This window comes from Stenotrophomonas sp. PS02289, assembly GCF_029960115.1.
Taxonomy (GTDB): domain Bacteria; phylum Pseudomonadota; class Gammaproteobacteria; order Xanthomonadales; family Xanthomonadaceae; genus Stenotrophomonas.
Window position 1 is genome coordinate 1 of the sequence record NZ_JASCOZ010000007.1, and the last position, 55,403, is coordinate 55,403.

Genomic DNA, 55,403 nt, shown 5'->3' on the forward strand with positions numbered 1-55,403 from the left:
GCCGGGCACAGGCCCGGCGACCCCGTTGGCACTCCTCAGAACGCAGTCTGGATCGCGAACTCCACCCGTGAACCGGCGTTGTTGCCGAACAGGCGCTTGCCTGCGTTGTCGGTGTCGTGCGCGGTCAGGCGCAGTTCCCACGGACCATGCACCTTCCAGATGGCGCTCAGCTGACCGTGCAGGTAGTCGTCGGCGTACGCCTTGTCCAGGAAGTACTGGCCCACGGCACCTTCAATGCGCCAGTGGTCGTTGATCGGGAAGCGCGCGCCCAGCTGGGCGTAGGTGCCGGTGGTGTCCGAGGCCAGCGCGTTGTCGGACACGCCGACGCTCAGCCAGTAATTGCCCTTGAAGGTCACGGTGCTGTTGAGTTCGGTCCAGTCCAGGTCCACGTCGGTCGACGGGTACATGTAATGGGTCAGGTTGACGTCCAGGGCCCAATCACCAGAGAGCGAACCACTCCAGCCGGCGACGAAGTCGAACTCGCTGCGTGCGCCCGCATCCGGTTCGAACGAGACACCAGACCCCCATACCGAGCCGTACCAGCCGGACTGACTGCTGAGCTTGACCCCGGCCTGCACGGTCGGGTCTTCCAGGGTCTGCGAGCTGCCTCGCCAGACGTAGTCAGAGGTCAGGGTGGCGTTGCCGTCCACGCCTGCCAGCGCCGAACCACTGATTGCCAGTCCGATCACCACCGCCCCCATCCGGCGCACCCTGCGCCCTGCTGCCTGCTTTGCCACGTTGAAACACTCCAGAAAACGGCCACGCCGTTGAAGCGCCCAGTGTGGGCAGCGGGGGCATAACGGAGCCATTCGCGCGGGGTAGCCGCGGCGCAAATTCCGCGTAAAAGCGCCCACGGAGCCTTCAGCCCGCGCGCGCTATCATGGCCGCCTTGAATCCTGCAGCGAGTACGACGTGGACGCGATCCTGACCCCGGTATCGATTGGCGAACTGATCGACAAGATCACCATCCTGGAAATCAAGGCCGAGCGCATCACCGATGCCGGCAAGGTCGCCAATGTCCGCACCGAACTGGATGGCCTGCTGCCGCTGTGGCAGCAGCAGTTGTCCGCCCAGCCGGGCCTGGACGCGCTGAAGTCGCAGCTGAAGGTCATCAACGAGCGCATGTGGGACATCCAGGACCGCCTGCGCGACAAGGAAGCCGCCCAGACCTTCGACGACGACTTCATCCAGCTGGCCCGGGGCGTCTACGGCACCAATGGCGAGCGGGTGAAGGTCAAGAACGAGATCAACCGCATCGCCGGCTCGCACCTGGTCGAAGAGAAACAGTACCAGGGCGAGTAACCCCGTAGAGCCACGCCCTGCGTGGCTGCATCATTACCGCGCGGTAGCCGCCAGGAAGCGCTCACGGTCCTGCTGCGTGCGCCGCCGGATCTCCGCCAGCGCTTCATTCTCGGTCGCCTCCAGCATCGACTCGAACAGCCGCTGGAAATGATTACGCATGGCCGCACGCGCGGCCGCGGGATCACGCTCGCGCAGCGCATCCAGAATGGCAGTGTGCTCGTCGTTGCGGGTGTCGTTGTCGTTGTGACAGACATTGGCATAGACCTGCCGCACCCGCGGCAGCTCGTTGCGCATGCGCCAGATCAGCTGCACGCAGTGCTCGACCACCGGGTTGCCGGCGATCCGGGCAATGGCCAGGTGGAACTGCCGGTCGGCCTCGCTGGCGGCCGCTTCGCCGGCCGACGGGTCGGTCATGGCCGCGATCAGGCCTTCCAGGGTCTGCACCTCGGCATCGGTGATGCGGCTGGCCGCCATCGCCGCCGCCTCGGCCTCGATCACTGCCCGCGCGGCGGTCAGGTCGAACGCGGACACATCCGGCAGGGCACCGGCAGCCACTGCAGGGCGCGCCTTCACATAGACGCCGGACCCGGTCTTGATGGTGATCAGGCCCTGCGCCTCCAGCGCGATCTCGGCCTCGCGCACGGTCACCCGGCTGACCCCGAGCCGTTCGGCCAGGTCACGCTCGCCCGGCAGGCGCGAGCCCGGCGGGAATTCGCCCTTGTCGATCAGGGCGACGATCTGCGCGGCAATGGTCTGGTAAAGGCGGGGTTCGGACATCGTCAAAGGGCCTGGCTGTACGGGCTGGGGAAGGACAGAGCGCGGCCCGTCGGGCCGCGCGGTGTGCCTCAGAAGCGGTAGCGCACCCCCAGATAATACCGCCGCCCGTAAGTGGTGTACTCACGGAAGCTGCCCAGGATCGGCATATCCGACACCCGCGGCTCGTCGGTGAGGTTGCTGGCCGAGAGCGAGAACGACAGATGCTTGTTCACCTTGTAGGTGGCCCGGAAGTCCAGCGAACCATTGTCGCGCACGTACCGGTTCTGCGAAGGGTCACCGACGAACTGCTGGTAGTAGTCCGAGCGGTATTTGTAGATCGCCTGCAGATCCAGCTTGCCCAGTCCCCAGTAAACCTGCGCCGAGGCTACGTGGCGGGACAGGCCGAAAATGTTGGCCGGCTCCACGATGCGCGGGGTCACCACACCAGTGACGGGGTCAGTGGACTCGCCCAGGCGCAGGTCCTCGGTGCGGAAGTTGGAGTCGGCGTAGTTGTAGCTGGCCTTCACGCCCAACCCAGAGAAGATGCCGGGCAGGTAGGAGAAGGTGTGCGAACCGGTCAGTTCGAAGCCGAACAGGTCGCTCTTCTGGTTGCTGGTGGCCAGCTGCTCCACCGGGACCGACACGCTTTCGCCATCGATCTCGAAGGTCTCATCCACGACTACCGGCATCGAACCGCCGTTGAACTGTTTGTAATACACCGCCGTGGAAAGGATGGAGTCAGCGTTGGCGTACCACTCCAACGACACGTCGGCATTCCACGACATCAAGGGCTTGGCACGCGGGTTGCCGGTGGCGGTGATGCTGCCCAGTGCATCGGCCACGCTGCCGAACTCGGTGTCCACGTCGTCCAGGTTGAAGCTGCGACCATAGCCTTCGGCGGCCAGATCCGGCCGTGACATGGCGCGGTATGCGCCCACGCGCAGCAGCAGGTCCGGGCGCAGTTCGAACGCCGCATTGAGGCTGGGCAGCCACTGGTCGTTGCTGGAGGACAACGTCTGGCTGGTGAACTCGCCGGTCGGACGCAATGTGACCGTTCCGTCCGGGTTCTGGGTGACGTCGAGGCCGCTGCGCAGACCGACCGAACGCACATCGGTACGCACCCAGCGCAGGCCCAGGTTGCCGGTGACCGGCAGGCCGAACCATTCACTGCTGAACTCACCCATGAAGTAGGCGGCGTAGGTCTTCTCGGTGACGTCGTTGTTGGCCGGATCGCGCAGATCGGCACTCAGGCCAGTGTCGTCCACGCCGGTAAAGGCCTTGAACAGACAACGGCTGTCGAAGCTGGCCCATTGGTCGATGGTGTTGCCGCTGGCGTTGTCGAGGAAGTCGTCCTGCGGGAAGGCCTGGCGGCAGGCGCGGTTGGCCGCACGGATCGCCGCCACGTCGGTGGTGGTGATGTCGCGGGTATCGTCGAAGTCGGCATAGGTGGCTTCGGACCGGCGCAGGCCGCCTTTGAGCGCGGTGAAGAAGCCGGCCTCCGGGGCAAAGGTGACGTCGAAGCGCTGCGCGCGGATGGTGTGCTCGCGGCTTTGCTGGCGGCGACGGATCAACGCCGAGTCGGTGAAGTTGTCCGCGTTGTTCACATCGAACGCCGGGTCCAGGTAAATGCTGGGAACGTCGCCATGGTAGTCATAGGTGTAGTCGACGTACCGGGTGTTCTTGATGCCCGGCACGGGATTGCCATTGACGTCGGTGCGACCGGCGCGCAGGCGGGTGGAACGCTCGATCTGATCGCGCTGGGTGTTGGAGTACGACAGATCGGTGGACAGCGTCCACGCCGGGTTCGGGCGGAAGATCACATTGAAGCCACCACCGGTGTATTCCTCCATGCGTTCCAGGAAGTTGCCGGTGGAATCCACGGTGGTGCTGCCGGTGTGATGCAGCAGCGCGCCGTCGTCTGTGACCACGCGGTTGTTGAGATTGCGCATCATCGACGACAGCGACAGGTCGGAGCGGTCCTCGGTGTAGTCACGCTTGGAATGCTGGTAGTCCAGGTTCACTTCCCACGCGCCATTGGGTCGCCACTGCAGCGCGCCGAACTGCGAGTCGCGTTGGTCGTGCTCGATGAACTGGCGGTAGATGCGGCTGCTCGGCACCAGGTAGTACGGCACACCGTCCGCCACCTGCTGGCCGTTGACCTGGGTGCAGTTGCGGGTGGCCCCGACCACCTCGCGACCGTCGCAGGCGACCCAGGTGGAACTGCTGGACAGCATCTCTTCGGGATTGCTGCCTTCCAGCGCCTGCAGTCCCAGCGACACGCCAAGGGTACCGGCCGCCCCCATGTCGAACTGATCGATGTAACTGGCGGTGCCGCGCCAGCCCATGCCATCACCGTCCTTGAGCCGGTCGTCATATTCCTGCCAGGTGCCGCGCCCATCGAGCTGGATGGTGCGTTTGCCGTACTCAAGCGGCTTGACCGTTTCCATGTTGACCGTGCCGGCCACGCCGCCTTCGACGAAATCGGCGCGCTGGGTCTTGTAGATCGCCACCGTGTTGATCAGCTCGGACGGGAACTGATTGAAGTTCACCGAGCGGTCGCCGCTGCCGTTGGTGGCCTCGCGACCATTGAAGGTGGACGAACCCAGGAACGGCCCCAGGCCGCGGATGGAAATTTCCGACGCCCCGCCCTTCTCGCGATGGGTGGAGGCACCGGTGATGGTTTCTATCGCCTCGCCGATCGACAACGCCGGCAGGTCGCCGATGTCGTCGGCCGACAGCACGTCGGAGACCACGGTCTCTTCGCGCTTGCGGTCGATGCTGGTCTGGATGGTGCCGCGGGTGCCGGTCACCTGCACCTGGTCCAGCGTGGTCGCCTGCGCCGGGGTGGCTGGGGCATCGGTGTCCTGTGCGTAGGCCAGCGGCATTGCCGCCGCGCACAGAACATGGAGCAGCGCGCCGTGCAGCGCGGTACGGCGAAGGCTTCGCAGGGAAGCCCTGCGGCGGTCATGCAACATCGTGATCTCCCTCCCAGGATGGATCGTTCGACTACACAGAACGGCCCCGACGATTCACGCTTGCTGGACCAATGTCAATAAATTGGTACTAAAGTCTACCTAGGCGATTGATACAGACCACTTTGCGTGGGTTGTTTGTGCATTTGCAGCACAGGAATGCGCAACAGGCTGACCAGATAAGCCAAAAGTGGTATGCAACCATGGTTGACTTCGCAACCGTGCAACCTGTTAGGATCAGGCCTGCTTTGGGACACGGTGATCTGGGAGGGTGACCGGTGACAGCGCAACGACACAGGACAGGGCCCGCAACCGCCTTGATATTGCTAGGTTTCATCTCCGCCTGTCCGGCATCGGCAGCCGATTACCTGGTGCAGGACGCCGACGCGTATCGCTCGGCAACCTCCGCATTGAAGCCCGGAGACACTGTCATCCTGGCCGACGGCGTGTGGCGCGACACCGATCTGCTGCTGCGCGGCCAAGGGACAATTGGTCAACCAATTAGACTTACAGCGCAAACCCCCGGCAAGGTCATTCTCACTGGCCAGTCCCAGCTGCGCCTCGCCGGCCGCCATCTGGAAGCCTCGAACCTGGTGTTTCGCGATGGCTGGGCACCCGGTGGCGAAGTGATCTCGTTCCGCGCCTCGTCCAAAGAATGGGCGGATCACAGCCGGGTGACCGGCATGGTGATCGACAGCTACAACAAGCCTGACCGTCGGCAGTCCGACAACTGGGTCGCGATGTACGGCCGCGAGAACCGCTTCGATCACAACCAGCTGGTCGGCAAGACCAATCTGGGCACCACCCTGGTGGTGGTCCGCAACAGCACCAGCGGTCTCGACAACCGTCACCGTATCGACCACAACTGGTTCGGGCCGCGTCCCAACCTCGGCTCCAATGGGGGTGAAACGATCCGGGTCGGCACCAGCCACGATTCGCAGTCGGACTCGAACACGGTGGTTGAGAACAACTGGTTCGAGCAGTGCGACGGCGAGGTGGAGATCGTTTCCAATAAATCCGGCGGGAATCTCTATCGCGGCAATGTGTTCAAGGAATCGCGAGGCTCGCTGGTGCTGCGCCACGGTCACGACAACATTGTGGAACGCAATGTGTTCCTGGGCGGTGGCAAGGCACACAGCGGTGGCGTGCGGGTGATCAACCGCGACCAGATCGTGCGCGACAACTATTTCGAGGGCGTGGTTGGAGATGGCTTTGCCTCGGCGCTGGCGGTGATGGCGGGCACGCGCGATGCACCGCTCAACCGCTATGAGCAGGTGGACAACGCGCAGATCGGTCACAACAGCTTCGTGAAGGTGCGGCACCTGTTCCTTGGCGCTGGGCTGGACGACGAGCGCAACGCGATGCCTGTGCGCAGCGCGATCAGCGACAACCTGTTCGTGGGCGATGGCACCGGCGAGCTGCTCCGTACCCAGGGGGACCTGTCGGGCATCGCCTTCAGCGGGAACGTGCAGAGCCCGCGGACATCGGACGGTTTCCCAGGCGGCGTGGCCGGACGCAATGTCCCGCTGCAGCGCGCGGCCAACGGCCTGCTCTACCCCACCGATGGCAGCAGCGTGGGCGCACCACGCGACCTGGCCCCGGTGGCGCGCGAGGCAGTGGGCGTGGACTGGTATCCAAAGCAGCGCGCGCGGGTGGCTCTGGAGAGCGGTGCCACCCATCAGGTGCAGCCCGGCGAGGACACGCTCACCCGTGCGGTACGCAGCAGCGCACCGGGCGACATCCTGCAACTGGCGGCCGGCGACTATCGGGTCAACCAGGTGCTGTCGTTGATGCATCCACTCAGCGTGGTCGGTCCGATGCAGGGCACGGTACGGCTACGTTTCACCGGACCGTCGCTGTTCGAGCTGGGCGCGGGAGGGTCGCTGCAGCTGCGCCGGCTGGACATTGATGGCCGCCTGGCCCCGGACATGGCCGGCAATGCCGTGATACGCGTTCCACCGGGCAGCCAGGCGTTCGACTACGGCCTGGAAATCGCCTACTGCCGCATCCATGACCTGAGCACCAACAAGGCGTTCGATGTGATCAACGCCGGTAAGGGCACGCTGGCCGCCTGGATCAAGCTGCAGCACGTGATCGTGGAAGACATCAGCGGCAGCGTGGTCAGCGCAGCGGCAGAAACCGACGACCTCGGCACTTACAACGCGGAGGCGATCGACATCGCCGACTCCCGCTTCCGCCGCATCAGCGGCCCAGCGGTGGACCTGTATCGCGGTGGCACTGACGAAAGCACCTTCGGACCGAAGCTGTACCTGCGCGGCAGCACCCTCGACCAGGTCGGAGTGAAGGCCGACACCAGCCTGCGTCTCCATGGCGTGCAGCTGGCCAGCCTCAGTGACAGCACCTTCATCCGCAGCGGCCGGGTCCGCTTCCGCCATGAAACCGGCGAACCGCAACTGCGGCTGCACGCCACCACGTTCACCGCTACGGCGGCGTTGCAGTCCGACCATCCTGCCGAGATCCTGCCATGACCCGTTCCACGCCCCTGATGCTGCTCCTGGCGGCTACCTTCAGCACGACCGCCCTGCCCGCCGCACAGGCCCAGACACCCAGCGGCAGCCACCGCGCAGCTGCCGATACCGCACCGGTACTGGTCACCCTGGCACAGTGGCAGCAGACCCAGCGCGACGCCGCCCGCTATCCGTTGTTTGCCAAGGAACAGGCCCGCTCCGAAGCGCGCGTGCGGGCGATGATGAAGACCGGCATCGACGTACCGGTGCCCAAGGACAAAGGCGGTGGCTACACGCATGAGCAGCACAAGCGCAATTACCAGGCGATCCAGGCGGCCGGTGCGCTGTACCGGCTGACCGGCAACCCGGACTACGCCCGCTTCGCACGAGACCTGCTGCTGGGCTACGCCAAACTTTATCCCGGGCTGGGGGCACATCCGCAGGGACGAGGGCAGATTCCCGGTCGCCTGTTCTGGCAGACCCTCAACGATTCGGTGTGGCTGGTCAGCGCGGTTCAGGGCTACGACGCGATTCGCGACACGCTGAGCGAACAGGATCGCCGGACGATCGACGACAACGTGTTCCGGCCGATGGCCGAATTCCTCGCGGGCACACCGGAGAACTTCGACAAGATCCACAACCACGCCACCTGGGCGGTAGCCGCCAGCGGCATGACCGGCTACGTGCTGCGCGATCCGGTTCTGGTGGACAAGGCCTTGAACGGCAGCCGCCGTGACGGCAGTGCCGGCTTTCTCAAGCAGGTGGACCAGCTGTTCTCACCCGACGGTTACTACGAAGAAGGGCCCTACTACCAGCGCTACGCACTGGCTCCCTTCATCCTGTTCGCCAATGCCGTGGAACGCAACGAGCCGCAGCGCGGCATCTTCAAGCGCCGCGACGGCGTGCTGCTCAAAGCGGTGGATGCACTGGTACAGAGCAGCCACGGCGGCTACTTCTTCCCGATCAACGACGCCATTCTCGACAAGGGTCTGGATACGGAAGAGCTGGTCGCCGGCATTGATATTGCCTACGCCAACACCGGCGATGACCGTCTGCTCTCCATCGCCAAGGCGCAGAAGCGGGTGCTGCTTTCGCCGGAAGGGCTGCGTGTGGCGGCGGCGCTGGCCGCAGGCAAGGCCACGCCGTATGACTTCCGGCCGATGGTGCTGCGCGACGGACCCGATGGCCGCGAGGGTGCCCTGGTCATCCTGCGCATGAATGGTGAGGACGGCCAGGCGCTGGTGATGAAGAACACCAAGCAGGGTATGGGGCATGGCCATCTGGACAAGCTCAACTGGCTGTTCTACGACAACGGCCAGCGAGTGGTCACCGATTACGGCGCGGCCCGCTTCCTCAATATCGAAGCCAAGGCGGGCGGGATCTACCTGCCGGAGAACAATACTTGGGCACGGCAGACCATCGCACACAACACGCTGGTGGTGAACGAGCAGAGCCACTTCGGAGGCGACTGGAAGAAGGGACAGCCGCTTTCGCCCACCCCGCTGCTGTTCGCGGTCACCGACGACACCCAGATCGCATCGGCACGCATGGACAAGGCCTATGACGGGGTCAGCTTCACCCGTACCCAGGCCTTGCTGGCACACCCGTCGCTGGGTCAGCCGGTCGTGCTGGACCTGCTGAGGGTGGAAGGCAAGGCACCGGCACGTTACGACCTGCCGCTGCATTTCAATGGCCACATCATGGAGGTCGGCTTCACTGCCCAGTCCGCGGTGACCACGCGCCCGGTACTAGGCAAGGCCAACGGCTACCAGCATGTATGGGTGGATGCGGCCAGCGAGCCAACCACCGATGCGCGTCACCTGACCTGGCTGCTGGATGGACGCTTCTACACCTACCGTTTCGCCAGTACCGCGCCATCGCGGGCGCTGATCGGGGAAAGCGGGGCCAATGATCCATCGTTCAACCTGCGCCGTGAGCCGCTGCTGCTGCAACGTGTAGACGGACAGGCGACGACCACCTTCTATGGCGTGCTGGAACCGCACGGGCAGTACGACGGCACGGCCGAGACCGTGCGTGGGGCCAACAGCCGCATCGACCGTCTCAGCCACTACCGTGGAGACGACGCCGATGTGCTGGTGCTGGACCTGGCTGGCGGAGCGCAGGTTGCACTGGGTGTTGCCCATGATCCGCGCGCAGCCGGTACCCATGAAGTGCGAGGCGGCGGCCACACCTGGCGTTGGGACGGCGGCTGGAAGCGGTTTGATTCGGCCAACGAAAAGGCAGCCAAATGAACGTGACCACCCGCACCCGCACCTATGTGCGCTGGCTGATCGTGGCGCTGATCGCCGTGGCCACGGTCATCAACTACATCGACCGCAATGCGCTGGCGGTAATGTGGCCGCAGATCTCGCAGGATGTTGGCGCGACCAAGGAAGACTATGCGCTGCTGGTGACGGTGTTCATGCTGTTCTATGCCGCCGGCCAGTTCGTGTTCGGCCGACTGTTCGACATCATCGGCACACGTCTGGGCTTCGCGCTGTCCATTGCGGTCTGGTCGATCTCCATTGCCCTGCATGCCGTCACCCATTCGATTCTTTCGTTCAGCCTGGTGCGTGCGCTGCTGGGTATCAGCGAAGCCGGTGCCTGGCCGGGTGCGGTGAAGGCCAATGCAGAGTGGTTCCCTGCCCGCGAGCGGGCGCTGGCACAGGGGATTTTCAATGCCGGCGCGTCCATTGGTGCCATCGTCTCGGCACCCTTGATCGCGGTGCTTTTTCTGTGGCTGGACTGGCGTGGCACCTTCGTGCTGATCGGTGCGATCGGCTTTGTCTGGCTGCTGCCGTGGTTGATCATCTATCGCGCCGGACCGGACAAACACCCGTGGGTGAGCGCCGCCGAGCGCGCGTTGATCCTGGATGCGCCAACACAGACCGCCGCCTCGCCGGTGGACGAGTACGTGCCCAGCGTGCGCCAGCTGCTGGGCCACCGCCAGACCTGGGGCATCCTGCTTTCGCGCTTTTTCCTTGATCCGATCTGGTGGCTGTTCGTGTCGTGGCTGCCGATCTACCTGGCCGACACGTTTGGTTTCGACATCAAACAGATCGGCATCTTCGCCTGGGTTCCGTATGTGGGCGCGATGATCGGCAGCCTCGGCGGCGGCTGGCTGTCCGGACAGCTGATCAGCGCGGGCTGGAGCGTGGACCGTGCACGCAAGTGGGTGATCACCCTGGGCGGGGCGATCATGGCCCCGGCACTGCTGGGCGCGGTGCTGGCCACCGACCCGGTGTGGGCAGTGGTCACTATTGCCTTCGTACTGCTCGGCTTCCAGATCGCCATCGGCAACATCCAGACCCTGCCCGGCGACATTTTCAGCGGCAAGTCGGTGGGCTCGCTGGCGGGTCTGGGTGGCATGGCGGCCGTGGCCGGCACCTTGATCACCACCTGGCTGGTGCCGGTGATGACCCGCGATTCCTACGCCCCGATCTTCATTCTGGTCGCCGCACTGGTGCCCGCCTCGCTGCTGGCGCTTTGGCTGGTCACCGGACGCGTCGAGCGCGTACGCGGCCCCACCGCACGTTCCTGACTCTTCATTCCCCCTCGTATCACTGGAGCATTGCATGACCTCTTTCAAGGACAAGGTAGCCATTGTCACCGGCGGCGGCCGCGACATCGGCCGTGAAATCTCGCTGAAGCTGGCGGCGGCCGGCGCACGGGTGTGCATCAACTACGCCAACGATGACGCCAGCGCGCAGGAGACCCTGCGCCTCGTCGAGGCCGCCGGTGGCACCGCGTTCGTGCACCGTGCAGACGTCACCGACCCCGCCGCCGTGGCCGCGATGGTCGCGGCGACCCAGGCCGCGTATGGCCCGCAGATCGACGTACTGGTCAACGTCGCCGGCGGAATGGTGCAGCGCCGCCCGTTGAATGAGATAGACCCGGCCTTCTTCCACACCGTGATGGACCTCAACATAACCTCGGTGTACCTGACCACGCACGCGGTGGTGCCGCACATGCCTGAAGGTGCCGCGATCGTGAATTTCGCCTCGCAGGCCGGCCGCGATGGCGGCGGTCCGGGCGCGTCCATCTATGCCACCGCCAAGGCAGCGGTGATGACCTTCACCCGCGCCATGGCCAAGGAACTGGGCCCACGCGGAATCCGTGTCAATGCGCTGTGCTGCGGCATGATCGCGACCCGCTTCCATGACGAGTTCACCAAACCGGAAGTGCGTACCGCCGTCGCCGGCAACACCCCGCTGCGCCGACAGGGGCGGCCGCAGGAGGCTGCCGACGCGGCCGTTTACCTGGCGTCGGATGCGGCCGCCTTCATCACCGGGGCCAACCTGGACGTCAACGGCGGTACCTACTTCTCGTAACGGCCATGCCTGGGAGGGCTGTCATGCTGCGCTGGACCACCGCACTTACGCTTGCACTTGCCACCGGCGCGCTTGCGCTTCCTGCCCAGGCCCAGGTCTGGGTGCCGGCTTGGACGGCCTCGCCCGCTCCGGATCGTCTGGATGGCACGCCGGAGGCCCCGGTGCAGTTCGCCAACCAGACCGTACGCCAGGACATGCGCCTGGCCAGTTCGGCCACCGCACTTCGCTTTCGCATCAGCAATGAGCTGGGGGCGGTGCCACTGCACATCGGCGGGGCCAGTGCGCAGCGCGTGGGCACGGCGTCGCCGGCGCGCCTGGTAACCTTCAACGGACGTGCCGACGTGGTGGTGCCGGTGGGTGCAGCCCTGCTCAGCGACCCGGTGGCCATGCAGGTGCCCGCTCTGGGAGATGTCTCGTTGACGGTGTACTTCCCCGACGCCGCGCGCCCGGCGGTACGCCGCACGGCGGTACGCATTGCCGAGGGGCGCCTGGCCCAGGTGGAGGACAAGGTGAAACTGGCCTACCGGCAGAACGTCGTGTCTGCCGTTCTTGCCGAGCGCGCGACCCGGCCGGTTGTGGTGGTTGCACTCGGCGACTCGATCACCGAAGGTGCCACCGCTACCCGGGGCAGCAATGGCGACTGGCCCGCGCTGCTGGCCGCACGCCTGCAGCAGGCCTGCCCGGACCAGGTGGTGTTGGTGAACGCAGGGATCAGTGGCAACAAGGTTGTCGACCACGGCCGCAGCCACAGTGCATTGGCACGGCTGGACCGCGACGTGATCGCGCAGCCCAACGTGGATCGGGTGATCGTGTTCGAAGGCATCAATGACATCCGCCACGACGGCGGCACCCCACCCACGCCGGGCCGCAACGCCGACGACATGCTGCTGGGCTACCGGCAGATTGCCGACCGCCTGCACGCCAACGGCATCACCGCGATTGCCGCCACGATCACCCCATTCGGGGGTTCAGACCGCTACGAACCGGTGTCGGCTGCTACCCGCACCACACTCAATGACTGGATGCGCGGCGGTCACAGCGGCTTCGATGCGCTGATCGACTTCGACCAGATCCTGCGTGACCCGGCCAAGCCGGAGTATCTGCCCGCGGATATCACACGGGATTTCCTGCACCCCAACGACGAGGGCTATCGACGCATGGCCGCGGGCGTGGACCTGGCCCTGCTCGGTTGCCGTGCCCGATGAGCACGCAACAGTTTCGACTGGCCGAGCGCCCAAAGGCGCGCTGGCAAGCCGTTGCGCTGGGCGAGGTGATGCTGCGCTTCGACCCTGGCGAAGGGCGCTTGCGCAACGCGCGCCAGTTCCAGGTGTGGGAGGGAGGAGGAGAGTACAACGTGGTGCGCGGCTTGAGCAGCACCTTCGGTCATGCCACCGCCGTGCTCACCGCACTGCCCCGCAATGAACTGGGTCTGCTGGCGCAGCAGCTGATCCAGAGCGGTGGCGTGGACACCAGCCAGGTTGTCTGGCGCGACCATGATGGCATTGGCCGGAATACCCGGATGGGGCTGAACTTCACCGAGCGCGGTTTCGGCGTGCGCGCGCCGCTGGGCGTGTCGGACCGGGCGTACTCGGCCGCCTCGCAACTGCAGCAGGACGCGTTTGACTGGGACATGCTGTTTGGCCAGCAAGGGGCACGCTGGCTGCACACCGGTGGCATCTTCGCCGCTCTGTCCGCGGAAACCGCGCAGACCACGCTGACGGCCGTGCGTGCCGCCCGCGCGCGAGGCGTGCCGGTGTCGTTCGACCTCAATTATCGCGCCAGCCTGTGGAACAGCCACGCGGATCCTGAGGCGGCACGCCTGATCAACCGCCACATTGCGGCCGAGTGTGACCTGCTGGTCGGCGATGAGTACTCGTTTGCCGCCTGCCTGGGCATGGATGTGCAGGACCTGGGAACGCGTCGCACACCGATGGACATCGGTCCCGCGCAGGCTGCCGCGCAGCGCGCGATGGCCGAGTTCCCCGCACTGCAGGCGGTGTCTTTCACCCTGCGCGATGCCGCCAACGCCAGCCGTCATGGCTGGGCTGGTGCACTGTGCACGCGAACCGACGTCTTCGTATCAGCCGTGAGAGAGGTGGAGCTGCTGGACCGCGTCGGCGGCGGCGATGCCTTTGTTGCTGGCGTGGTGCACGCCCTGCTGCAGGGCGAGGGCGAGCAGGTGGCCGTGGATCTGGGTGCAGCGCATGGGGCGCTGGCCATGTCCACGCCCGGTGACACCGCCTGCACCAGCCTTGAGGAGGTGCAGGCGGTCGCTCGGGGTCAAGGCGCGGCGGCACGGCGCTGAGTCGGCCGGCAGGCAAAAAAAAGGGCCCGGCAATGCCGGGCCCTGTGCTGCCACGCATGAAACGCGCGGCAAACGGTCATGCACCGCTTACCAGCTGAAGCGCGGGCCGACCGACCATTCCTTGTCACCGTGGCGGTCCATCTTGAGGTCGCCGCTCAGGCCCCAGTTCTGGTTGAGCTTCACCTGGCCACCCAGGCGACCGTAGAACTGACCTTCCGGGTTGATGCCGTGCTTCTTGGTGTAGTCCTCGTAACCAGCCATGGCATACACCTCGGCGTGCTGGCCGAAGGCGGTGCGGATGCCGGCTTCAGCGCTGTAGCCGTTGAAATCCAGGCCATGACGCGGGTCATACTTGTTGTAGGCAACGCGACCCACGAAGTCGGTGCTGCTGCCGATTTCCTGGTTGTAGCCCACGCCCACGCGCCACTGGTCGATCTTGAAATCGCCGATGTCGGTCTTCTGCTGGTTGAATTCACCGAAGGCGTGCACGTTCGGCAGGAAACCGTAGGAGCCCTTCACGCCCCAACCGTCGGCCTTGCCACCGTCGGCGTCGGTTTTGACGTAATTGCCTTCGGCGTAGTTGTAGGACAGGCCTTCAGCGGCCGAAGCGGTGAACGGGAGGGCGGCAGCCAGGGCCAAGGCGATCAACGAAGTCTTCATGGGTACATCCTTTCTTTCTTATGTCGTGCAGTGGCAACGAACGGCTTCTGCATCGGGAATGCAAAGTTTCCGTTATTTGCCGCAACGCACCCTGAAGGTCGACGCTTTCAACACGCTGAATTTTTGGGGTTTATTCAGGCGCAGACGCGTACACGCGGGTGCGCGATTGCACACACGACGTGGAAAAAGGATGTACACAGATGAGAAGGAGCGCTGGTCACGACGATACCCTTGCGGGGCGTCACGCGCTGGGGAAGCCGCTCTTGGGGAGTAGTCGGCTAACGCGTCCAATCTCCGTATTGCACCGGGGCCAACGCAGCTCAGGCGTCGAACTGCAGGTCACAGTGGTGAGCATCCTGCCCGGCCCGCCCATATTGAGTGGGAATCGCCAAATCTCATATCAGGGTATTCCTCACCGTGACTAGGAATTTTCTTACCCCATTCACGCTGCGATGCAGCGATAAACTCGGTTAACACCTTGATTCTATTTTGATTACCACCGGTTACCCCAAGTTCGTCACAGTTCTGGCACAGCGGGAACGGCACGGTCGATTTTCATCGCGCCCAAGCGTCGTAGTTTCTGAAGGTGCCCATCCTGGCGCACCCGCTCCCAACCGGAGGCTCTCATGTCGTATGTAGACGGGTTCGTACTGGCGGTTCCCACTGCCAACAAAGACAAGTTCATCAAGCACGCCAACGAAGGCGATTCGGTATTCATGGAGTTTGGTGCGCTGCGGGTTCTGGAATGCTGGGCCGACGACGTACCGCACGGTACCCAGACCGACTTTTTCCGCGCGGTCGAGGCCAAAGACGATGAAACCGTGGTGTTTTCCTGGATTGAATGGCCGGACAAGGCCACCCGCGATGCCGGCATGAAGAAAATGATGGACGACCCGCGCATGGACCCGGCCAATAATCCCATGCCATTTGATGGCAAGCGCCTCATCTACGGCGGCTTCGTGCCGATTGTGGTGCTGGAGAAGTAACTCCGTGGGTTGTCCCTCGAGTCGTCGCCCGGCATGCTCGGATGCATGCCCGGGCCCGGCCCTGACGAGGATGCGAACGCATGACAGAGGGAACTGTGGGAGTACGCCGTATCGTCGCCGGCATCTGCGTTGCCGGCAGTCTTTCCCTGGCGGCGTCCGCTGCGCCCGTTGCAGATGACTACGCGCGGGCGGAGCGCGTGCTCGACGCCAACCTGCGCGGCAAGGTGGCCAACGCAGCGGTGCGGCCCAATTGGCTGCCGGATGGGCGTTTCTGGTACCCGCGCGAAGACGCGTCTGGTCACGGCGAGGTCGTGCTGGTCGATCCCGCGCTCGGCTCCCGACACGTGGTGGCAGATGGCGCGGCACTACAGGCGTCCGTTCCTATCGCGTCCCCGCAGGAGCTGCTGTCACCGGACGGTCGGCACAGGCTGAGCGTGCGAGACAACAACCTGTGGCTGGCCACCGGATCCGACCTACCCACGCCGCTCACCCACGACGGCGAAGCATCGTACGGCTATGGCGTGCTGCCGGATTTCGCATTGCGCGGCATTCCGCGCCGGGACGGACGATTGAAGCCGGCTCCGTTCGCGGTGAGCTGGTCGCCCGACAGCCGCCGCGTGTTCGGCGTGCGCTACGACGAGCGCCGGGTGCTCGCCTATCCCTACCTGGCCACCGCACCGACCGACAGCTTCCGCCCGGTGGTGCACGAAGTGAAGCTGGGGCTGCTGGGCGATGCCGAGCAGGTGCGTGACGGGTGGTTCTTTGTCGACGTCGACAGCGGGCGTACCCGTCACGTTGCGGTGCCGGAAGGCTGGAACACGCTGACAGAGGCGGGCGTGCTGGGCTGGTCGGAAGGCGGCGATCACGTCTACATCGCCATCGTCCGCCATGACCGGCCCGCACGCATCCGTCTGCTGGAAATCAACGCACGCAGCGGCGAGGTGCGCACGGTGCTGGAGGAATCCTCCACCACCCGGGTGCAGCTCAACACCTATACCTACGGCCGCGCCGCCGTGCGCATTCTGCCCGGACGCAAGCAGGCGGTGTGGTACTCGGCGCGCGACGGGTGGGGACATCTGTACCTGGTGGACCTGCGCGACGGGCGCACGCTGCGCCAGCTGACCCGCGGTGCGTGGGGCGTACGCGATGTTGTCGGAGTAGACGCCGATGAGCAGCAACTGGTCTTCACCGCAGGCGGGCGCGAACCAGGCGATCCGTACCAGCGACGGTTGTACCGGGTGGCGCTGGATGCCGGCGAACCGGTGCTGCTGAGTCCGGAAGTGGCCGACCATGCCGTGGATGCCGGGGCGAGCTCACTGCTGGGTGGACGTGACCCGCAGCTGCTGTCTCCTTCGGGTGCCCATGTCATCGACTGCTGGTCCACCCTGGTGCAGGCACCGGTCTGCGCGCTTCGCAGCACCGTCGACGGGCGCGTGGTGCTGGAGCTGGAGCGGGCGGATGACAGCGCCGTGCGTGCCGCCGGCTGGCAACCACCGCGTCGCGAGCGCCTGCTCGCCGCTGACGGGGTCACCCCGGTGTACGCCACGCTCTACCTGCCGCCCGGCTACAACGACAACGGACGGTTCCCGGTGATCGATGCCATGTACGGCGGACCGCATGTGACCAACGCGCCGGTCGCCTTCGTGGACGCCACGGCCACGATGAACCCGGTGGCGCGGTCGAGTCTGGCCCAGCTGGGTTTCGCGGTGGTCAGCATCGATGCGCGCGGTACCCCAGGGCGTTCCAAGGCCTTCCATGACGTCAGCTTCCTGACCGCCGCCGACGACCAGCTTGACGACCACGTGACCGCGATCCAGCAGCTGGCCCAGCGCTATCCCGGGCTGGATCTCGACCGCGTGGGCATCTACGGCCACTCATTCGGTGGTTACAGCGCCGCCCGCGCCCTGCTGCGGCATCCGGATTTCTACAAAGTGGGCGTGGCGTCGGCCGGCAGCCACAGCTTCCAGGGCATGTACGGCGGCGGCATCCACGGCATGGATCGGCTGGTGGGGGGCGCGCCGGTGTATGCCGACGGCAGCGCGCAGCGGCCGGCGGACGATGCGATTCCGGCGCTGTTCCGGCCACTGGACAACGGTGCACTGGCGCACCAGCTGCGCGGCAAACTGATGCTGGTGTACGGCGACCTCGACGAGAATGCGATGCCGGCACTGACCCTGCAGCTCGCACGGGCGTTGAACGCGGCCAACAAGGACTACGACCTGCTGTACCTGGCCAACCAGGACCACGAACTGTTCCGCAATGACCGGTACTACATGCGGCGGATGTGGGACTACTTCGTCACCCATCTGATGGGCGAAACGCCACCGGCCTACCAGCTGGGTGCAGCGCGCGACTGACCGGTCAGCGCGCGGCACCGTCATCGTCGCGGTGTGCGATGCCGGCTCCCATGCCCATGCCCATCCCGACACCCATGCCGCCGCCGGCTCCACCACCGCCGCCACCGCCCTTTCCGCCAGCGCGGTCGCCCTCGCCTTTTGGTTTGGTGCCGGAGGGACGCGCGGGGCCCTGTGCGGGGATGCTGACACTGGCTGGAATGGGTTGGAGATCCAGCGCCTGCCGGATGAAGTCGCGCAGCGAAATCACCAGCGCGGCGGTCTGTACCGGGCGTCCCTGGGCGAGTTCGGTGGCCGCGATGGCCGCCAGGCGCACCTGTTCGTCGGTACCCAGAAGGATGATGTCCGACAGCGCGGCTTCCACGGCGTCGCGGATGCGACGGGCCCGATCACTGCCGGTGTCGACCCCGATGTCGGCCGCTTCGCCGATGCCACCGGCGGCCTGCCGCAGGTCACGCAGGTGACGCGGGTCCACGTCCAATGAGCCAGTGAACGAACCGCCCAGGGTCTTGTAGGCCGCGATCAGGGTGCGCAACCGCTCGTTGATCTGTCGGTTCTCGCGTTCGCGGCGCTGCTGCAGGGTCTGCATCACCAGCAGGCGGATACCCACGCCGATCAGGGTGATGACGGCCAGCCCGACCAGGGTCGAGAGCAGGGCCTGCCAGGAGCTGAAGTCCAGTCCGCGCATTGAAGGTCCCCTTTCGCCAGACGTGATGCTGGCACGGCGGGTGTGGCCGCTGCGTGCAAGCCCGATGCCCGCCGCGAGGGCGGGCACCAGGACAACCGCTTACTTGCGGGCGCGCTTGGCCGGAGCCTTGCGGACGGCCTTCTTGGCGGTCGCGGTCTTCTTGGCGACAGCCTTCTTGGCCACAGCCGACTTGCGGGCAACTGCCTTCTTGGCGGTGGCGGTCTTCTTGCCGACAACCTTCTTGGCGGCAGCCGACTTCTTGGTCACGGCCTTCTTGGTGGCGGCGACCTTCTTGCCGACAACCTTCTTGGTCGCGGCGGTCTTGCGGGTCACGGCCTTCTTCGAAGCGGCGGCCTTCTTGCCGACGACCTTCTTGGCAGCTGCGGACTTCTTGGTCACGGCCTTCTTGGTGGCGGCGACCTTCTTGCCCACGGCCTTCTTGGCGGCAGCGGTCTTCTTGGTCACGGCCTTCTTGGTCGTGGCGACCTTCTTGCCGACGGCCTTCTTGGCAGCGGCGGTCTTCTTGGTCACGGTCTTCTTGGCTGCAGCAGCCTTCTTGCCGGCGGCCTTGGTGGTCTTGGTCACGGCCTTTTCGGCGGCGGCCTTCTTCTTGGCAACCTTCTTGGTCAGGGCAGCGGCTTCAGCCTTGGCGTTGCTCTTGGCCACTTCCAGCTTCTTCTTGGCGGTTGCAAGACGCTTGCTGACGGTCTTGGCAGCCTTGTCGGCCTTCTTGGCAACGGTCTTCTCAGCCTTCTTGACGGCCTTCTTGACCTTGGCAACCTGGGTGGTGGCAGCCTTGCGGGCGCGCTTGACGGTCTTCTTCACCGAGGCCACTGCTTCTTCGGCGGTGGTGGCGATGGCTTCGCCCACATTGCCAGCGGTTTCTTTAACGCTTTCGACGCCCTGCGACAGGGACGTCGCCACACCGTTTCCATTGCTCATTTGTTGCCTCCAAGGGGGCTAGGTTGGTCAAATCGCTGGCGATGCTATACCGGCAATGCGAATCGTGGAACGACTTTTGCGCGTTGTCCATGCGGCGGATCGCGCGGTGATCGCCGTGCCGCGCGCGTGTCCACGACCATGCGTTTCAGCAAACCCCTGAAAAACAGCAACGAACGCTCTCACTGGCGCACGACAAGGTGCCGCCTTGAGGCGTTGTACTGATGTCCATTGCGCCTGAAAAAGTTGCCGTTCGGGCCTGGATAAGAAGTGTCCAATCGCGGATTTGCGCGAACTGCACCGGAAGCGGCAGGCGCGCAGGTGCCGCTCCCGCACTGCATCGGAGTCCGACGCGGGGCGACGGAAGGTGTGCGGCACCGGGTCATTTTCATCGCCGGTTTAGGCCCTTGCCCACACACTCATTCAGCTTGGTTTACCGTATACCCACGTTGTTCCCTGCCCTGCCTGCACCCATGCCGGATCTGCCATGCGCCCGCTGCCCACTCTGCTGACCCTTGCACTTGCCGCCGCCTTCGGTGGATTCGTGGCTTCGGCCATCAACGCCCACCTGGACAACCGCGCCGAAGCCGCGCCGCTGCCGGCCACCGCGCTGACCGTCCCCACCACCGCCGCACTGCCGGCCTCGGTCGCCGGGCAGCCGGTTCCGTCACTGGCCCCGATGCTGGAGCGGGTGATGCCGGCGGTGGTCAGCGTCAACACCAAGCAGGTGGTGCGGGTGCGCAACCCGTTCTTCAACGACCCGTTCTTCCGCCGCCTGTTCCCGGAAGTGCCGCAGGAGCGCATCAACGAATCGCTCGGCTCGGGGGTGATCATCGACGCCGCCGAAGGCCTGGTGCTGACCAACCACCACGTCATCGACAATGCCGATGACGTGCAGGTGACCCTGGCGGACGGCCGCACGGTGAAGGCCGAATTCATCGGCTCCGACGCCGACACCGACGTCGCCCTGATCCGCATTCCGGCCGGCAACCTGACCGAGATCAAGCTTGGCGACAGCACCCAGCTGCGCGTAGGCGACTTCGTGGTGGCGATTGGCAATCCGTTCGGCTTCAGCCAGACAGTGACCTCGGGCATCGTCTCGGCGGTGGGCCGCAGTGGCATCCGCGGGCTGGGCTATCAGAACTTCATCCAGACCGACGCCTCGATCAACCCGGGCAACTCCGGCGGTGCGCTGGTGAACCTGCAGGGACAACTGGTCGGCATCAATACCGCCAGCTTCAATCCGCAGGGCAGCATGGCCGGCAACATCGGACTGGGGCTGGCGATTCCATCCAACCTGGCCCGCGACGTGGTCGACCAGCTGATCAAACATGGCGAAGTGGTGCGCGGCACGCTGGGCATCGAGAGCCAGAACCTGACCCCGCAGCTGGCGCAGAACCTGGGCCTGAGCGAGACCCGCGGTGCGCTGGTGACGCGCGTGCTGGCAGGTTCCGGCGCGGCGGCGGCCGGACTGAAGCCGGGCGACGTGGTGGTGTCGGCCAACGGCCAGCGTGTGGACAGCGCGCAGGCGCTGCACAACATCGAAGGCCTGCAGGCCGTGGGCACCACGCTGACTCTGGACATCCGTCGTGATGGCAAGGCGCAGCAGTTGAAGGCCGTGCTGAAGGAACAGCCGCGGGCGGTGACCGGCGAATCGCTGGATCCGCGCCTGACCGGGGCGACCTTTACCGACCTGCCTGAGTCGATGCGGCAGGCTGGGCTCACCGGCGTCAAGGTGAGCCAGGTGAAGCGCGGCAGCCGCGCCGCCACCAATGGACTGGCCGCTGACGACGTCATCATCCAGGCCAGTGTCGGCGAGTTCGCCGATCTTGCCAGCTGGCGGGCCAACTTCCAGCAGCGCCCTCAGCAGCTCGTGCTGCGGGTCTGGCGCAGCGGTAACACCGGCCAGCTGGTCATGCGCTGAACCGGCGTGGTGTACCTTGACGTGCACCACGCAGGCACGTAACACCCTCTACACCCCGGCGATGCTATTGATGGCGCTCGTTACCGCCGGGGTCATCCGCGGTCACCTTCCCCATCGCATACAGGAGATACACGATGAGCCCCACCAATACCGAGAACCTGAAGGAACACCTGGGTGAAGCCGGTTCGCACCTGAAGTCCGCCGCCAGCGCAGCGGGCAGCTCGATCAAGGGTGCAGCGGGTGCCGCCACTGATGAACTGCGTATCGGCAAGGCCAACGTCAAGGCCGAACTGTCCGACACCGCGCTTTCCGGCCTGGCCGCTGCCGAGTTCGGCGGTGCCGCCGCCAAGGAACAGGTCGACGCACTGATGGACAAGGGCAAGGACCTGGTCGACAGCGCCGCCGAGCTGATCCGTGAGCGTCCGCTGGCGTCGTTCGGCGTCGCCTTCGCCGCTGGCTGGATCATCGCCAAGCTGGCCCGCAGCGGCGGCGACAAGTAATCCGGCGTGAGCGACCAGACCCAGTTGCCCCCCGACGGTGGCGCGGCAAACCCGCCACCGGAAGGTGATGCGTACAAGGCTCCCGGCCTGGAAGAAAGCATCCGTGACGTCGGCCAGGCTGGCCGCGCCACGGTGGATTCGGCCAAGCACACACTGCGTTCGCTGCGACGGCTGGCCTCGTTCGAATTCGCGCTGGCCCGCAGCGCGTTCGGACGGGCGCTGGCCTGGAGCGGCGTGGCGATAGTGTTCGGTGCATCAGCCTGGCTGTTGCTGGCCGGCACTCTGATTGCACTGATGCAGCGTTGGGGCCTGTCGTGGTTCCACTCGCTGCTGATCACCTCCATCCTCAGCCTGGCGGTCACCGGCTATGCGGTCTGGCGGGTGTCGTTCTTCTTCCGTCATACCGGCATGCATGCCACCCGTCGCCAGCTGGCACGGCTGGGCCTGTTCGACGAGCCGCACGAGGACGATCCGGAAGGCCGTGACGACGAAACGGAGCGCACGCCATGAAGTTTGAAGCCCTGCGCCAGCGGGTGAAGCGCGCCGAACAGGTGGTGGCCGTGCGCAGTCATGAAACCCAGTGCAACTGGTTCACCCTCAGCCAGGCCTGGCGCGAGGGCTGGACGCCGATGCGCATCATCACCGTGGGCCTGGCCGGCGGCTTCATTGCCGGCAAGCTGGAACCGGGCAAAACCCGCTTCCACGGCGCACGCTGGCTGCAGATGATCGGTTCGGTATCGAACCTGCTGGCCAGCGCGCAGGCGGCGTTTGCCTCGATGCAGGCCGCCGAAGCGGCCGACACCGCCGAGCAGGCCGCTGACAAGGTGGATGACGCGGCCGATGACGTGGCCCCGGCCGCGGCGGCGCGCGTTCAGCCGCAGCCCGCACCGGCCACCCCTCGCAACGAACCGCAACCGCAGCCGGCCGAAGCCGCGACCGACGTTTCAGAACGGTAAGCAGTAGTATTCCGCCCCCATCATGTTCCGCCCGACCGCCGGTCGGGCACTACCTCGCAGGCGATCGGCATGAGCGTTCCGGTGACTTCTCCTTCCGATTCGATCGCGCCCCCGCCCGACGACGCCGAACCGGCCCCGCCACAACCAGCCCCGCGCCCACGCGCACCGATGTCGTTGGTGGTGCTGGCCACCCTGGCGGTCTGCTACACCCTGTGGGCGGCGCAGGACATCATCCTGCCGGTGCTGCTGGCGATGTTTTTCGCGCTGGTCGGCAATCCCATCCTGCGCTTCCTCGGACGGCTGTGGATTCCGCGTTTTCTGGCGGCGGTGCTGGTCATTGGTGTGGGCCTGAGTGGCGCGGCCGCGCTGGGCGTGCAACTGGTCGGCCCGGCCATGGACTGGGCGCAGGAAGCCCCGCAGCAGCTGCGCAAGGTGGCCCGGCAGGTGCAGAACCTGACCAAACCGGTGCAGCAGGCCAACCTGGCTGCGGAGAACTTCGCCCGTGCCGCCGGCGGTGAAACCAATCGCCGCGTGCAGATCGTGCGGACCCAGCTGGACGACCCCTACCGGGTGTTGACCCGCGCGCCGAAACTGGCTGCTTCGGTGCTCGCGGTGGTACTGCTGACGCTGTTCTTCATGATCTACGGGCAGAACCTGCAGAAGCATGCCATCGCGCTGTTTCCCAGTCGCCAGCAGCAACGCTTCACCAGTGACATCCTGCGCTCGATCGAGCGCGAGGTATCGCGTTATGTGCTGACCATCACCGTGATCAACACGCTGGTGGGCCTGGTGTTCTCAGGCATCCTGCTGTTGCTCGGGATTGGCCTGCAGGAAGCCCTGCTCTGGGGTACCGTGGCCGCGCTGCTGAACTTCGCGCCGTACGTGGGTCCGTTCATCGGCGTGACCCTGATGCTGCTGATGGGTTTCGTGGAATTCAGCGACCCGTTCAAGGCCCTGCTCCCGGCCGCCTGCTACCTGGCGCTGCACACCGTGGAAGGCCAGGTGATCACCCCGATCGTGCTGGGGCGACGGATGGCGATCTCGCCGCTGATCCTGATCCTGGCGCTGATGGTGTTTGGCTGGCTGTGGGGGATGGTGGGGCTGCTGCTGTCGGTACCGCTGCTGGTATGCATCAAGCTGGTGCTGGCACGGCTGGACGGAACCCAGGGGTGGGCCCGCCTGCTGGAGTAGAGCCACGCCCTGCGTGGCTGCGGGCAGGCGTACAATGGCAGGGTGAATTTCCCTGTCCTCGCCATTACCCTCGACCTCGACGACACGTTGTGGCCGTTCGCCCCCATCGGGGCCCGCATCGACCAGGTGCTGCACACGTGGATGCTGGAGCACAGCCCGGCCACCGCCGCGATGTACCCGGTGGCGGCCATGCGCGAACTGCGCGAGCGCTCCTTCCGCGACAACCCGCACCTGCACTTCGACCTGAGCGCCCTGCGCCGGTTGACCCTGCGCGAGGCGCTGGAGAACAGCGGGGCCAGCCTGGACCTGCTGGAGCCGGCCTACGAAGCGTTCTACGCCGCGCGCAACCAGGTGGAGTGCTACCCGGACGCCATTGACGCCCTGGCGCGGATCGCCGCGCGGGTGCCGGTCGCTGCGGTCAGCAACGGCAATGCCGACCTTGAGCGCATCGGCCTTGCGCACCACTTCGCCTTCCAGCTGGGTTCGCGCGAACACGGCGCAGCCAAGCCGGCGGCCAGCATCTTCCACGCCGCCTGCGAGCGCCTGGGCGTGGCCCCGTCCCACGTGCTGCACGTGGGCGACCACATGGACATGGACGTGGTCGGGGCGATGCAGGCCGGTCTGCGCGGCTGCTGGATCAACCGCGAGGCGCACACCTGGACCCATTCTTCGCTGCAGCCTGACCTGCAGTTTGACACCCTGACGGGGCTGGCCGACTGGCTCGATGCCAATCCGGCCGCCGCGCGTGCCTGATCCCAACGGAACCCTTCCCGCATGACCCAGATCACCGGCTTCACCACCGACGCCTCCAAGGCCCTTCCGCTGCACGTGATGGAGCGCGAACAGTTCGCCGCCTGGCGCGCGCAGCAGGCACCGGCTCTGGTGGCCTGGCTGGATGCACAGCATTTCAATGGCAGCGGCGGCAGCGTGGTGCTGCTGCCCGGCGATGCCGGCATTGGCGGGGCGATTGTCGGCGTCGGCGATCCGGGCGATGCCTATGCCTACGCCCATGCGCCGTTCGCCCTGCCGGAAGGCAGCGTGTGGCAGCTGGCCGGCGAACTGCCCGAGACCATGCAGACCCTGCTGCACCTGGGCTGGGGTCTGGGCAGCTACCGTTTCGCCCGCTACCGCAAACCCAACCGCGCCCCGGCGCAGCTGGTGGCCACCCCGGCCGCGGAAGTGCGCGACGTGATCACCGCCAGCCTGCGCGTGCGCGACTGGGTGAACACCCCGACCGAAGACATGGGCCCGCAGCACCTGGAAGACGCCGCGCGCGAACTGGCCAGCGCCCACGGCGCGCAGATCGAGGTGATCACCGGCGAGGCGCTGCTGGAGCAGAATTTCCCGGCCATCCACGCCGTGGGTCGCGCCTCGCACCGCGCACCGCGCCTGATCGCACTGCGTTGGGGTCAGGCTGGTGCACCGCACGTGGCGCTGGTCGGCAAGGGCGTGTGCTTTGACACCGGCGGGCTGGACATCAAGCCGGCCGACGGCATGCGCAACATGAAGAAGGACATGGGCGGTGCCGCGCACGCGCTGGCACTGGCCGGGCTGATCATGGCCCAGCAGCTGCCGGTGCAGCTGACTCTGCTGATTCCGGCGGTGGAAAACGCGATTGGTCCGGATGCGTTCCGTCCGGGTGAAGTGATCGCCACCCGCAAGGGCCTGAGCATCGAGATCGATAACACCGACGCCGAAGGCCGGGTGATCCTGTGCGACGCGCTGACCTACGCCAGCGAACAGAAGCCGGAACTGCTGCTCGACTTCGCCACCCTGACCGGTGCGGCGCGCATCGCGCTGGGTCCGGACCTGCCGGCGCTGTTTGCCAATGACGACACCCTGGCCCAGCAGTGGCTGCAGGCCGGCGACCGCACCCGCGACCCGGTCTGGCGCATGCCGCTGTGGCGTCCGTACCTGCGTTACCTGCACAGCGGCATTGCCGACCTGGCCAACGCCGGCTCGCGCATGGCCGGCTCGGTCACCGCCGCGCTGTACCTGGAGCGCTTCATTGGCGAAGGCCAGCTGTGGGCGCACCTGGACGTGTATGCCTGGAACGACGGCGAACGCCCGGGCCGCCCGGCCGGTGGTGAGGCGCTGGCGCTGCGGTCGGCGTGGCAGATGTTGAAGACCCGGTACGCGTGACCCACGATCCCCGCCCCGGCGGGGATCTTCGTTTCCAACCTTGTCGAAAATGTGAATATCGGCCGGACACCGGTTCTGCGACGATGAGCGCCAGCCCACCCACTCACTTCGTGAAGGCAGGTATTGGCCCATGTCGCTCTTCCGCTACACCCGTGCCGGCCAGGAGCCCGGTGCCCCCCGCCGGCATTCCCCGCTGCTGTGGATCGGGCTGATTGCCTTCATCGCCGGCCTGCTGATTCTGGCGTTTGCCTGGCTGGCGGGATGGCTGGGGCGCGATCGCGCCACCGCGCAGTCCTTTACGGACACCATTGAAGCCACAGGAGCGAAGCATCCGGGCTTCCGCCGTGCGCACAGCAAAGGCGTGTGCGTGACCGGTACCTTCCAGGGACTGCCTGCCGGTGCCGAACTGAGCTCGGCACGGGTGTTCCGCCAGCAGCAGGTGCCGGTGCTGGGTCGCATGTCGATCGGCGGTGCCGACCCGCACGGTGCCGATGCCAACGCCCGCGTGCGCAGCATGGCGCTGCAGCTGAAAACTGACGACGGCCAGGAATGGCGCACCGCGATGAACAGCTTCCCGTTCTTCGCCGTGCCCACCGCCGATGCGTTCCTGGAACAGACCAAGGCACAGATTCCCGATCCCGCCACCGGCAAGCCCGACCCGGCGAAGATGGCAGCGGTGGCCGCGAAGTACCCCTCGGTGCGCGCGTTTGGCGAGTGGGCCAAGAGTGCGCCGTGGTCGACCAGCTGGGCCAACACCGACTACAACGGCGTCAACAGCTTCCGCTTCACCAACGCCGCCGGACAAGAACAGGTGGTGCGCTGGAGCATGCGCCCGACGGCCGCGTTTGAAGCCATGACGGCCGAACAGCGCGCGCAGGCCGGGCTGGACTATCTGGCTGACGAGTTCCAGCAGCGCCTTGCGCAGGGACCGGTGCAATGGGAAATGTGGGTGACCCTCGCCGAGCCCTCTGATGCGATCAATGATCCCTCCATTCCGTGGCCGGCCGAGCGCCGCCAGGTCAAGGTCGGCACGCTCAGCCTGACCGCCCTGCAGCCGCAGGCCGGCGGGGCCTGCCGCGACATCAACTTCGACCCGCTGATCCTGCCCAGTGGCATCGACGGCACCGACGACCCGATCCTGGCCGCGCGCTCGGCGGTGTACTCGGTGTCGTTCAACCGCCGCGAGCGCGAAACCGCCAGCGGTGCGGCCAAGGCGACGGGAGAGGCGAAATGAAGCAGCACAGTGGACACTTCAACCTGACCGCACGGGTGCTGCACTGGCTGATGGCCGCGCTGATCCTGGCGATGCTGTTCATCGGCGTGACCATGGTGGCCTCGCTGCATTGGCGGCCGGCCTTGATCGACCTGCATCGGCCGCTGGGCATCGCGATCCTGCTGCTGGTGGTGGTGCGCCTGATCAACCGGCTGCGCCATCGCCCGCCGCCGCTGCCGGCCGACCTGCCGGGCTGGCAGGTGGCCGCAGCGCACGCCTCGCACTGGCTGCTGTACGGGCTGATGTTCGCGATGCCGCTGGTGGGCTGGGCGATGCTGTCGGCCGGCGGTTATCCGGTGCAGATGTGGAAAGGCGTCGCGCTGCCGCACATCCTGCCGCACAGCCCGGCGCTGTATGCGGCCCTGCGCAGCGCGCACAGCCTGCTGGCTTACGTGCTGTTTGCGACGGTGGTACTGCACCTGTGTGCGGCCCTGTTCCATGCCTGGGTGCGGCGAGACGGGGTATTTTCGGCGATGGCGCGGGGGCCGGGGCGGTAACGTCCACCCGGCGGCGTTTGCGGGCGGACAATCTTGCGGTCACACTCGGCGCGATTCCACGTCTTGAGTCCCATGAACGCATCCGCCGAACTGCTCAAGGAACTTCGCATCGACCGCCAGAAGGGCGCGGCCCCGCCGCCGTCCTCGCCCCGTCGCGGTCTCTGGATCACATTGGCCATCGTGGCCCTGGTGCTGCTGGCCGGTGTCGGCTGGTTCGCCTTCGGCCGCGAAAAGCCGCTGGAAGTGACCACGGCACCGGTGCTGGCCATTCAGCAGGGCACCGCCAGCAGCTCGGTGCTCGACGCCAGCGGCTATGTGGTGGCCCGACGCATGGCCACGGTGTCGGCCAAGATCACCGGCAAGGTGCGCGAGGTGATGATCGAGGAAGGCATGCGGGTGGAGGCCGGCCAGATCATGGCCACGCTGGACCCGATTGATGCCGACGCCCAGCGCAGCCTGTCGGCTTCGCAGCTCGAAGCCGCGCGGGCGCAGCTGGCCGGGTTGAAGGCGCAGGTGGCACAGGCTGACGCCGAAGCCGCCCGCCTGCAGCAGCTGGTCGGCCAGCAACTGGTGTCACGTTCCCAGTATGACCAGGCCACTGCCCAGCGCGACAGCTTACGCGCGCAATTGAAGACCGCCGAGCGCAACACCCAGGTCGCGGCCGATTCGCTGGCCATCGCTGACCTGGGCGTGGACAACAACGTCGTGCGCGCACCGTTCTCCGGCGTGGTCACCGCCAAGGCGGCCCAGCCCGGCGAGATCGTCTCGCCGCTGTCGGCCGGTGGCGGCTTCACCCGTACCGGCATCGGCACCATTGTCGACATGGACTCGCTGGAGATCGAAGTCGAAGTGGGTGAGGCCTACATCGGCCGGGTGCAGCCGAAGATGCCGGTGGAAGCCACCTTGAATGCGTATCCGGAGTGGAAGATTCCGGCCGAGGTGATCGCCATCATTCCCACCGCCGACCGCGGCAAGGCCACAGTGAAGGTGCGTGTGGCGCTGAAGGTGAAAGATCCGCGCATCGTGCCGGAAATGGGCGTGCGGGTGAGCTTCCTGGAGGCGGCGGCACCGGCGCAGGCCGAAGCGCCCAAGGGCGTTCGTGTGCCGGCTTCGGCGTTGGTCGAACGTGACCAGAAGACGGTGGCCTTCGTGGTGAGTGATGACGGTCATGCGCAGCAGGTACCCGTGACCGTCGGTGTGGCATTGAACAACGACCGCCAGGTCACCGCCGGGCTCAGCGCCGGCCAGCAGGTGGTCAACAACCCGCCCCCGGAGCTGCGTGATGGCAGTGCGGTGGTGGAGAAGCAAACGCCGTAACACCTTCAATTCGGAGAACCACCCATGTCCACCCTGGTTTCGCTCCGCAACATCACCAAGACCTACCAGCGCGGCCCTGAAAAGGTGCAGGTGCTGCACGGCATCGACCTGGACATCCAGCGCGGCGACTTCGTGGCGCTGATGGGGCCGTCCGGTTCCGGCAAGACCACCCTGCTCAACCTGATCGGCGGCCTGGACACGCCCAGCGGCGGCGAGATCGAGATTGAAGGCGAGCGCATTGATCGCATGAGCGGCGGCCAGTTATCCACCTGGCGCAGCCACCATGTCGGCTTCGTGTTCCAGTTCTACAACCTGATGCCGATGCTGACCGCGCAGAAGAACGTGGAACTGCCGCTGCTGCTGACCCATCTGGGCGCGGCACAGCGCAAACGCAATGCAGAGATCGCGCTGACTCTGGTCGGTCTTGCCGACCGCCGCAGCCATCGCCCCAACGAGCTGTCCGGCGGCCAGCAGCAGCGCGTGGCGATTGCCCGCGCGATTGTCTCCGACCCGACGTTCCTGATCTGCGACGAACCTACCGGCGATCTGGATCGCGCCTCGGCCGAAGAAATCCTCTCGCTGCTGCAGCAGCTCAACCGCGAGCACGGCAAGACCATCATCATGGTCACCCACGATCCCAAGGCCGCCGAGTACGCCACCCACACTGTGCATCTGGACAAGGGCGAGCTGGCCGACGCGCCGGCGGCGCACTGACGGAGGAGCGCTGCGATGAAATATTTCTCGCTCATCTGGGCGCAGCTGTTCCGCAGCAAGACGCGGACGCTGCTGACCCTGTTCTCGGTGGTGGCCGCCTTCCTGCTGTTCGGCATGCTCGACTCGGTGCGCGTGGCGTTCAGCTCCGGCGGCAGCGTGGAAGGGGCCAATCGCCTGATCGTGGCCTCACGGCTGTCGATCACCCAGTCGCTGCCGATCCGGCTGGAGCCGCAGGTCCGGCAAGTCGCCGGGGTGAAGGACGTCACCTACGGCATGTGGTTCGGTGGCATCTACCAGGACCCGAAGAACTTCTTCGCCAACTTCTCGGTGGCTCCGAACTACTTCGACGTGTACCGCGAGCTGCAGCTGCCGCCGGATCAGCTCAAGGCCTTCCAGGACACCCGCACCGGCGCGGTGGTCGGCGAGACCCTGGCCAAGGAGTTCGGCTGGAAGATCGGCGACACCATCCCGCTGCAGGCGACCATCTTCCCGCGCAGCGGCAGCAACGACTGGCCCTTGCAGCTGGTCGGCATCTTCCGTTCGAAGGACCGCACCCTGGCCGCGAACGAAGAACGCCAGTTGATGATGAACTGGAAGTACTTCGACGAGAGCAACGACTACATCAAGAACCAGGTCAGCTGGTACACGGTCACCCTGGACAACCCCGACCATGCCTCGCGGGTGGCGCAGGCTATTGATGCGATCTCGGCCAACTCCGACCATGAAACCAAGAGCCAGACCGAGTCGGCATTCCAGCAGGCCTTCGTGAAGCAGTTCGCCGATATCGGCCTGATCGTCACCTCGATCATGGGCGCGGTGTTCTTCACCCTGCTGCTGCTTACCGGCAACACCATGGCGCAGGCGGTGCGCGAGCGCGTGCCCGAACTGGCCACGCTGAAAACGCTGGGCTTCAAGGACAGCACGGTGCTGGTGCTGGTGATGATCGAGTCGGTGCTGCTGATCGGACTGGGCGGTGCCGTCGGCATGGGGCTGGCGGCAATGATCCTGCCGGCGCTGGCCCCGAAGACCCAGGGTCTGTTGCCGCCGCACGTGCCCACCCAGACCTGGGTGATGGGCGTGGCGTTGATCATCGGCATTGGCGTGGTGGTGGGCCTGCTGCCGGCGCTACGCGCCAAGCGGCTGAAGATCGTGGACGCCCTGGCGGGCCGCTGAGGAGAATCGACATGATCAAGCAATGGTTGAAGAACGCGCTGACGGTCGTGCTGCTGGCGGTGGCGCTGGGGGTGTGGATCGCCCTGCCCTGGCCCGGCCTGCTGGCCGTCGCCGTGGCCGTGGCGCTGTGGCTGCTGCTGACCCGTAGCGGACGGCTGGCACTGGCGGCCACGCGCATCGGCGTGGCCAGCCTGCCGCAGCGCTGGGGTGCCTCGTCGGTGGTGGTGGTCGGCATTGCCGGCGTGGTCGGCGTGCTGGTGGCGATGCTGGCGATGGGCCAGGGCTTCCAGTCCACCCTCAACAGCACCGGTGATGACACCACCGCGATCGTGCTGCGTGGCGGTTCGCAGGCCGAAACCAACTCGGTGATCACCCGCGAGCAGACCCCGCTGCTGTCCACCCTGCCCGGGGTCAGCAAGGACGCGCAGGGCCGGCCGATGATTTCGCCGGAGCTGTCGCAGGTGGTCAATCTGGTCTCCAAGGGCGACGACACCGACGTCAATGCCCAGTTCCGCGGCGTGGGTGAGATGGGCTGGCTGGTGCATGACAAGGTCAAGGTCACCGAAGGCCGTCAGTTCAAACCTGGGCTGCGCGAAATCGTGGTCGGCAAGGGCGCGCAGAGCCAGTTCCGCGGGCTGGACGTGGGCAAGACTCTCACCCTGGGCAACCAGCAATGGACGGTGGTGGGCGCGTTCAATTCGGGCGACTCGCACGACTCCGAGCTGTGGACCGATGCCGAAACCCTGGCCACCACGTACCAGCGCGGTGCCTGGCAGTCGATCAGCGTGCGTACCGAGGGCAAGGCCGGCTTTGACCAGTTCAAGGCCGCCGTCGCCGCCGATCCGCGGCTGAAGCTGGACGTGGAAACCACCAAGGCGTACTACGCCAAGCAGGGCGGTGGGCTGACCAAACTGATCAGCGTGCTGGGCACCGTGATCGGTACCATCATGGCGTTCGGCGCGGTGTTCGGCGCGCTCAACACCATGTACGCGGCGGTGGCCACGCGTGCGCGCGAGATCGCCACCATGCGCGCCATTGGCTTCCGTGGGCTGCCGGTGGTGACCGCGATCATGCTGGAAACCATGCTGCTGGCGCTGATTGGCGGGCTGCTCGGCGGCCTGGTGGCCTGGGCGATCTTCAACGGCTACAGCGTCAGCACCATCGGCAGCAACTTCAGCCAGGTGGTGTTCCAGTTCAAGGTGTCGCCCGAGCTGCTGTGGAGCGGGCTGAAGTGGGCGCTGGGCATCGGACTGGTCGGAGGGCTGTTCCCGGCGCTGCGCGCGGCGCGGCTGCCGATCACCACGGCGCTGCGCGAAACCTGAGGTGTGTGTGGAACCTGCAGCGCCCGGCGGGGCGCTGCAGGGTGTTGTTCTACAGGTGGATGACGAAGCAGTTCAGCTCGCCATCCATGCGGCTGCAGTCAAAGCGGACGTTCTTGCGCGGGTTGGGCATCTCACCATGGACCTTCGCGCCGGCCCACTTGGCGCGTTGCAGGAAGTACGGTGCCGCACCTTGGAAGGTGGTCACGTAGTGGAAGGAGCGCGCGCCACCATCTGCGCCGAGAAAGTCTTCCGGTGTTTCCTGGATCGGGTGACGGAGATCCTGGGAACCCAGGTATTCCCAGCTACGGGTGTCGTGGTCGAAGTAGAACTCCATGTAGCCAAGATCAGTGGTGCCTGACTTCAGCCGCACGGTGTAGGGCACCGAGCCATCCAGCTGGAAGTCGAAGCGGATCACCCGCCCGTAGTAGTCCCCCTTGAAGTGGCTGTACCTCGTTCCATTGTTAAGAACGCGCTTCACCGTCGCCCGGGCATCGGCATGCTGCGGATGCAGGCTGGAGACATGATGCCCCCATAGGATCGTATCTTTGGGGTCGCTGGGCCAACCGGGCGGGAACAGGTCGAACGTCCCCCACTCGTCGTAGAAATCCCCGCTGCTTTGCCGGTAGTGAAGGATCATCTCGTCAAACTGCCGCGCGAGCCAGGCAATGGGGTATCGCTTTTCGACGACCAGTTCGTCTCCCCTGGCTTCGACGCGATAGGCATAGAGCAGCCCATAGTTGAAGCCCGTGTAGACAAGGTGCGACCCCTCGCCTTTACGCAGTGCAAAAGCCTGGCGCTCTTCCTCGCTGCAGGAGAAGCAACTCCATGCGATCGGATCCTCCAGCCGCTCTTCAGCCTGCGCAGGAACTGCGGCCAACCCCAGTGAAAGCCATAACAGGTGCTTCAACATCATCCGCTCCTTGAACTCCCGCACATGCGGGCGTTCAAAGTGGACCAGCGGAGCGGTGCCTATGAATATCGGAACCGGGCGAATTCACGGAAAGCCCGTGCACCACAGCGCATGTTGCGACCACCGCACCGCAGGTGCGGGGGTTACCCCGCCTTCCGCGTCCGCCACACGCTGTCGCCAATGAACAGCAGCAGGCCGATCCAGATCGCGGCGAAGCCGAGCGCCTTGCTGCTGTCGAAGGGTTCGCGGAAGAAGAACACGCCCAGCAGCAGGCCGATGGTGGGGGCGATGTACTGCAGGATGCCGACCAGCGAGAGCGGGATGCGCTTGACGCCGTAAGCGAAACCGATCAGCGGCAGTGCGGTGACCGCGCCGCCTAGGATCAGCAGCAGGTCGTTTTTCCAGCCCCAGCCGCTGAAGAAAGCGCCGCCGTGTGCGCCTTCGCTCCAGATCGCAAAGCCGATCGCCGGCAGGAACAGATAGAGGCTCTCGATGCCGAGGCCAGCCACGGGGTCCACCGAGATCAGCTTGCGCAGCAGGCCGTACAGGCCGAACGAGCAGGCCAGGCCGAGCGCGATCCACGGCGGACGGCCGGTGTCCACGGTCAGCCAGGCCACGCCCACGGCGGCGCAGGCGACGGCCAGCCATTGCAGGCCTCTCAGGCGTTCTTTGAGCACCACTACGCCCAGCAACACGCTCACCAGCGGGTTGATGAAGTAGCCCAGGCTGGTTTCGATGACGTGGCCGGCGTTGATCGCCCAGATGTACAGGCCCCAGTTGAAGGCGATGGCCAGGCTGCTCAGCGCCAGCGTCGGCAGCGCGCGCGGCTGCTCGGCGATGGTCTTCCACCAGCGCCGGCCGCTGCTGAGCAGCAGCCAGGCCACCACCAGCACGGTGCTCCAGATGATGCGGTGGGCAATGATCTGCTGCGACGGCACCGCCTTGAGCAGGTGCCAGTAGACCGGCACCAACCCCCACAGGGTGAAGGTGAAGGCGGTGATCGCCAGGCCCCGGCGCTGCTCCTGCAGCGCCTGCGCGTCGACCGCGCTCACTTCGCGCGGGTCCGGGCCAGGGTCAGCACCACCACGCCGGCCAGGATCACGCCCATCGCCAGCAGGTCATGCGCGCCAAAGCGCTCGTGGCCGATCCAGGCCCCCAGCAGCACGGCGATGACCGGGTTCACATAGGCATAGCTGCCGGCCAGCGCCGGGCGCACGTTGTGCAGCAGCCACACATAGGCGGTGAAGGCGACGATGGAGCCGAACATGCACAGATAAGCCACTGCCAGCAGCCCATTCATGCTGGGCCAGGTGGTCGGGCGCTCGCCGGTGGCCAAGCCGAGGGCGACCAGCATCACACCGCCGCAGATCATCTGGCCGGCGGCGGTCATGAACGGGGCCGGCAGGTCCAGGCGGCGGGCGCTGACCGAGCCGAACGCCCAGCCGATCGGGGCGATCAGCAGCAGGATCAGCCCCTGCGGCGAGGCGGTGAGGCTGCTGCCCGCATTCAGCCAGACCACGCCGAGGAAGCCGATGGCAATGCCCAGCCACTCGCCCTTGGTGGCGTTTTCGCCCCGCAATGCGCCAAACAGCGCCATCCACAGCGGCACCGAGGCGACTGCGGTGGCGGCCAGGCCTGAGGAGACAGTGCGCTCGGCCAGCACCACCATGCCGTTGCCCAGCACCAGCATGGTCAGGCCCATGAACACCAGGTTGCGCCACTGGCGGCCGGTGGGTGCGGCCATGCCGCGCCAGCGCAGCACCGCGTACATGAGGCTGCCGGCGACGATGAAACGGGCCCCGGAGACCGTGGTGAGCGGCAGCGCGCCCCCTTCCAGCGCCAGCCGGATGCCCAGGTACGTGGAGCCCCAGACCACATAGACCAGCAACAGGGCCAGCACCACCATGCCGGGACGCGGCGCGGGGGACGACGAGGGGGTGGGGACGGCCATTACACGACCAGCAGACGGGGGAGTGGCGATTCTAGGGCCGCTGTCGCAGCTGGACTAGTCACATGGTGCAATGTCCACCGGTCATGCACGTGGGGTAAGGTAAAAGCAGGTGCCTATCCTGGGCCCGACGCTTTCCAGATCCACCGCTTCACCGCGAGGAACGATTTTCCGCATGAGCCACTCCCCCTCCCTTTCTGCGCCCCTTGACGACAAGGCGGCGCTCAAACGCTCGATCTCCAACACCCTGAAAGGCTCGGCCGGCAACCTGGTCGAGTGGTACGACGTCTATGTCTACTCGGTGTTCGCGGTCTACTTCGAATCGCAGTTCTTCTCGGCCGACGACAAGAACTCCACTGTCTATGTATGGGCGATCTTCGCCGCCACCTTCCTTATGCGCCCGATCGGCGCGTGGTACTTCGGCCGTTTCGCCGACCGTTACGGCCGCCGCCTGGCGCTGACCGTATCGGTGACGATGATGGCCGCCTGTTCGTTCCTGATCGCGCTGACCCCCACGGCCGCCACGATTGGCGGCTGGGCGGCGTTGATCCTGCTGTTCGCACGCCTGCTGCAGGGCTTCGCCACCGGTGGCGAATACGGGGCCTCGGCCACCTATATGTCCGAAGCGGCCATTCCGGGCCGTCGCGGCTTCCTGTCCTCGTTCCACTACGTCACCCTGGTCGGTGGCCACGTGCTGGCACAGCTGACCCTGCTGACCATGCTGATCTTCTGGGCCAAGCCGGAAATCTCGGCCTGGGGCTGGCGCATCGCCTTCGGCATCGGTGGCCTGGCCGCGATCGTGGTGTTCTGGCTGCGCCGGACCATGGACGAGTCGCTGGGTGAGGATTCGATTGAAGCCGCCCGCGAAGGCAAGGCCAAGGCCTCCGGCTCGCTGCACGAGCTGTTCGTGAATCAGTGGCGTCCGCTGCTGCTGTGCTTCCTGATCACTGCCGGCGGCACCGTGGCCTTCTACACCTACTCGGTGAACGGCCCGAAGATGATCCAGACCGCCTTTGCCGGCAACGACGTGATGACCGGCACGCTGATCAACCTGGGCGTTCTGACCTTCCTGATGGTGCTGCAGCCGGTCGGCGGCTGGCTGTCGGACATGATCGGGCGCAAGAGCCTGCTGGTGTTCTTCGGCGTGGGTGGCGTGCTGTACAGCTACTACCTGGTCACGGCGCTGCCGAACCAGCATGACCCGGTGTTGGCGTTCCTGACCCTGGCACTGGGCTTCGTGATCCTGACCGGCTACACCTCGATCAACGCGGTGGTGAAGGCCGAGCTGTTCCCCACTCACGTGCGTGCACTGGGCGTGGGCCTGGGTTACGCGCTGGCCAACTCGCTGTTCGGCGGCACCGCCCCACTGCTGTACCAGGGCGCGCTGAAGACCGACCGCGTGGGTGAGTTCGCCATCTATGTCACCGCGATCATTGCGGTTTCGCTGTTCGTGTACGTGTTCTTCCTGAAGAACAAGGGCCCGAACTGGCTGGATGGGACGAAGAAGTAATCCATCCCGTGGATAACGAAAACGCCGGGGCATGCCCCGGCGTTTTTGTTTGCGCTTCCCGGCGGCCGCGTCAGCGGCGGGCGGCTTCGCTCTGCTCGCGGATGGCGCGGAACTCCGAGCCTTCTTCCCAGTGCGGCCAGCGACGGCTGTTGGCCAGCTCCATGCCCAGGTCGTAGACCAACAGGGTATCGGCGGCGTGGCCAGCCGGATCCCAGCTCGGGGTCCAGGCGTCGCAGGCCTGGTGGTAGCAGTCGGCGAAGTACTTGTCGCGCAGCGCACGGCCGGCTTCGACGCCACCGTCCAGCTTGTCCAGGCCCGGGCCAATGGTGATCGCCGGCACGCCCAGGCGGGCGAAGGCGAAGTGGTCGGCGCGGTAGAAGAAACCGGCTTCCAGGTTCGGGTCCGGGGAGTAGCTGCGCCCACGGGCCTTGGCCACGCGCTCCAGGTCGCCTTCCAGCGAGACCCGGCCCTTGCCCCAGGAGGCGATGTCACGGGTCGCCCCGTCCGGGCTGAACATCTCGATGTTCAGTACCGCGGCGGTCTTGTCCAGCGGGGCCAGCGGGTGGGCGGCGTAGTAGCTCGCACCCAGCAGGCCCTTCTCTTCGGCAGTCAGCGCGACGAAGTACAGGGTGCGCTGCGGCTGCGGACCAGCCGCGAACACGCGCCCCAGTTCCAGCACGGTGGCCACGCCGGTGGCGTTGTCGATGGCACCGCGACGGATGCGGTCGCCTTTGGCGTCGGGCTGGCCGATGCCGAAGGCATCCCAGTGCGCCGAGAAGATCACCGCTTCGTCGCCGTGCGTGCCGCCGGGCAGCTTGGCCACCACATTGCGGGTGATGACCTGCTCGCGCTTGAGCTTGAACTGCGCCGACAGCTTTGCGTCGCCCAGCGCCACCGGCTGGAAGCTGGCGTTCATGGCCTTGCGCTTTTCGGCATCGAAATCCAGACCAGCGTCGCGGAACAGCTGCTCGGCCAGCGCACGCTGCATCCAGCCGCGCACCGGCACGTGCTGGGCCAGCGCCTGCTCCTGGGTGCGCTCGATGTCGAACAGCGGCGAGGTGCCCGAGCTCTTCACGGTGGCCCAGCCGTACGCGGCCGGCGCGGTTTCGTGGACGATCAGCACGCCCTGCGCGCCGCGACGGGCGGCTTCTTCAAACTTGTAGGTCCAGCGGCCGTAGTAGGTGACGGCCTTGCCGTCGAACGCGCCCGGTGCTTCGGCTTCGAAGTCGGCGTCGTTGATCAGCACCACGGCGATCTTGCCGTGCAGGTCGACGTCCTTGTAGTCGTTCCAGTTCCGCTCCGGCGCGTCGATGCCATAGCCGACGAACACCAGCGGGGCGTCCTTGATGTTCACCTCAGCCTGCGGGCGCAGGCTCTGCAGGGTGACGTCGACGCCATTGGTGAGCGGCTGTGACTTGCCCTTCTGGCGCAGCTGGGCGCGCACCGGGCCATCGACCTGGGCACGCACCATCGGCACCGGCTGCACCCAGCTGCCGTCCACGCCGCCGGGCTGCAGGCCCGACGCCTTGAACTGCTCGATCAGGTACTGCACGGTGCGCTCTTCGCCGGGGCTGGCCGGTGCACGACCTTCGAATTCGTCCGAGGCCAGCACGCGCACGTGGCGCGACAGCGCCTGCGGGTCGATGCCACCGCCGGGCAGGTCGTTGGCCGCGTAAGCCAGCCCTCCCGCAAACAGACAGGACGACAGCAGCAGGATGCGCATCGGATTCACGGCAGTACACCAGGCAAAAACGGAATGCCAGAGTGTAACGTGACATTCCGATGACGGCGCTATCGCCGATCCCGATCCAACCAGCACGCCAATCCCTGCGCGTTGAGCTCGATATCCATCGCCAGCACCCGCACCACGGCCGCCTCATCCAGCCGGCAGCCGTGCGCCATTGCGCGCTCCACATACAACTCGGTCAATGCCGCGACCAGACAACGATGGCGGTCCGCACGTCCATCGCACTGGCGGCCAATCTCGACCATCGCATCGATCTGCTCGATCAGGTCCGCGCCCAGCTTGGGAATATCCCCTACGCGCCCGAAGTGCGTGAGATAGACCGACTGCGGCTGCAGTGCCAGCAGGCGACCGATGGAATGCTTGAGCGGCTCCGGGTCGAACTGCACCGGTGAGGACGTCGGCACCACGAATGCACCCTGGTCGCTGTCCAGTTCGCGGTAGGACAGTCCAAAGGTATCGCCAGTGAACGCGCTGCGGCTGCGCTCGTCCCACACGCACAGGTGATGACGGGCGTGACCGGGCGTGTCGATGCACAGCAACTGACGGCCGGCCAGGTCCACGTGGTAGCCGTCTTCGGCAATCACCACGCGCTCGGCCGGCACCGGCAGGATCGGACCATAGCTGCGGGCGATCTCCTCGGCCCCGTAGACTTCGGTGGCTCCGGCAATCAGTCGTGCCGGATCGATCATGTGTGGCGCGCCGCGCGGGTGCACCACCAACTGCGCGTTGGGCAGCTGCTGCATGAGCAGGCCCGCGCCACCGGCGTGGTCCAGGTGGACGTGGGTGACGATCAGCCAATCGACCTGCTCGGGGGTGAAGCCCGCCCGCGCCAGTGCAGCCAGCATGGCCGGCACCGAGAGCCCGGTGCCGCAGTCGATGAAGGCGGCGCGGCCGGCTTCGGTGATCAGATAGGCGGCACCGAAGTCATCGCGCTGGAACGCGGTGTCGATGGTATGAATGCTGGGGTCGATAGGCATCTGTGCCTCCCTGGCAGTGAATCGGTGGGCGTCGCCCGTGGATCGATACTGCACAATCTACGCCGAACCGGCGGGTGCCTTCGATTCTGCTTTGGTCGCACGTCGCGCCAGCCAGCTGCCGCGCAGCAGTACTGCCAGCACCAGCACCGCCAGGAAGGCTCCGTAGGCGTAGAGCACGGCGAGCACCTGCCGCCAGATAGGGCCGGCGTCACCCTGGACCACGCCGATATGGTGGCCCCAGAGCATGGCGACGGCGCTGAGGGCGAAGGCCAGCAGCAGGGTGAGGGTGTCGAAGGCGCGGCGCGCGGTGGTACGGGGTTCGCGCGGGAACCACCAGAACAGGGCACCCAGCAGGGTGAACCAGGGCAGGAACAGCAACAGAGACAGCCAGGGCATTGCGGTCATCCTGTTGGGGATGACCGGATGATGCCATGGTCGGTACGCCTCAGGCGTCGCGAAGGACGGCCAGCGCAGCCAGGACCTGGTCGACTTCGGCTTCCAGCTTGAACAGTTCGCTCTGCAGCTGGTCGCCCTGCTCGGCCTGCTTGAGCACGGCGATCAGCTGGCCGGCATCGCGCGGCGAATCGAAGCCTTCGCTCTGGATCAGCAAGGTGCCGTCGCTGGCCTGCAGCTTGAAGTAGAAACGACCGTCCTTCTCGCGGTACTGCTTGAACAGCGGCGGTGCAGCGCGCAGTTCCTGCGTATCGTCGGCGATGGCCTCGCGCGCGGTGGACAGATCGCGCAGACCCACCGCATGGCGCAGTTCCTTCAGCAGCGGAATGGCGTACTGCTCGCGCAGCTGCTGGCCGCGACGACGCAGCAGCGCCTCGATTTTCTCCGGCTCGGCCATCAGCGCGTCATAACGCTCGCGCAGCGGGGTGAGTTCTTCATCGATGCGATCGAACAGCTGCTGCTTGGCGTCGCCCCAGCTGATGCCGTCGGCAAAGGCCTGGGCAAACGCGGCGGTCTGCTCCGGGCTGGCGAAGGCCTGGTACATCTGGAACAGCGCCGAGCCTTCGGTGCTCTTGGGCTCGCCCGGCGCACGCGAGTCGGTGAGGATCGAGAACACCAGCTTCTTCAGCTCCGCGCGCGGGGCGAACAGCGGAATGGTGTTGTGGTAGCTCTTGCTCATCTTGCGACCGTCCAGGCCGGCCAGGGTGGCCACCTGCTCGTCGATCACCACGTCCGGCAGCGGGAAGTACTCCTGGCCGTACACATGGTTGAAGCGCTGGGCGAAATCGCGCGCCATTTCGATGTGCTGGATCTGGTCGCGGCCGACCGGGACGCGGTTGGCCTTGAAGATCAGGATGTCGGCGGCCATCAGCACCGGGTACATGAACAGACCGGCGCTGATGCCGGCGTCTTCATCCAGCTGCTCCTCGCGGTTCTTGTCTACCGCCGCCTTGTAGGCATGGGCGCGGTTGAGGATGCCCTTGCTGGCGATGACGGTCAGGAACCACATCAGCTCGGTGGTTTCCGGAATGTCGCTCTGCCGGTAGAACCACACCTTGTCCGGGTCCAGGCCGCAAGCCAGCCAGCTGGCCGCGATCTCCAGGGTGGAGCGCTGCGTGCGCTCGGGCTCCTGCGCCTTGATCAGGCTGTGCAGGTCGGCCAGGAAGAAGAAGCTCTCGATCTCCGAGGCCTGGCTGGCGGCAATGGCCGGGCGGATGGCACCGACATAGTTGCCCAGGTGGGGCGTGCCGGAGGGGGTGATGCCGGTAAGAACGCGGGTGGTCATGGGGGAAATCATGTCGGACAGGTAAACGCCCCCAGTTTACCTTGCCCCGGCGCAACCCCGTTGGCCCGGCTGACACGTTCAACCCGATACCTTCCCAGCGGATGCGCTGCCATGAGACGCCTGACCCTGCCCCTGCTTGCCGTGCTGGCCCTGACCGGGTTCAAACCCTACCCGCCAGACCCGGGCCAACGCTCACCGGTGGAACTGAGCATCGTTGACCGCGACCAGGGCAGCGAGCTGCCGTATTACAGCCAGCGCGGCCAGCGCTGGGTGGCCGGCCAGAACGGCCATCCCTACAGCCTGCGCCTGTACAACCGCAGCCCCGAGCGGGTGCTGGTGGTGTTGTCGGTGGACGGATTGAACGTCATCAGTGGGCAGGTGGCCGCCCCGGACCAGACCGGCTATGTGCTGGAACCCTGGCAGCGCGCGGACATCACCGGCTGGCGCAAGTCGCAGCACGATGTGGCGCAGTTCGTGTTCACAGACCCGGGCCGCAGCTACGCCAGCCGCACCGGCCGCCCGGACAACATCGGCGTGATCGGCATGGCCGTGTTCAACGAAGTGCCGCAGTTCCGTCCGCCGGTCGCGCCTGCGGCACCGATGGCGCGCGAGCGGTCCCAGGCCGCCGAGTCCGCCGACCGGTCGCTGTCTTCCGTGGAGGTTACCGGCTCTGCCGCCCGCGCTGCATCTTCGCCGGCCCCTGCGCTGGGTACGGGGCATGGCGCACGCGAGTCTTCGTATGTGGGCAGCACCGAGTTCCGCCGGGCCAGCCGCATTCCGGTGAAGCAGGTGGCCGTGCGCTACGACAGCGAGCGCAACCTGATCGCGCGCGGCATCATCGCCCGTCCGCGACCGATTGCGGGCGAGCCGCAGGCCTTTCCGGGTCAGTTCGTGCCGGACCCGCCGCCGTACCGGGGTCGTTGAATCCAGGGTGCAGAACAGAAAAACGGGCCGCAATGCGGCCCGATCTTCCCTGCCAGCGGCTGGAATCAATGGAAATCGGGGTAGTCCTTACGCATGGCTTTTTCGAAGTCGCGCACTTCGGTTTCAGCACGATCGCGCGCCCAGCCATAACGTTCCTGCAGACGGCCCGCCAGGTACTCGGCGTTGCCCTCAGCCACCTTGAAGTCGTCGTCGGTCAGGTCGCCCCACTTGGCCTGCGCCTTGCCCTTCAGCTGCGTCCACTTGCCGGAAATGATGTCTTTGTTCATGGGTTGGCATCCTGTTGGAACGGCAATGTCGCCGCAGGTGCAGAGTGCGCAATCGCGTGTTGGCCGACGGTCAAGCGTGAATGAAAGCGATACTCACGTCGTTGAACGGGCAGACAGCGGTGTGCAGCGCACATGAAAAAAGCCGGGTTTCCCCGGCTTTTTTCCGATGCCTGCTGGCCACAGCCAGCACGGTCATCAATTGCCCTTGGCGGCGTCTTCGACCTTTTCGCCGGCCTTCTGCACATCCTTGCCGGCACCGGCAACGGTGTTGCAGCCAGACAGCATGGCAACCGAGAACATCGACAACAGCATCAGTGCAATAACACGCTTCATGGGCTTCTCCTCAAGGTTCAAAATCGGCACCGCAAATCGGGTCCCACCTGTAAGACGAGCACCGGCCCGTCTTCCTGATCGCGGTGACCTCGCCGCCGTTTCCGGCAGCGCCGCCGCGTGGGTGCAATCTCGCCGTTGACGCGTGCAATCGATGTGAACACGCGACCGGGCTTGTTCAGCCGGCCGCAGGGAAGTACGCCGGAAGCACTCAGTCGCGCATCAGCGTGGACTTGCCGAACAGACTTTCCACCAGGTCCACCGCGACCTCCGCGGTGATGTTGCGGGTGTCCAGCAACGGGTTGAGTTCGACGATATCCAGCGAGCCCATCTGGCCGGTGTCGGCAATCATCTCCATCACCAGCTGGGCTTCGCGGTAGTTCACCCCGCCCATCACCGTGGTACCCACACCCGGGGCGATGCTCGGGTCGAGGAAATCGACATCGAAGCTGACGTGCAGATGCGTGTTGGCATCCATCCCGGCCAACGCCGCTTCCACCGTGCGCTTCATGCCTACCTCGTCGATGTAACGCATGTCGTACACATCGACCTTGTGCTGCTTGATCAGGCGCTTCTCGTCCGGATCGACCGAGCGGATGCCGATCTGATGGACCTGCTGCGGCGAGATCGCCGGCGCGCTGCCCCCCAGGTGGGTGAGCGCCTCCGGACCCAGCCCGCACAGGCAGGCTACCGGCATGCCGTGCACATTGCCGGAAGGGGTCACCTCACTGGTGTTGAAGTCGGAATGCGCGTCCAGCCACAGCACGCGCAGATTGCGCCCCTGCTCACGGCACCAGCGCGCCACGGCGGTGATCGAGCCAATGCCCAGGCAGTGGTCGCCGCCGAGCATGATCGGCACCCGCCCGTCCTGCAGTTCGGCGTAGGTGGCGTCCATCAGCGCGCGGTTCCAGGCCACCACCTCATCCAGATGACGATAGCCCTGCTCCGGGGCGGTCCACGGGTTGCGCGGGCCGTCCAGGTTTCCGCAGTCGCGCACGTTCACGCCGCGCGCTTCCAGCGCCTGGGCCAAGCCTGCGATCCGCAGGGCTTCCGGCCCCAGCCCCGCGCCGCGATGACCGGCCCCCACGTCGGTGGGTACGCCAATCAGGGACACCGGGGGAAGACGCTTGCTCATGCTGACTCCGAACACGTGAAATGGGTCCCCTCAGTCTAGTGATGTGATGCTTTTCACACTCGCGGCGTTGCAGCACCCAACGCATGCGCATGGCCCATGCGCAGCACGGCCTGCGCCACGCCGTCGAGCCGCGACGCAGCGTGAAAGCCTTGTGTGTCAACGGTTTGACATGCATGTGAGAGGAAGTGTGATTTACCTTTCATTAGCCAAGATGACACCCTCTGCGTGATACATTTCGCGCTTATTCGCAGTCCTGATTGACTAACCCGCAACGGGTTGGTCTGTCGTTCGTCGTGTTTAGGGGGCAGTACGTGCAGCGCAGCAACATTCATCAGATCGTCCGCAACGCCAGTGGCGAAAGCCAGCCGGCGCGCCAGCTGTATGACGCCGCCGCCATTGAAGATGCCTTCCGCCAGGCCCGCGAACGCGAGTCGGGGCTGACCCTGCTCATGCTGTCCACCGCTGACGGTCGTGCCGTCGCCGAAGATTCGGCACTCGGCGTGGACGGCCGGCGCCTGGCCGCGATGGCCAACTCCTTCCTCACGCTGGGCGAAACCGTTTCGCGCGAGCTGGCACTGAGCGAAGCCGACTACGCCACCATCTGCACCAAGCTCGGCAACGTGGTGCTCATCCGCATCAGCGCCGACAAGCCGCTGACTCTCACTGCGGTTGCCAGCCACGACGTCAACATGGCGGTGCTGCTGTTCCACGCGCGCGAATGCGCCGGACGCCTGCACGCCCTGCTGCCGTCACGCGCGGGCTGATCATTTCCGTTTACTGTGTCCTACCGGCAGGCATCTGCCTGCTGCCCCCTGTGTCTGAGCAAAAAGGATTTGTCGTATGCCGAATCATTCGCTTGAAAAGCTGAACTCCCTCGCCGGTTTCGTTGGTGCGGCCCTCGTTGACGGTGACAGCGGCATGGCCCTGGCCATGGCTGGCGGTGGCAACATCAACCTGGAACTGGCAGCAGCCGGCAACACGGAAGTCGTGCGTGCCAAGCGCCGCGTGGCGACGTCGCTGGGTCTGTCCGATTCGATCGAAGACATCCTGATCACGCTGGACACGCAGTACCACCTGATCCGCCCGCTGGAAAGCAATCCGATGCTGTTCCTGTACGTGATCATGGATCGCAGCAAGGCCAATCTGGCGATGTCGCGCCACGAACTGAAGGCCATGGAAAAGACCCTGGACTTCAGCTGATCGCGTGAGGCTGCGCGTGCGTGGCACCCGCCAGCGGGTGTCGCGCGCCCGCCCTGCGACCTGTCCCGATGAATACCCCTCTTCGTAGTTTCCGCGTGGCCGCCGCGGGCCTGGACGTGCTGCACCAGACCCGGTTGAAGCTGGCCTGTTCAATGCTGCTCGCCGAGCGCATGGACGTGCAGTTGATCCCCTGGAGCGGCGAAGCCGACCTCCTGGTGATCGGCCTGGACCATGCCGACGCCGCACGCACGCTCAGTGAAGCCAACGCCTCCAACGTGCCGATGCTGTCGATCGCGCGTCGCTACGCCGACGCCGCGCCCGGCCGGCTGCCGCACGGGGCCACTGTGCGTGACATCAACGAGCAACTCTCCAGCCTGCTGCTGACCGCGCCCGCCGCGGTAGCAGAGCGCCCTGCGCCGGGCGTTCCGAAGCTGCTGCGCCTGGCCCAGATGCGCGCTGGCGCGGATCTGCACCTGCTGCAGCGTGGCGGCATCAGCGCACTGGTCGATACCCGCACGCGCAGCATCGCACTGCCGGCCTCGCTGACCCTGGCCGAGCTGGTGGCGCAACTGGATGACAGCACGTGGTCGTCGGAAGTGATCGACGCGGCCACGTTCCAGCACCAGTACACCTATCGCCTGCCGCAGCGCCATTCGTTCGAGGCGCTGTACTTCGCCCTGGCGCGCTACCGTCCCGAGCTGCTGCCGGCCCTGGATTCGCAGCCGACGCTCAAGCTGCGGCACTGGCCCGACCTGCATGCCGATGACGTGCCAGCCAACTGGCTGCTGGCCATCGCCTGCCTGCACGCCCGCCCCTGGCAGCCGGCCGCACTGGCGACGGCTTGCCATCTGCCGCCTAACACGGTGGAATCCCTCTTCTGTGCTGCTGTTGCCAGTGGCCTCGCTCTGAATCAGGAAGCCGCCGTGCCCAGCCCCACCCGCCGTAAAGACGCCAGCGACTCACGTTTCTTCTCGTGGGTGGCGCGCCGCTTCGGCCTGACGCTGTTCCAGGGAGGCCAGTGATGACCCTGCCCGCCAACAAGCTGGTGTTCGTCGGCAGCATGGGAGCCGGCAAGACCACCGCCGTGCGCGCCATCTCCGACATCGAGCCGGTCAGCACGGAAATGCCGCTCAGCGGCGACACCGTCGGCGAAAAGGTGGAAACCACCGTCGCGCTGGATTACAGCTCGATCGAACTGGACGACGGTGAACTGCTGCACGTGTACGGCGTACCCGGTCAGCGCTACCTGGATTTCATGTGGCCGATGGTGTGCGAAGGCGCGCTCGGGGTGATCGTGCTGGTCAGCGCCGGTCACCCGGAAGCGGTGGAATCCACGGTGGAGCTGCTGCAGGAGTTCTCGCGCATTGCGCCAGAGGCGAGCCTGGCCGTGGGTGTGACCCGCTCGGATGAGTACCCCGCGCTGCTGATTCCGGAGTTCCGCAACGCGCTGTTTGAGGCCGGGCATCGCTTGCCGGTGATGCGCGTGGATGCGCGCTCGGCGACCCAGGTGACGTTCCTGGTGAAGTCGTTGCTTTCGTATAGGTACGCCGAGACGAACTAATCACTCACTGACGTCAATGAGTACGCGCCGGTCCATTGCCATGTCGGCGGTCGGCTCGCAGCACGCCCATATGATTCTGCTGATCCCGAGTCTTAATCGAGGAAATCCTATGAGTGACGTGTTTCTTGAACATATTGAGCGCGCGTTCAAGGCCGAACTACCAAGCGTCATCGAGTATAAGATGCGTCCATCCAACAATTCGTTGTGGGTATCTTTCGAGAGTGAGGCGGACTTTCTGAAGGCAGTCCGTTCAGCCTCTGGAGTGAACATTGGCCTGGAGGTTGGCTGGCGGTTCGGTGTGGAACGAGAAGAAGGGCTCGGTATCAGCGCCTGCTACCTGCGCTTTGATCTTGCCAATAACTGCATTGATGAGCGATTGACTCTGTTTCTGAAGGACTTGGCCCTGCCCCGCAGGAGATAGCGACGGAGCCGCGAGAGGGCCGCCGCGCTTCAGAGAGTGGTGCCGACACCCGGATTCGAACTGGGGACCTACCGCTTACAAGGCGGTTGCTCTACCAACTGAGCTATGCCGGCACAGGCATGACGCGCGCCGGTTGCCGGCGCGGATGGCGATTCTAACGCAGGCGGGCGCATTCCAGCGAGCGCTGTTGCGCGGCCCCACTGCGCTGACGGGCTGCATTGGGGCTGGCGGCGTCCGCCAATGTCGCATCCACCCACCACTGGGCGCTGCCGTCGCCGCCGCTGGCGACCAGCCGGGCGTTGAATCCGGCGGCGCTGAGCGCGGCCATGCGCCGTTCTGCCCCTTCGCGGTTGCGGTACTGGCCCAGCGCGATCGCGTTGGCGTCTTCGCCCTGGCCAAGGATGTAGTAGTCGCTGATGCCGGCGGCGGCAATCCGCTTGACCAGGGCCTGGGCGTCCTCGCGGCTGGCTGAGGCCGGCATCATCACCCGGTAGGTGCTGGCCCCGGCATTGGGCACCTCGCGCAGGCGTGAGCGCTGCAGCAGGTTGCCTGCTTTGCCCTGGGCGGCGATGGCGGTGTCGCGATCAGCAAATGGGCCGAGGCTGAGGCATTGCGCGGGTGCAGGTGCAGGTGCGGGAGGGGTGGGCGCGGGTGCCGCAGCGACCGGCGCGGCGGGCGTGGGCGCGACCGAAGCCGCTGCCGGCGGTGCAGCGGGTGCGGCGGTGGGAGCCGCGGGCGATGCCGGCGGAGTTGCCGTGGCGTCGGTCAGTGGCGCAGTCGAGGCCGCCTCGGGTGCGGCAGCAACGGGCGCGGCCGCCGGTGTCGCCGGGGTATCGAGGAACTGCAGGCGGGCCACGCCGGCCGGCGCTTCCACCGGGGCAGGTACCGGTTCGCCGCGCAGCATCCACCACAGCGCGACGCCCACATTGAGAATGGCAAGAACAACGATCAGGGCACGGGTCAGCATGCGCCCGATCCTACCGTGCCGCCGGTGGCTGATGCACGGCCCAGCGCGCGAGGCCATCCAGCACCAGCGCGGGATGGAACTGCGCATCGGGCAGCAGTGGCATCAGCGCCGGAGCGCCGCCGCCGTGAATCAGCAGCATCGGCCGGGTGCCAAGCACCTCGGCGGCACGCTCGCGGCTGCGCTCGATCAGGGCGATGGCCGCGCCATCGCAACCGGATGCCAGCGCGTCGGCGGTGTCATTGGCGAATTCGCTGTACTGCCCACCGCTGGCCGGCAGTTGGACCGCGCGCGCCTGCAGGGCTTCGCGCATGGTGGTCGGCGAGGCCGCAATGCGCCCGCCGTGGTGCTGGCCGTGCGCGTCGAGCAGGTCGATGGTGAGCGCAGTACCCACGCCTGCGACCACCACCGGTTCGCGGCGATCCACCACGGCCAGCAGGGCCAGGTAGCGGTCCACGCCGAACCTGGACGGGTCGGCATAGGCGATGCGCAGGCCGGCAAACTCGGCTTCGGTGTGGGCGACCCGCACCTGGCGGAAGCGCTGCCCCAGCACGTCCAGCATGCTGGCAGTCAGCGCCTTGGCGGCCACGCTGGCGACGAAGGCAGTGTCGCCGGAAGGCAGGTTTTCGATCTCCTGCGCGGGCATCGCTTCGGCCCCGTGCGGCCACGCCTGCACGTCACCAGCGCGCACTCCCTGCAGCGGCGCGAACTTGAAACGGGAATTCCCCAGGTCGAACAACCAGTCGCTCATTGCGCCCTCACGCTGACTTCCCCGGCATGGAACACCCGCTCCACGCCATCAATGCACACGCGCAGCGCACCGTCCTCGGCCAGGCCCAGCGCCTGCCCTTCCTGCCAGGTGCCACCGTCCTCCACCCGCACCGTGCGCCCGGCCAGGCTGTCGAGCGCGGCATAGCGCACCAGGAACGGGGCCAGCCCGTCCTGCTCGAACAGCTCCAGCGCCGGCAGCAGATGTGCCAGCAACTGGGTGACGACGGCGTTGCGGCTGACCTCGCTGCCCAGCAGCGTGGAGAGATCGGTCCATGGCTGGGTGATCTGCGCGGCGAACGCCGCTGGCATGCGCACGTTGATGCCCAGGCCGATCACCGCCCGCGCCGGGCCGGCGAACTCGCCACCGCCCTCGACCAGCAGGCCGCCCAGCTTGTGCCCGTTGACCACGATGTCGTTGGGCCATTTCAGGGCGACCTCATCGACACCCTGCGCCTTGAGCGCCTCGGCCACGGCGACGCCGGCGACCAGGCTCAGTCCGCCCAGACGTGACAGGCCGCCGGCAAAGCCACGCAGCACCGACAGGTAAATGTGAGCGGCCAAAGGCGAGGCCCATTCACGGCCACGGCGGCCCCGCCCGCTGGTCTGGCGCTCGGCCAGCAGCACGGCCGAACCGCGCTGCGGTGCGCTGCACCGCAGCAATTCAGTATTGGTCGAACCGACATTCCAAGCCACCTGCAGGTCGTCCAGCAGCGGCCCCAGCGCCGACGGCAGTGCGGCGCGGATGGCGGCCGCGTCCAGCAGCTCGAGCGGCTGCTGCAGCTGGTAGCCATCGCCGGCGCGGCCGTCGATTTCGATGCCAGCCGCCCTAAGTCCTTGAATTCGCTTCCAAATGGCAGCACGGGTCTGGCCAAGTTCGCGCGCCAGCGCGTCGCCTGACAAGCGCCCGGCGCTCAGTTTGGCCAGCAGTTGGCGGTCGTCCACGGCAGTGTCCATCGGGTCATCGGGAAAATTATGCGGGAAAGCGCCAGGCCGCGCCCGCCCAGGGGTTCCAAAACGGGACCGGAATCGGGCTAGAATCGAAAATTACCCCGCCCCCGCCGGATGTCGACGATGCGCCTGTTCGCCCATTGCCTGCTTCTGCTGACGGCCCCGATGGCCGCGCACGCTTCCGATGCGCTGACCCAGCCGGGCCGGGGTGGCTGTGCGTATTCCTCCGCCGAAGCTGAGCGTACGGCCCCGGCCAACCCGCCGGCCAACAGCGCGCCGTCCAGCAACAAACCCAGCGTCTCCCCGACCGGCAGCACCGGCGGCGGTGGCGACGATGACGTGCTGCCGCGCCTGCGCGCGCCGAAGTGGCACAGCTTCCTGCCGGGCATGTTCCGCTGATCCAGTCGTTGCTGCAGTGGCTGCGGCCCGGTCCGCGCCCCATTCCGGATGAAGACTGGCAGCACACCTGCCAACGCACCGCGTGGTTGCGCGGCCTGCCAGAGACAGAGCGCACCCGCCTGCGCGAGCTGAGTACGACCTTCCTGCACGAGAAGACCATCACCCCCGTGGGCGGACTGCTGCTGCAGGAGCGCGACGCGGTGTTGATTGCAGCGTTGTGCTGCCTGCCCCTGGTGAAGCTGGGCGAGGCAGGCCTGCAGGGATGGTCGCAAGTGCTGGTCTATCCAGAAGGCTTCGTGGTGCCGCAGAGCGAGGTCGACGAGGACGGCGTGGCGCACGAGTGGGAAGAAGATGCGATCGGTCAGGTTTCGCATACCGGCCCCCTGCTGTTGTCCTGGCACGACGTGCAGGCCGAGCTGGCGCACCCGCACGAAGGAGCCTGCGTGGTGGTGCATGAAATGGCGCATCGGATCGACATGCTGGACGGCGTGCTGGACGGCACGCCGCCGCTGCCGCGCGACTGGCAGCAGGCATGGGCGGCGGATTTCCAGGCGGCGTTTGATGCCCTGTGTGCGCAGGTGGATGCCGGCACCGAGACCGTGATCGACCCGTATGGGGCCGAAGCACCGGATGAGTTTTTCGCGGTGGCGACGGAGTACCACTTCTCCGCGCCGGATCTGCTGGAACAGGAGATGCCGGCCGTGGCCGCACATCTGCGGCGGTTCTATGGCGAGCCGCCGGCGCTTCCCGGCTGACCCGGTAGGTGCCAACCCCTGGTTGGCACGCTTTACGGTCCCGGCGGCAGCTTCACTTCAAACCGCGCACCACCCAGTTCGGGCGAACGCTTCACCTGCAATTCGCCGCGGTAGTCCTTGATCAGGTCCTGCACGATCGACAACCCAATGCCGTGGCCCTGCACGCGCTCGTCGCCACGCACACCGCGCTGCAGCACCTTGGCGATGTCGTCCGGGGCGATGCCCGGGCCATCATCGTCCACCGACAGCAACAGGCCGGCGCGTCGTACACCGGGCGCAGTCAGCGGCTTGGCGGTCAGCAGTACACGGCGGTTCGCCCACTTGAACGCATTCTCCAGCAGGTTACCCAGCAGTTCCTGCAGGTCGCCGGGCTCACCGTGGAAGCGCGCGGCCTCGTCGATGTCGAATTCGCACAGCACACCCTTGCTGGCGTAGACCTTTTCCAGCCCGCGCACGATCTCTTCGGCGTTGGATTCGATCGGCAGCGGCGCGGAGAACAGCTTGTGGCCCGATGATGCCGCGCGCGCCAGCTGGTACGACACCAGGTTGTTCATGCGGCGCAGCTGCACATCGAATTCGTCCCGCAGGTCCTGGTCCTGCGCGCCACTGTCCAGCTGCGTGCGCAGCACCGCCAACGGCGTTTTCAGACTGTGCGCGAGGTCCGCCAGGGTGTTGCGCTGGCGCTCGAGGTTTTCGCGTTCGCTTTCGATCAGCGCATTGATGCTGTCGGTGAGCGGTTCAAGTTCGCGCGGATGGCGTTCGCTCATGCGCTCGGTTTCGCCGCGCTGGACCTTGGTCAGCTCGGTGATCACGCGCCGCATCGGGCGCAGGCTCCACTGCAGAATGACGGTCTGCAGCAGCAGCAGGATCAACCCGGCACCGCCCATCCAGAACCAGACCCGGCCACGGAACACGCGCAGCTGCGCGCCCAGCGCGCGCGAGTCTTCCATCACATAGATGGTGTAGGGGAATTCGGTGGCGGGATCCGCGTCAGCGTCCCACACCAGGCCCAGGCCGTAGCGGTACACCGAGCCTTCGCTGCCATCGATCTGGATCATCGGCAGCGGCCCTTCAAAGACTTCCTGGCGCGGTGCGAGCAGGCCACCACCCACGGTCGGCAGCATCGGGCCTTCGGCCGACATGGAGTTGCCCTTGCCGTCCGGCATCACCACCTGCAGGTACAGACCGCTGCCCGGCACGTCGAAACGCGGATCCGGTGGCTGTTCGCGGATGTAGAGCGAGCGGTCGCGGGTGAAGTCGATCCCCGCCGCGTACGCAGTGGCGTAGTTCTTCAACCGCTCGCGCAGATTGGCGCGAGCGGTATCGGCGAAGGCGGCATCCAGCGCGTAGCCGGCGATGGCCAGGAAGGCCAGCAGGCTCACGCTGGCCGCCAGCAACTGGCGTGCCTGCAGTGAGCGCGGCCGCCAGCGTTTAAAGAACCACAGACGGCCTGACATCATTCAATCGCCAACGCTGAAACTCAGCCCTCGTGGTTGCGCGGAATCGCGAAGCGATAGCCCCGGCCACGCACGGTTTCAATCGGCTTGAGCTCACCGTCGGCGTCCAGCTTCTTGCGCAGGCGACCAATGAACACTTCCAGCACGTTCGAGTCGCGGTCGAAATCCTGCTGATAGATGTGTTCGGTGAGGTCGGCCTTGGAGACCAGTTCACCGGCATGCATCATCAGGTATTCCAGCACCTTGTACTCGTAGCTGGTGAGGTCCACGTTGCTGCCATTGACGCTGACCGTCTGCGCGGCGAGATCGAGGGCAACCGGGCCGCATTCCAGCGTCGGCTTGCTCCAGCCAGCGGCACGACGCAGCAGCGCGTTGACGCGGGCGAGGAGTTCTTCAACATGGAACGGCTTGACCAGGTAGTCGTCGGCACCCTGCTTGAGGCCTTCGACCTTGTCCTGCCAGCTGGAACGGGCGGTAAGGATCAGCACCGGGAACTTCTTGCCCTCGTCGCGCAGCGCCTTGATCAGTTCCATGCCCGACATCTTGGGCAGGCCCAGATCGATGATGCCGACGTCGAACGGCACTTCGCGGCCCATGTACAGACCTTCCTCACCGTCCTGCGCAGCATCGACGGCAAAGCCTTCGCGCTTGAGCCGGGCTGCCAGTGTTTCCCGCAGCGGGGCTTCGTCTTCGACCAGAAGGATACGCATGAACTCTCCCTAGTGTCCTGGGTGTGGCCTGGGGCCAGTGGATTTCGTTGTTGACGGCCAACTATCCCTGTTCAGGGGTTATCGCCGCGTAGTGATGACATATCCGACCGGGGCGTGCGGGGCTGTGAACGTGGCTGCGCCGGGTCGTCCATGTAGCGGACGCGACCCCGGTCATCCATGTACTTCACGCGGTTGATGTCCCGCCCGTCGAACGGCACCCGTTCCGCCCCCAGGATGTGACCCCCGGTGGTGCGCTGGACCCGACGCACCGCGTCGGACAACGACCGTTCCTGCGGCGCGCTGCGTGCGGCCCGCATGGCCTCGGCCCGGGCCGGGTCCGGCGGGGGCATCTGGGCGCTGGCACTGCCAACAGCAGCGACGGCACCCGATGCCAGCAGGGCGGCGACAGCAAGACGGCGGTGGCGGGTCACGAAGAACATCGGTTTGATCCTAGCGGACGGCGTCAAAACGTTCAAAAGTTGTGAATCGGTCGGGACCCGCCATCGGCGAGCACTTTACGAATCTTTTGCAAATTCTTGGTTTTACGCAGTGAATCCGGTCTGAACTTTTCCGGGTACCCCGTGGCTACGTTCATCTAAGTGAACCATAGCGGGAAAACGCCAAAAGGATCAAGCAGCGGCCGTGACCGGGGTCACGGCCGTTCAGGTCAGGCGGCGACCCGCTCAGCCTGGGCGCGGGTGATCTCCAGCGCCTGCTCGATGAGGCTCCAGTCGGCCCCCGGGCGATGTGCGCCCTCGCTGAGCACCTGGCGGAACGCGCGCCCACCGGGCTGGCCGTGGAACAGGCCCAGCAGGTGGCGGGTGATGTGCTTGAGGGCCAGGCCGCGCTCCAGCTGGGCCTCGATGTAGGGGCGCATGGCCCGCAGCAGGGCCTCGCGCGGCTGCAACGGCGCACCGGTCTGGGCGGCCTCCAGCTGATGCAGCACGTAGGGGTCGTGATAGGCCGCACGGCCGAGCATCACGCCGTCCAATGCCGGCAACTGCGCCTGGCAGGCCTCGACCGTGGCCAGCCCGCCGTTGAGCACGATGGGCAGCTGCGGGCGGTCGGCCTTGAGCTGGTGTGCCCACTCGTAGCGCAGCGGCGGCACTTCGCGGTTTTCCTTGGGCGAAAGGCCCTTCAGCCACGCATTGCGGGCATGCACGATGAACATCGCACTGCCGGCGTTGGCGGACTGATCAACGAAATTCACGAAGTTTTCGTAGCTGTTGTCGTCATCGACACCCAGGCGGCACTTCACCGTGACCGGGATGTCCACCGCCGCGACCATTGCCGCGACGCATTCAGCCACCAGGGTGGGCTCGCGCATCAGGCAGGCACCGAAGCGCCCGGCCTGGACGCGGTCGGACGGGCAGCCGCAGTTGAGATTGACCTCGTCGTAGCCCCACTCCTGGGCGATGCGGGCGGCCTGGGCCAGCAGCTCGGGATCGCTGCCACCCAGTTGCAGGGCCAGCGGGTGTTCGCTGCCGTCATAGCCGAGCAGGCGCTCACGGTCGCCGTGGATGACGGCGTTGGCGTGGACCATCTCCGTGTACAGCCGCGCGCCCGGGGCCAGCAACCGGTGGAACACGCGGCAATGGCGGTCCGTCCAATCCATCATGGGGGCGACGGAAAGGCGGAGGGAAGCGGCGTAGCGGTCCGCAGCGGTGGAGGCAGGCAGGGTCATGGGCAGGCGGAATATTGGGGGCGGGGTTTACCCGCGCAATCAATAGTTTACCTGGCTGGGGTGAATGGTGGCTTTGGGGGCCACGGATGCGCTGATTACGTCACTCGGAATTCCCAGGCGGATCGCTGGATTGGAGAATCCAAGCCGGTGCGGCCTGTCGCCGTTACGCCGACGGGAGATTGAGAGATGCGAGACACATGGACGCAGGATCAGATGATCGAGCGCTTCTGGAGCGCTGCGAACAAGGGACTGGAACA

At 66.1% G+C, this 55,403-nt stretch carries 55 protein-coding genes and 1 tRNA gene (1 of these 56 running past the window's edge); 32 read left to right on the forward strand and 24 right to left on the reverse strand.

The window, feature by feature from the left end; translation table 11 throughout:
- Positions 1–35 precede the first annotated feature (35 nt).
- The gene (locus QMX83_RS01825; protein ID WP_282295007.1) at positions 36–701 is read right to left on the reverse strand and encodes a TorF family putative porin; all 666 of its coding nucleotides are present in this window, start codon (positions 699–701) and stop codon (positions 36–38) included.
- A 211-nt stretch (positions 702–912) separates the two neighbouring features.
- Here QMX83_RS01825 and QMX83_RS01830 point away from each other — a divergent pair, with 211 nt between their 5' ends.
- Complete coding sequence (locus QMX83_RS01830; RefSeq protein WP_282294955.1) at positions 913–1,302, forward strand: DUF6165 family protein; 390 nt, start codon at positions 913–915, stop codon at positions 1,300–1,302.
- A gap of 33 nt (positions 1,303–1,335) precedes the next feature.
- Here QMX83_RS01830 and QMX83_RS01835 read toward each other — a convergent pair whose 3' ends face one another.
- A complete protein-coding gene (locus QMX83_RS01835; RefSeq protein ID WP_282294956.1) occupies positions 1,336–2,079 on the reverse strand; it encodes a FadR/GntR family transcriptional regulator in 744 nt (247 codons plus the stop codon).
- 68 nt (positions 2,080–2,147) lie between these two features.
- Entirely contained in the window at positions 2,148–5,033 is a 2,886-nt protein-coding gene (locus tag QMX83_RS01840) for a TonB-dependent receptor (RefSeq protein WP_282294957.1), read from the reverse strand.
- A 314-nt stretch (positions 5,034–5,347) separates the two neighbouring features.
- Between QMX83_RS01840 and QMX83_RS01845 the strand changes: the two genes are divergently transcribed.
- The 6 genes from QMX83_RS01845 to QMX83_RS01870 are packed head-to-tail and all read left to right on the forward strand — an operon-like array spanning position 5,348 to position 14,134.
- Positions 5,348–7,519 (forward strand): polysaccharide lyase 6 family protein, encoded by a 2,172-nt coding sequence (locus tag QMX83_RS01845; RefSeq protein ID WP_282294958.1) that lies wholly within the window; start codon positions 5,348–5,350, stop codon positions 7,517–7,519.
- Positions 7,516–9,750, forward strand: a complete 2,235-nt coding sequence (locus QMX83_RS01850) for an oligoalginate lyase (RefSeq protein ID WP_282294959.1) — start codon at positions 7,516–7,518, stop codon at positions 9,748–9,750. The genes QMX83_RS01845 and QMX83_RS01850 overlap by 4 nt, the downstream gene beginning before the upstream one ends.
- Positions 9,747–11,039 (forward strand): MFS transporter, encoded by a 1,293-nt coding sequence (locus QMX83_RS01855; RefSeq protein WP_282294960.1) that lies wholly within the window; start codon positions 9,747–9,749, stop codon positions 11,037–11,039. Before QMX83_RS01850 ends, QMX83_RS01855 begins: the two co-directional genes overlap by 4 nt.
- Positions 11,040–11,073: 34 nt before the next feature.
- Positions 11,074–11,829: a glucose 1-dehydrogenase gene (locus tag QMX83_RS01860; RefSeq protein WP_282294961.1), complete on the forward strand. Its 756-nt coding sequence runs from the start codon at positions 11,074–11,076 to the stop codon at positions 11,827–11,829.
- 23 nt (positions 11,830–11,852) lie between these two features.
- Complete coding sequence (locus QMX83_RS01865) at positions 11,853–13,034, forward strand: GDSL-type esterase/lipase family protein (protein WP_282294962.1); 1,182 nt, start codon at positions 11,853–11,855, stop codon at positions 13,032–13,034.
- The gene (locus QMX83_RS01870) at positions 13,031–14,134 is read left to right on the forward strand and encodes a sugar kinase (RefSeq protein ID WP_282294963.1); all 1,104 of its coding nucleotides are present in this window, start codon (positions 13,031–13,033) and stop codon (positions 14,132–14,134) included. The genes QMX83_RS01865 and QMX83_RS01870 overlap by 4 nt, the downstream gene beginning before the upstream one ends.
- Before the next feature lie 87 nt (positions 14,135–14,221).
- Here QMX83_RS01870 and QMX83_RS01875 read toward each other — a convergent pair whose 3' ends face one another.
- The gene (locus tag QMX83_RS01875) at positions 14,222–14,794 is read right to left on the reverse strand and encodes an Ax21 family protein (RefSeq protein WP_282294964.1); all 573 of its coding nucleotides are present in this window, start codon (positions 14,792–14,794) and stop codon (positions 14,222–14,224) included.
- 626 nt (positions 14,795–15,420) lie between these two features.
- Here QMX83_RS01875 and QMX83_RS01880 point away from each other — a divergent pair.
- A complete protein-coding gene (locus tag QMX83_RS01880) occupies positions 15,421–15,780 on the forward strand; it encodes a DUF1428 domain-containing protein (protein ID WP_282294965.1) in 360 nt (119 codons plus the stop codon).
- A gap of 80 nt (positions 15,781–15,860) precedes the next feature.
- The gene (locus QMX83_RS01885; protein ID WP_282294966.1) at positions 15,861–18,137 is read left to right on the forward strand and encodes a DPP IV N-terminal domain-containing protein; all 2,277 of its coding nucleotides are present in this window, start codon (positions 15,861–15,863) and stop codon (positions 18,135–18,137) included.
- Positions 18,138–18,141: 4 nt separating this feature from the next.
- Here the strand turns inward: QMX83_RS01885 and QMX83_RS01890 are convergent, their stop codons facing one another.
- Both QMX83_RS01890 and QMX83_RS01895 read right to left on the reverse strand, forming a co-directional pair.
- Entirely contained in the window at positions 18,142–18,822 is a 681-nt protein-coding gene (locus QMX83_RS01890) for a hypothetical protein (RefSeq protein WP_282294967.1), read from the reverse strand.
- A gap of 99 nt (positions 18,823–18,921) precedes the next feature.
- Complete coding sequence (locus tag QMX83_RS01895) at positions 18,922–19,764, reverse strand: histone (RefSeq protein WP_282294968.1); 843 nt, start codon at positions 19,762–19,764, stop codon at positions 18,922–18,924.
- Positions 19,765–20,248: 484 nt separating this feature from the next.
- Here QMX83_RS01895 and QMX83_RS01900 point away from each other — a divergent pair, with 484 nt between their 5' ends.
- The 13 genes from QMX83_RS01900 (at position 20,249) to QMX83_RS01960 (ending at position 32,770) form a co-directional block, all read left to right on the forward strand.
- Entirely contained in the window at positions 20,249–21,685 is a 1,437-nt protein-coding gene (locus QMX83_RS01900) for a Do family serine endopeptidase (protein ID WP_282294969.1), read from the forward strand.
- A 134-nt stretch (positions 21,686–21,819) separates the two neighbouring features.
- A complete protein-coding gene (locus tag QMX83_RS01905; protein WP_282294970.1) occupies positions 21,820–22,185 on the forward strand; it encodes a hypothetical protein in 366 nt (121 codons plus the stop codon).
- 87 nt (positions 22,186–22,272) lie between these two features.
- Positions 22,273–22,695, forward strand: a complete 423-nt coding sequence (locus QMX83_RS01910; protein WP_282295008.1) for a phage holin family protein — start codon at positions 22,273–22,275, stop codon at positions 22,693–22,695.
- A complete protein-coding gene (locus tag QMX83_RS01915; protein ID WP_282294971.1) occupies positions 22,692–23,141 on the forward strand; it encodes a protein sip-5 in 450 nt (149 codons plus the stop codon). The genes QMX83_RS01910 and QMX83_RS01915 overlap by 4 nt, the downstream gene beginning before the upstream one ends.
- Before the next feature lie 69 nt (positions 23,142–23,210).
- Positions 23,211–24,332 (forward strand): AI-2E family transporter, encoded by a 1,122-nt coding sequence (locus QMX83_RS01920; RefSeq protein ID WP_282294972.1) that lies wholly within the window; start codon positions 23,211–23,213, stop codon positions 24,330–24,332.
- A gap of 42 nt (positions 24,333–24,374) precedes the next feature.
- Entirely contained in the window at positions 24,375–25,085 is a 711-nt protein-coding gene (locus tag QMX83_RS01925; protein ID WP_282294973.1) for an HAD-IA family hydrolase, read from the forward strand.
- 21 nt (positions 25,086–25,106) lie between these two features.
- Positions 25,107–26,474, forward strand: coding sequence for a M17 family metallopeptidase (locus QMX83_RS01930; protein ID WP_282294974.1), 1,368 nt, complete (start codon positions 25,107–25,109; stop codon positions 26,472–26,474).
- 130 nt (positions 26,475–26,604) lie between these two features.
- Positions 26,605–27,708 carry a catalase family peroxidase gene (locus QMX83_RS01935; RefSeq protein ID WP_282294975.1) on the forward strand — a complete coding sequence of 368 codons (1,104 nt, stop codon included), beginning with the start codon at positions 26,605–26,607 and terminating at the stop codon, positions 27,706–27,708.
- Positions 27,705–28,244, forward strand: coding sequence for a cytochrome b (locus QMX83_RS01940; protein ID WP_282294976.1), 540 nt, complete (start codon positions 27,705–27,707; stop codon positions 28,242–28,244). The genes QMX83_RS01935 and QMX83_RS01940 overlap by 4 nt, the downstream gene beginning before the upstream one ends.
- A gap of 72 nt (positions 28,245–28,316) precedes the next feature.
- Positions 28,317–29,561: an efflux RND transporter periplasmic adaptor subunit gene (locus tag QMX83_RS01945; protein ID WP_282294977.1), complete on the forward strand. Its 1,245-nt coding sequence runs from the start codon at positions 28,317–28,319 to the stop codon at positions 29,559–29,561.
- A 24-nt stretch (positions 29,562–29,585) separates the two neighbouring features.
- Complete coding sequence (locus tag QMX83_RS01950) at positions 29,586–30,275, forward strand: ABC transporter ATP-binding protein (protein ID WP_125359690.1); 690 nt, start codon at positions 29,586–29,588, stop codon at positions 30,273–30,275.
- A 15-nt stretch (positions 30,276–30,290) separates the two neighbouring features.
- Positions 30,291–31,448, forward strand: coding sequence for an FtsX-like permease family protein (locus QMX83_RS01955; protein ID WP_282294978.1), 1,158 nt, complete (start codon positions 30,291–30,293; stop codon positions 31,446–31,448).
- 11 nt (positions 31,449–31,459) lie between these two features.
- Positions 31,460–32,770, forward strand: a complete 1,311-nt coding sequence (locus QMX83_RS01960; RefSeq protein WP_282294979.1) for an ABC transporter permease — start codon at positions 31,460–31,462, stop codon at positions 32,768–32,770.
- A gap of 49 nt (positions 32,771–32,819) precedes the next feature.
- Here the strand turns inward: QMX83_RS01960 and QMX83_RS01965 are convergent, their stop codons facing one another.
- From QMX83_RS01965 to yedA, 3 genes are all read right to left on the reverse strand, one after another.
- The gene (locus QMX83_RS01965; protein WP_282294980.1) at positions 32,820–33,680 is read right to left on the reverse strand and encodes a hypothetical protein; all 861 of its coding nucleotides are present in this window, start codon (positions 33,678–33,680) and stop codon (positions 32,820–32,822) included.
- 143 nt (positions 33,681–33,823) lie between these two features.
- Positions 33,824–34,732: an EamA family transporter RarD gene (rarD, locus tag QMX83_RS01970; RefSeq protein WP_282294981.1), complete on the reverse strand. Its 909-nt coding sequence runs from the start codon at positions 34,730–34,732 to the stop codon at positions 33,824–33,826.
- Entirely contained in the window at positions 34,729–35,631 is a 903-nt protein-coding gene (gene yedA, locus QMX83_RS01975) for a drug/metabolite exporter YedA (RefSeq protein WP_282294982.1), read from the reverse strand. The genes rarD and yedA overlap by 4 nt, the downstream gene beginning before the upstream one ends.
- A gap of 172 nt (positions 35,632–35,803) precedes the next feature.
- Here yedA and QMX83_RS01980 point away from each other — a divergent pair, with 172 nt between their 5' ends.
- Positions 35,804–37,138, forward strand: coding sequence for an MFS transporter (locus QMX83_RS01980; protein WP_282294983.1), 1,335 nt, complete (start codon positions 35,804–35,806; stop codon positions 37,136–37,138).
- A 70-nt stretch (positions 37,139–37,208) separates the two neighbouring features.
- Here the strand turns inward: QMX83_RS01980 and QMX83_RS01985 are convergent, their stop codons facing one another.
- The 4 genes from QMX83_RS01985 to QMX83_RS02000 form a co-directional block, all read right to left on the reverse strand.
- On the reverse strand, positions 37,209–38,861 hold the full coding sequence (locus QMX83_RS01985) for a M28 family metallopeptidase (protein WP_282295009.1): 1,653 nt from the start codon (positions 38,859–38,861) through the stop codon (positions 37,209–37,211).
- Positions 38,862–38,929: 68 nt separating this feature from the next.
- Complete coding sequence (locus QMX83_RS01990; RefSeq protein WP_282294984.1) at positions 38,930–39,862, reverse strand: MBL fold metallo-hydrolase; 933 nt, start codon at positions 39,860–39,862, stop codon at positions 38,930–38,932.
- Between the two features lie 57 nt (positions 39,863–39,919).
- Positions 39,920–40,258, reverse strand: coding sequence for a hypothetical protein (locus QMX83_RS01995; protein ID WP_282294985.1), 339 nt, complete (start codon positions 40,256–40,258; stop codon positions 39,920–39,922).
- A 49-nt stretch (positions 40,259–40,307) separates the two neighbouring features.
- Complete coding sequence (locus QMX83_RS02000; RefSeq protein WP_282294986.1) at positions 40,308–41,600, reverse strand: tryptophan--tRNA ligase; 1,293 nt, start codon at positions 41,598–41,600, stop codon at positions 40,308–40,310.
- A gap of 111 nt (positions 41,601–41,711) precedes the next feature.
- On the opposite strand from QMX83_RS02000, the gene QMX83_RS02005 reads away from it, so the two are divergent.
- Entirely contained in the window at positions 41,712–42,524 is an 813-nt protein-coding gene (locus QMX83_RS02005) for a hypothetical protein (RefSeq protein ID WP_282294987.1), read from the forward strand.
- A gap of 65 nt (positions 42,525–42,589) precedes the next feature.
- Here QMX83_RS02005 and QMX83_RS02010 read toward each other — a convergent pair whose 3' ends face one another.
- From QMX83_RS02010 to rocF, 3 genes are all read right to left on the reverse strand, one after another.
- Positions 42,590–42,811, reverse strand: a complete 222-nt coding sequence (locus QMX83_RS02010) for a CsbD family protein (RefSeq protein WP_282294988.1) — start codon at positions 42,809–42,811, stop codon at positions 42,590–42,592.
- A 195-nt stretch (positions 42,812–43,006) separates the two neighbouring features.
- Entirely contained in the window at positions 43,007–43,144 is a 138-nt protein-coding gene (locus QMX83_RS02015) for an entericidin A/B family lipoprotein (protein ID WP_282294989.1), read from the reverse strand.
- Positions 43,145–43,352: 208 nt separating this feature from the next.
- The gene (gene rocF / locus QMX83_RS02020; RefSeq protein WP_282294990.1) at positions 43,353–44,276 is read right to left on the reverse strand and encodes an arginase; all 924 of its coding nucleotides are present in this window, start codon (positions 44,274–44,276) and stop codon (positions 43,353–43,355) included.
- A 311-nt stretch (positions 44,277–44,587) separates the two neighbouring features.
- On the opposite strand from rocF, the gene QMX83_RS02025 reads away from it, so the two are divergent.
- The 5 genes from QMX83_RS02025 (at position 44,588) to QMX83_RS02045 (ending at position 47,458) form a co-directional block, all read left to right on the forward strand.
- A complete protein-coding gene (locus QMX83_RS02025) occupies positions 44,588–45,040 on the forward strand; it encodes a roadblock/LC7 domain-containing protein (RefSeq protein WP_282295010.1) in 453 nt (150 codons plus the stop codon).
- A gap of 76 nt (positions 45,041–45,116) precedes the next feature.
- Positions 45,117–45,476, forward strand: a complete 360-nt coding sequence (locus QMX83_RS02030; protein WP_125359704.1) for a roadblock/LC7 domain-containing protein — start codon at positions 45,117–45,119, stop codon at positions 45,474–45,476.
- A 68-nt stretch (positions 45,477–45,544) separates the two neighbouring features.
- Positions 45,545–46,498 (forward strand): hypothetical protein, encoded by a 954-nt coding sequence (locus QMX83_RS02035; RefSeq protein WP_282294991.1) that lies wholly within the window; start codon positions 45,545–45,547, stop codon positions 46,496–46,498.
- Entirely contained in the window at positions 46,498–47,037 is a 540-nt protein-coding gene (locus tag QMX83_RS02040) for a GTPase (protein WP_282294992.1), read from the forward strand. The genes QMX83_RS02035 and QMX83_RS02040 overlap by 1 nt, the downstream gene beginning before the upstream one ends.
- Positions 47,038–47,146: 109 nt before the next feature.
- Positions 47,147–47,458: a hypothetical protein gene (locus QMX83_RS02045; protein WP_282294993.1), complete on the forward strand. Its 312-nt coding sequence runs from the start codon at positions 47,147–47,149 to the stop codon at positions 47,456–47,458.
- A 37-nt stretch (positions 47,459–47,495) separates the two neighbouring features.
- Here QMX83_RS02045 and QMX83_RS02050 read toward each other — a convergent pair.
- The 4 genes from QMX83_RS02050 to birA all read right to left on the reverse strand — a co-directional run bounded on the left by QMX83_RS02050 (position 47,496) and on the right by birA (position 50,147).
- Positions 47,496–47,571, reverse strand: a tRNA-Thr gene (locus QMX83_RS02050).
- A gap of 41 nt (positions 47,572–47,612) precedes the next feature.
- Positions 47,613–48,425: an SPOR domain-containing protein gene (locus tag QMX83_RS02055; RefSeq protein ID WP_282294994.1), complete on the reverse strand. Its 813-nt coding sequence runs from the start codon at positions 48,423–48,425 to the stop codon at positions 47,613–47,615.
- 10 nt (positions 48,426–48,435) lie between these two features.
- The gene (locus tag QMX83_RS02060; protein WP_282294995.1) at positions 48,436–49,173 is read right to left on the reverse strand and encodes a type III pantothenate kinase; all 738 of its coding nucleotides are present in this window, start codon (positions 49,171–49,173) and stop codon (positions 48,436–48,438) included.
- Entirely contained in the window at positions 49,170–50,147 is a 978-nt protein-coding gene (gene birA / locus QMX83_RS02065) for a bifunctional biotin--[acetyl-CoA-carboxylase] ligase/biotin operon repressor BirA (protein ID WP_282294996.1), read from the reverse strand. The genes QMX83_RS02060 and birA overlap by 4 nt, the downstream gene beginning before the upstream one ends.
- Before the next feature lie 117 nt (positions 50,148–50,264).
- On the opposite strand from birA, the gene QMX83_RS02070 reads away from it, so the two are divergent.
- Positions 50,265–50,540, forward strand: a complete 276-nt coding sequence (locus QMX83_RS02070) for a hypothetical protein (protein ID WP_282294998.1) — start codon at positions 50,265–50,267, stop codon at positions 50,538–50,540.
- The gene (locus QMX83_RS02075; protein WP_282294999.1) at positions 50,507–51,295 is read left to right on the forward strand and encodes a M90 family metallopeptidase; all 789 of its coding nucleotides are present in this window, start codon (positions 50,507–50,509) and stop codon (positions 51,293–51,295) included. Before QMX83_RS02070 ends, QMX83_RS02075 begins: the two co-directional genes overlap by 34 nt.
- A 32-nt stretch (positions 51,296–51,327) precedes the next feature.
- Here QMX83_RS02075 and QMX83_RS02080 read toward each other — a convergent pair whose 3' ends face one another.
- The 4 genes from QMX83_RS02080 to dusA form a co-directional block, all read right to left on the reverse strand.
- Positions 51,328–52,752, reverse strand: a complete 1,425-nt coding sequence (locus QMX83_RS02080) for a sensor histidine kinase (protein ID WP_282295000.1) — start codon at positions 52,750–52,752, stop codon at positions 51,328–51,330.
- A 23-nt stretch (positions 52,753–52,775) separates the two neighbouring features.
- On the reverse strand, positions 52,776–53,462 hold the full coding sequence (locus QMX83_RS02085) for a response regulator transcription factor (RefSeq protein WP_125360089.1): 687 nt from the start codon (positions 53,460–53,462) through the stop codon (positions 52,776–52,778).
- 71 nt (positions 53,463–53,533) lie between these two features.
- Positions 53,534–53,902 (reverse strand): hypothetical protein, encoded by a 369-nt coding sequence (locus QMX83_RS02090; RefSeq protein ID WP_282295001.1) that lies wholly within the window; start codon positions 53,900–53,902, stop codon positions 53,534–53,536.
- Between the two features lie 227 nt (positions 53,903–54,129).
- Positions 54,130–55,146 (reverse strand): tRNA dihydrouridine(20/20a) synthase DusA, encoded by a 1,017-nt coding sequence (gene dusA / locus QMX83_RS02095; protein WP_282295002.1) that lies wholly within the window; start codon positions 55,144–55,146, stop codon positions 54,130–54,132.
- A 213-nt stretch (positions 55,147–55,359) separates the two neighbouring features.
- Here dusA and QMX83_RS02100 point away from each other — a divergent pair, with 213 nt between their 5' ends.
- A protein-coding gene (locus QMX83_RS02100) for a hypothetical protein (RefSeq protein WP_282295003.1) crosses the window boundary here: on the forward strand, positions 55,360–55,403 show its start. 226 nt of this gene lie beyond the right edge of the window; 44 of the gene's 270 nt are visible here — the first part of the coding sequence; it begins with the start codon at positions 55,360–55,362; its stop codon lies off the right edge, out of view.

Coding starts and splice junctions, on each gene's coding strand:
- QMX83_RS01965 (WP_282294980.1), bottom strand. CDS start 33,680: ATGTTGAAGCACCTGTTATGGCTTTCACTGGGGTTGGCCGCAGTTCCT.
- QMX83_RS01890 (WP_282294967.1), bottom strand. CDS start 18,822: ATGCGCGGACTGGACTTCAGCTCCTGGCAGGCCCTGCTCTCGACCCTG.
- QMX83_RS02060 (WP_282294995.1), bottom strand. CDS start 49,173: ATGAGCGACTGGTTGTTCGACCTGGGGAATTCCCGTTTCAAGTTCGCG.
- birA (WP_282294996.1), bottom strand. CDS start 50,147: ATGGACACTGCCGTGGACGACCGCCAACTGCTGGCCAAACTGAGCGCC.
- QMX83_RS01985 (WP_282295009.1), bottom strand. CDS start 38,861: ATGCGCATCCTGCTGCTGTCGTCCTGTCTGTTTGCGGGAGGGCTGGCT.
- QMX83_RS02055 (WP_282294994.1), bottom strand. CDS start 48,425: ATGCTGACCCGTGCCCTGATCGTTGTTCTTGCCATTCTCAATGTGGGC.
- dusA (WP_282295002.1), bottom strand. CDS start 55,146: ATGACCCTGCCTGCCTCCACCGCTGCGGACCGCTACGCCGCTTCCCTC.
- QMX83_RS01895 (WP_282294968.1), bottom strand. CDS start 19,764: ATGAGCAATGGAAACGGTGTGGCGACGTCCCTGTCGCAGGGCGTCGAA.
- QMX83_RS01860 (WP_282294961.1), top strand. CDS start 11,074: ATGACCTCTTTCAAGGACAAGGTAGCCATTGTCACCGGCGGCGGCCGC.
- QMX83_RS01995 (WP_282294985.1), bottom strand. CDS start 40,258: ATGCCCTGGCTGTCTCTGTTGCTGTTCCTGCCCTGGTTCACCCTGCTG.
- QMX83_RS02035 (WP_282294991.1), top strand. CDS start 45,545: ATGAATACCCCTCTTCGTAGTTTCCGCGTGGCCGCCGCGGGCCTGGAC.
- QMX83_RS01955 (WP_282294978.1), top strand. CDS start 30,291: ATGAAATATTTCTCGCTCATCTGGGCGCAGCTGTTCCGCAGCAAGACG.
- QMX83_RS01875 (WP_282294964.1), bottom strand. CDS start 14,794: ATGAAGACTTCGTTGATCGCCTTGGCCCTGGCTGCCGCCCTCCCGTTC.
- QMX83_RS01865 (WP_282294962.1), top strand. CDS start 11,853: ATGCTGCGCTGGACCACCGCACTTACGCTTGCACTTGCCACCGGCGCG.
- QMX83_RS02005 (WP_282294987.1), top strand. CDS start 41,712: ATGAGACGCCTGACCCTGCCCCTGCTTGCCGTGCTGGCCCTGACCGGG.
- QMX83_RS02090 (WP_282295001.1), bottom strand. CDS start 53,902: ATGTTCTTCGTGACCCGCCACCGCCGTCTTGCTGTCGCCGCCCTGCTG.
- QMX83_RS01835 (WP_282294956.1), bottom strand. CDS start 2,079: ATGTCCGAACCCCGCCTTTACCAGACCATTGCCGCGCAGATCGTCGCC.
- QMX83_RS01905 (WP_282294970.1), top strand. CDS start 21,820: ATGAGCCCCACCAATACCGAGAACCTGAAGGAACACCTGGGTGAAGCC.
- QMX83_RS02080 (WP_282295000.1), bottom strand. CDS start 52,752: ATGTCAGGCCGTCTGTGGTTCTTTAAACGCTGGCGGCCGCGCTCACTG.
- QMX83_RS01900 (WP_282294969.1), top strand. CDS start 20,249: ATGCGCCCGCTGCCCACTCTGCTGACCCTTGCACTTGCCGCCGCCTTC.
- QMX83_RS02040 (WP_282294992.1), top strand. CDS start 46,498: ATGACCCTGCCCGCCAACAAGCTGGTGTTCGTCGGCAGCATGGGAGCC.
- rocF (WP_282294990.1), bottom strand. CDS start 44,276: ATGAGCAAGCGTCTTCCCCCGGTGTCCCTGATTGGCGTACCCACCGAC.
- QMX83_RS01915 (WP_282294971.1), top strand. CDS start 22,692: ATGAAGTTTGAAGCCCTGCGCCAGCGGGTGAAGCGCGCCGAACAGGTG.
- QMX83_RS02030 (WP_125359704.1), top strand. CDS start 45,117: ATGCCGAATCATTCGCTTGAAAAGCTGAACTCCCTCGCCGGTTTCGTT.
- QMX83_RS01825 (WP_282295007.1), bottom strand. CDS start 701: ATGGGGGCGGTGGTGATCGGACTGGCAATCAGTGGTTCGGCGCTGGCA.
- QMX83_RS02045 (WP_282294993.1), top strand. CDS start 47,147: ATGAGTGACGTGTTTCTTGAACATATTGAGCGCGCGTTCAAGGCCGAA.
- QMX83_RS02015 (WP_282294989.1), bottom strand. CDS start 43,144: ATGAAGCGTGTTATTGCACTGATGCTGTTGTCGATGTTCTCGGTTGCC.
- QMX83_RS01870 (WP_282294963.1), top strand. CDS start 13,031: ATGAGCACGCAACAGTTTCGACTGGCCGAGCGCCCAAAGGCGCGCTGG.
- QMX83_RS01990 (WP_282294984.1), bottom strand. CDS start 39,862: ATGCCTATCGACCCCAGCATTCATACCATCGACACCGCGTTCCAGCGC.
- QMX83_RS01935 (WP_282294975.1), top strand. CDS start 26,605: ATGTCGCTCTTCCGCTACACCCGTGCCGGCCAGGAGCCCGGTGCCCCC.
- QMX83_RS01850 (WP_282294959.1), top strand. CDS start 7,516: ATGACCCGTTCCACGCCCCTGATGCTGCTCCTGGCGGCTACCTTCAGC.
- QMX83_RS02085 (WP_125360089.1), bottom strand. CDS start 53,462: ATGCGTATCCTTCTGGTCGAAGACGAAGCCCCGCTGCGGGAAACACTG.
- QMX83_RS02070 (WP_282294998.1), top strand. CDS start 50,265: ATGCGCCTGTTCGCCCATTGCCTGCTTCTGCTGACGGCCCCGATGGCC.
- QMX83_RS01945 (WP_282294977.1), top strand. CDS start 28,317: ATGAACGCATCCGCCGAACTGCTCAAGGAACTTCGCATCGACCGCCAG.
- QMX83_RS01855 (WP_282294960.1), top strand. CDS start 9,747: ATGAACGTGACCACCCGCACCCGCACCTATGTGCGCTGGCTGATCGTG.
- QMX83_RS02000 (WP_282294986.1), bottom strand. CDS start 41,600: ATGACCACCCGCGTTCTTACCGGCATCACCCCCTCCGGCACGCCCCAC.
- QMX83_RS02010 (WP_282294988.1), bottom strand. CDS start 42,811: ATGAACAAAGACATCATTTCCGGCAAGTGGACGCAGCTGAAGGGCAAG.
- QMX83_RS01885 (WP_282294966.1), top strand. CDS start 15,861: ATGACAGAGGGAACTGTGGGAGTACGCCGTATCGTCGCCGGCATCTGC.
- QMX83_RS01920 (WP_282294972.1), top strand. CDS start 23,211: ATGAGCGTTCCGGTGACTTCTCCTTCCGATTCGATCGCGCCCCCGCCC.
- QMX83_RS01960 (WP_282294979.1), top strand. CDS start 31,460: ATGATCAAGCAATGGTTGAAGAACGCGCTGACGGTCGTGCTGCTGGCG.
- QMX83_RS01930 (WP_282294974.1), top strand. CDS start 25,107: ATGACCCAGATCACCGGCTTCACCACCGACGCCTCCAAGGCCCTTCCG.
- yedA (WP_282294982.1), bottom strand. CDS start 35,631: ATGGCCGTCCCCACCCCCTCGTCGTCCCCCGCGCCGCGTCCCGGCATG.
- QMX83_RS01940 (WP_282294976.1), top strand. CDS start 27,705: ATGAAGCAGCACAGTGGACACTTCAACCTGACCGCACGGGTGCTGCAC.
- QMX83_RS01880 (WP_282294965.1), top strand. CDS start 15,421: ATGTCGTATGTAGACGGGTTCGTACTGGCGGTTCCCACTGCCAACAAA.
- QMX83_RS01840 (WP_282294957.1), bottom strand. CDS start 5,033: ATGTTGCATGACCGCCGCAGGGCTTCCCTGCGAAGCCTTCGCCGTACC.
- QMX83_RS01950 (WP_125359690.1), top strand. CDS start 29,586: ATGTCCACCCTGGTTTCGCTCCGCAACATCACCAAGACCTACCAGCGC.
- QMX83_RS01980 (WP_282294983.1), top strand. CDS start 35,804: ATGAGCCACTCCCCCTCCCTTTCTGCGCCCCTTGACGACAAGGCGGCG.